Here is a 47,374-nt window from a genome sequence, read left to right on the forward strand (position 1 = left end):
AAAAAATTAAGCTACCACACACCGATAGAGTTCGGTAATATGGCAGCTTAATAAGTAGGTGTTTTATTACTGTCCCAAATGACTAGGTCAGTCTATATAAGGTAGATGGTTTCTCTTTTTTTAAACTAAGGCAATAACTTCAATTTCTATTTTTACATCTTTTGGTAGTCTCGCCACTTCCACACATGATCTAGCCGGTTTGTGGTCTGTGAAATAGTGACCGTAAACGTCATTTATTGCTGGGAAATCATTCATATCTTTGATAAAAACTGTTGCTTTAACAACTTGTTCAAGCGAGGAACCCGCTTCTTTTAATACCGCTTTAAGATTCGCAAATACTTGATGCGTCTGTTCTTCAACAGTAACAGCTAATAGGTCTCCTTCTGCTGTCAAAGGAATTTGCCCCGAGCTATAAAACATATTGTTTACGATAATTCCTTGTGAGTATGGACCAATCGCTTGTGGTGCATTATTTGTGTGTACAACTTTCATTTTAATTCCTCCTCTGAAGTCCTAGTACTTCTCAAAAACATTTCCTTCTGACACATCGATTCGTTTTTCACGGACATTAACGTCCGTAAGTTTTGTTAATGAAATATAATCATCAACGAGCCGCTCATTTACTTCAGCTGCTTCAACGAGTACACCAATTCCCACTAAGTCCGCATCAAACTCTTCCAGTAAGTCGACCATCCCTTTAAGAGTACCGCCAGCTTTCATAAAATCATCGACAATAAACACTTTAGCTCCTGGTGCAAGGCTCCGTCGAGCAAGCGTCATGGTTTGTATCCGGTCTGATGAACCTGAAGCATAGTTAATACTAACCATCGAACCTTCCGTAATCCGGTGATCACGACGTACAATGCTAACAGGAACACCTAAATGTTGGCCAACGGCGTAAGCAAGCGGAATGCCCTTAGTTGCTACCGTCATAACTGCATCAATTTGTTTATTATGAAGGACGGAAGCAAAGAGTCGACCAACTTCATGCATTAACTTTGGATTACCTAGTAGATCCATCATATATAGATAACCACCGGGTAAAATACGCTCTTGTTTATTTAAATCAATGACAAGTTGATCAACGAGAGTTTCAGCTTCACTCTTATTCATTTTAGGCATGTATTTTACACCACCGCTTGCACCCGGTATTGTAAGTAACGCTCCATATCCTTCATCTTCAAACATTTCTTTAATAATAACAAGATCTTCGCTAATCGATGACTTAGCTGCTTGATATCGTTCAGAAAATCGTGTGAGCGACACAATTTCATGTGGATGTTGTAGTAAAAAATACGTCATATCAACGAGGCGCGCACTGCGCTTTAACTTTTTCATATTCCCTCCGCGCGAATAACCGAATTATTTACTTATAACATACCATTTTCATCCGTATTTGGACAAGTATCGCTTGAACGAATTAAGCGTACAGCATGTACTTCATCACAGAATCCACGAAGACCGTTATAAATTCGATTTACTCTTGATTCTTTTTCAACTAACCCGAAAACAGTTGGTCCACTTCCGCTCATTAACACGGCATCAGCACCAAAACGTTTCATCTGTTCTTTAATACGTTTAACTTCAGGGTGCAATCGGAGTGTCACATCTTCTAGTGTATTGTGCAGCAACGAAAAAATCGCTTGGGCATCTTGATTGTGTAATGCTTCAATCATCGCTTTTGTATTCCCAGGCTTTGCCTTATCTACCTTTAATCCGCCATAAACATCTTTCGTTGATACTCCAATTGGTGGCTTTGCAAGAACAACCCAGAGAGGAGGCGGAGATGGTAGTGCTTCTATACGCTCTCCTCTTCCCGTTGCGAGTGCGGTGCCCCCGTAAACGCAAAACGAGACGTCTGATCCTATTTCTGCCCCTAACTCCGCTAGCTCGTCCAAGCTTAGACCAAGTTCCCAAAGCTGATTTAACCCTTTTAGCGTCGCAGCCGCGTCACTACTTCCCCCAGCAAGGCCCGCTGCAACAGGAATTCGTTTTGTAATGTAAATATGAACACCGTGCCTAACTCGAAACCGTTTCTTTAACAGTGCAGCCGCTTGATAAGCAAAATTCCGCTCATCACTTGGTACAAAACCTTCCGACACATCAACACTAATTTTTCCATCTACTCGTAATGCTAAGTCAACACGATCTGCCAAATCAACCATCGTCATAATCATTTCAACTTCATGATAGCCGTCATCGCGCTTTTTTAACACATCCAATGATAAATTAATTTTGGCTGGTGCTTTTATTGAATACTTCACATTGTCACCTTCTATGCTTGCATATGCTGACGTTATTTTATCACTTGTTTGATCAACATACCACCTTTTCTAAAAACAGTCCGTTGATTCGTAAAGAACACCCCTTCGTCAGCTCCAAAGGGGTGTTCTTAATGGTTAAACCATTTCTTCATTTGTATGTAGCTCCTCTTTTGCTCCTTCAAGCATTTCATTAATTTGCGTTATATATTCTGTTAAACTCATGCCTTCATCTCCTTTTTCATAGGTTAATAGTAAAGAGTATTCCCCCTCCTTTATCTTTTAAACCTCTATAAAAAAAGGGCGTCCAAGACGCCCTTTTCATCTACCGTTCAGTTTGGTTAAGGTTTTGTTCAGCGAGCTCTATTGCTCGTTTGACCATATTTCCAGCATCTCTTGCTCGAATTCCACCCCAACCTTCTTTTTGAACCGTATCATAAAATCCAAGCTCTTTTGCAAGTTCTTCTTTTAAGCGATCTGACATTACTCCACGTCTTCTGCTCATCTAAACCCGCCCCTTTGCTTGTTTGCTGGTTAGTTACCAGCATTTATAGTATGTGCAAAGGCATAAAAAAAAGACTTTCTTTTTGTTGGAAAGAAAGTCAAAGAAAAGCATTAAATGATTGTCGCTGGTTTTCCGTTTTCGCTTGCGAGTAAAAGTTGAACTGTCTCAGTTAACACGTCCGCGTAACTATAAGAAACACGCTCTACCGAATTTTGATCCTCATCAAGCTTAACAATAAAAACCGATGGGTACGTTTCTTCAATCATACCTGACTGCTCTGAAGAACGTTTACGACCTCCATTTGCTTTTATCGTTATTTTCTTTCCAACATTTTTGTCTAGTGCTCGCTTAATGTCAATTAACGTCTTTGCCATCTTTACAACCACCTCACTATTATCTATTATACACCTTGTAAATAAATAAGTCAAATTTTTGATTATAACAACATAGAATCATGTTGTCAACGTCTAAGTTTGTCAAATTTTATCGGTAGTATCTCACAACTTGACGTTTTTATGTATTTACCTAAAATAAAAAACGCCTCATCACTGGGGCGTTTCTCCTTCATTATCAGTATAAGGCAGGCCGAGGCGCATACAGCCTTTCGTCTCAATACCACCTAATCCTTTTTGTCCAGTAATGGTATTACGTAAAATTTCCCATAAATTAACCGTTTCTGTAAACGAGGTTCGACTTAAACGAGATGCAATATAAACAGGATCTAAAGCGTGAATATTAACCCGATCGGGAGAAGAAGCAAAATTAGCTCCTGCTCGAATCAGCGTTTCGAAATGAGACTGACAAGCTCCCGCAAAAATTAACAAGCTATCTCGATTTTGTACGGCATTTCTCGCTGTCCTTACACATTCTGCAAAGTATTTCGTATGACGGTACGCCTTTAGATCATTCCGGTCACCTTTTGCTTTAGAATATGCATCATGCCCTGTAACAACTAAAATATCTGGTTGAACCATTTCCATAAGAGATGCAATTTGCGTTGGCATTACTTTTTCTTCTAGATGCACGCCATAAACAGGCACGCCTAGTTTATTATACAGAGACGTGCAGCGATCTAAATAATTTGCATCACCATCAATATGAAGAACACGTCCTCTCATTTCAAAAAAATGGGGCGTTTCTTCGTATCCAGATCCAGCTTGAAATTCTTGTCGGCGCTTCATTAACTTTGCATCTTGTCGAAACAATCGATAGGATACATCTTCTTGTTCTTTAACCCAACTTTTTTCTGATTCTCTCTCTTCAACTGACATTGGCTTTAAATCATCGATTGGCGCATCCGCAAGAAGGCGCATTTCCTCTCCCACAAGCGTTGTCCACCTATCGGTAATGGTTAAAACACGAAAAAGCACATCGCAATGGTAAGAGAGTCGACCCACCACATCTCCAACTTGAATGGTCATAGCGTTGCCCCCTCTGTTGTAACCTATGTTGACAACTGAGGGGTCGTGACAGTAATTAGTTTGTTTTTCCTAAGGCCGTATAAAGAGCATCGCTAAGCGCCGCAAATTCTTCTAGGGATAAGGTTTCTCCTCTACGAATTGGGTCTACACCCGCTTGAGCCAAAGATTCTTCTATTAATGATTTTTTTTCCTTTCCAACTAAGTTATGAACAAGGTTATTCAATATCGTTTTTCGGCGATTCGCAAAACAAGCATGGAAAACCTCAAAAAACCATTTCTCGTCCATTACATCGACAGCTGGCTTCTCGCGAATTTGCAGCCTCAGAACAGCCGAATCTACTCTTGGTTGAGGCACAAACACGGTGGCCGGTACAGTTAACATCGTTTTAGCCTCTGCATAATACTGAGCTGCGATTGAAAGTGCGCCATATTCTTTCGTACCAGGATTAGCCGAAATTCGATCGGCTACTTCAGCCTGTATCATAACCGTGATACTTTCAAGTGGAAGATGGGCTTCTAACAAGCTCATTAAGATTGGTGTTGTGACATAATAAGGCAAATTTGCAACAACATGTATCTTTTCTACATCTGAGAAAGATTGCTTGATGACTTCTGCTATATCCGCCTTCAATACATCTGAATGGATAATACGAATGTTAGGATATGGAGACAATGTATCCTCTAAAACAGGTATCAAGCGATCATCAATTTCAAAGGCCACAACCTGTTTCGCTTTTTTTGCTAATTGCTCTGTTAAAGCTCCAATTCCCGGGCCAATCTCAATCACACCATCTCTTTCCGAAATCCCGCTCGCGTCAACAATATGATGAAGAATGTTTAAATCAATTAAAAAGTTCTGGCCCAAACTCTTCTTTAAATGAAACTGATGTTTTGCTAATATCTCTTTCGTTCGAGCTGGTGTTGCTATATCTTTACTCACGAATACGTTTCCTCCTAATTATCAAGCTCTTTTAACGCTTCATTAAATTCATCTGCTGTTATTCTAAACGTCTGTAGTCTTTTTAATAACTGTTTCCCATTGGCATAGCCAATTGCGAGACGTTCACCGAGTATTTCTCTTTTTTTCCTCGCTCCAGCTCCTGAAACCAAATTTGCTTTCATTAAATCTTCCATTGTAATTTGGTGTTCAAACGACTCGATTGTTTCCGTTCGCACAGCTAGAAGTGCTGACCGAATTGCCTCATCACTCGCATGTTCTACACCTAGGCTTCTATTTGCTCGAACCGCTTCTGCTTTTGGAATAAAGGCGTGCTTACAACCTGGTACTCGTTCACTAACAATGCGGCGAATCCGATTTCCTGGGTAATCGGGATCGGTGAAAATAATAACCCCTCTCCGTTTATAAGCCAATTCAATTTGTTTTAAAACAACTTCTCCAACTGCAGATCCATTTGTCTCGATCGTATCGGCTTCAACAGCGCGCTTGATCGCAACTGTATCTGAACGACCTTCTACAACGATAACCTCATCTATTTTCATTCCAACCTCATTTCTAGCTCCAATATGTTTATTCATTGTAGCCTGTTTAAGCCTAAAAAAAAAGAAGCTACCTCAGTAGCTCCTGTTTTTCTCACTAATCAAGTATGGTCACGGTTACGGTTTTTCGGCCATATTGCATAGCTGCATCCCTTGTCGGAACATGCAAATCGATCTTGTTTCCTTTTATCGCACCACCGGTATCTCCAGCAATTGCCTCTCCGTAGCCTTCAACATGCACTCTTGTACCGAGTGGAATGATACTTGGATCAACTGCGACGACCTTTTTATTACGATCATCTAGCAAATTAATTCCCGTTGCTGTTATACCGCTACAGCCATTGCATTCAGCAGAATAAGCCGTTGCAGACATTTGTATGGTATCTGCTTTCGGTTCAGGTTCTTTTTTTGTTTCCTCTGATTGACTTGCCACTGAGCTAGAAGACCGAATGGTTTCGTTAGCTGTTTGCGTTTCCGCAACATATTGCTTTGCTTCTTCAGCTTTGGTTCCAACCGAAACTAGTCGGTCTTTTGCTTCACTAACCATTTCTGTTTTAATTAATTCACGTTCTACTTCTTCTCCGTCCTCATACGTAACTTCATAATGAATTTCTTGAACGCCTCTTTCACCCTGCTCAACAATCCGTTCGACACCCTGATTTAATTCCTTATCATCCTGTCGGATCGTTTCGTAGGCTGTTGACTCCTCAATGACATCGGTGACTTTTTCAACACGCACCAGTTGAATGGCTAACCCCTTATGTAACTCTTGATCTAAACCTGGCTCAACTCGGTCTTCTTCACCAACAGAAACGTTGGCCTCTTTCAAAAAGTCAGCGACAGTCGCTGATGAACTCCAAAATGATTGTTCCTTGCCATCATATGTTAATGACAATTCAACTGCTGGAGTATATGTAATAGTCAACCCGTCCTCAATGGATTCTTCACCATTTGGACTTAACTGATCTTGGTCATGATAGTTCAGTCCTTTTTCATCTAAAAGGTCTTTAACTGTATCCGTTGTTGTATAGAAGCGTTCTTCTTCCCCATTCATAATAAGCGTGACCTGATTTGCTTCTTTATAAACAACATTCATTTCATCACTAACCACCGTGTTTAACGGCGGGTTTATATAATCATGTTCACTCACTTCAATTCCAAGACTTTTGAACAATGCTTGCACTGAATTTTCATGGGTCTGTACAACAACTTCCTCGCCATTTTGCTCAATAGCGACCGTATTCTTGGTCCATTCATAAAGGCCAAACATCAAAAGAATAATGGCAAAAAAAAGGCTAACTACTATAAACGATCTTTGCCTCAATGATTGTGAGTTCACAGACTTGTCCAGCTTACTTGACATTGAATTCATCTCCATCCCCCCTTAAGCACCGAATTATAGAGACGAACTTTTCCTCTGTCAACAGACGTTACAGAAACGTAATATAGTAGTAACCTTTGAAACCTACCCTCACTGATTACATAAAAAGAAATTCCTTCCATTAATGTTTATTTATTTTAAACAACCTCTTTGCATTCTCTCTAGTATGCGTACAGACATCCTCATAAGTCATCTCTCTTAAGTCTGCGATATCTTCGGCGACGCGCTTCACGTATGCAGGTTCATTTCGCTTCCCTCGATACGGATGCGGCGCTAGAAAAGGTGCGTCAGTTTCAATTAATAAGCGTTCGAGCGGAACATGCTTCGCCACCTCTTTTGGACGTCGGGCATTTTTAAAGGTAACTGGCCCACCTAGGCTAATGTAAAAGTTCATTGCAAGACATTCATCGGCAATTTCAACACTTCCACCAAAGCAGTGCATAATACCACCAACTTCATTTGCCCCTTCTTCTTTTAACAGCTCAACAACGTCTTGATCTGCATCACGGTTATGAATAATAATAGGTAAATTCACTTTTTTAGCTAGGGCGATTTGTTTTCGAAAAACCGCTTTTTGCACATCTTTTGGTGACTTGTCCCAATGATAATCTAATCCCATCTCTCCTAATGCAACAACTTTGGGATGGGACGCTAGTTCTTCTATCCACTTTAAATGATCTTCTGTCATATCAATTGCATCAACAGGATGCCATCCTACCGCAGCATAGATATCTTCATCACTCTCAGCAATCTTTATTGCCCGGGTAATGGTCTTCTGATCGAAGCCAATAACAACCATCTCTTTAACGCCAACATTTCTCGCTCTCGCAATTGTTTCTTCAATCTCACCATCAAATTGATCAGCATTTAAATGAACATGAGTATCAAACAACATTATCTTCACCTCTGCTCGCATTTTATGCTTTCTTACCTCATGATTGCAAGTATAGAAAACTTGACTAAGCAGGCATCAAGATGCCTGCTTAGTCATGCAGCGTCAAATGAAACGACTCCCACATGCGCCCGTTTTTGTTAATAATAGGATCAATATCCGCTAACGAAATTTCAAATACATGAAACACCGTCTTAGTTGAATTGAATTTATAAATGATGTTCAACCTATCTGAATGAATAGTGAAATCTTGGTTTTCGCTAAGACCTTCAAATGAATGGTTGCTAGCGCTCCACCCTTCCTGTTTGATTAGCTCCTGTATGAATCGATCCAATACCATTTTATAGGATTGATTCGGTTTAAATAAATCACTTAAGCGATACCTATAACCATCTCTAAGGTCAATCATAGCATGAATTTGCTTTTCTGATAGCGTTCCATCACCTTCAGAAAAACCTCTTCTTATCAATTGAAGCGAAAGTAAATGCTTCTTAAAAAACAAGACATTGTAATCGCCACTGTAGTAATAATCGTTCCCTTTTTTATTTTCCTCTGGTTCACTAAGAGCAGCCTGTTTGAGCCACTCATTTAAGGATTCCTGCTCTTTTTTATTTGAAATCCCTTCTACTCTTGGATAATACACAATTTGAGAAGATCTTGGCCTGTAAGATAACTCAGTTATCATGTACGGATTTCGTAAAACCATTGACCCCGAATCTTTCCAGACCGTTTCACCACTGTATGTTGAATAGAAGATGCGATTATCTATATAAACACAATAGAGTCCGTCAAGATTTTCAATCATCCCAAATCCTAAAAAAGCAGGTCCTTTTAGTTTTCCCCTAGAATCCATAAGTTGCGTTTGTTTTCCATCTGAGACGCAGGTCCCATTTTTTCCGAATGGCCCCATATATGTATACACATGTTCTGTTAAGCGCTCCCCACTCACAGTGTACATGGCGTACTTCATGTAGGCGTTTGCTTCAGAATTGTCCGTTTTTCCGAGTGCCAGACGATCTGTCCCGAGTAGCATAATTTCTTCATGGATGGGCTCTATTAACAAGTTCCCTTTTTTATTAATTAATCCATAGTAATCACGCCCACTCTTTCTCTGCGAGATAATTGCCACACCTTCAAAAAACGCAAAGACTCGGTCATAAAGAGGTTCAATTACTTGCTTGCCACTCTTTGACAGAAACCCCCATTTGGAGTTTTGGTCTGATTTAAATGGTATTCTTTCTTCACTTAGGGCTCCTACTTTACTAAATGGATAGGTTTGTATGGTGTTTCCGTATATATCGATTAAAAAGTATTGACCGCTGCGTGTTTGTACAGTCGTATACTCAGTTTCGAATTCATTTGCTTTTAGGTAGGCTGCTGGGATGACTTCTTCTCCTCGCTCATTTAAGTAGCCATACTCGTTATTTTCTTGAAAAAGCAATCTGTTACTCCTCATTTGTGCGATGTATCCATAATTTTTCTTTGTTAGAATTTTACCTGCATCATTAATTACACTGTATCCTGTCTTCGTGCGGACGACCGCTTTACTGCCAGAGAATGGTCGAATTTCTTGGTATATCGGATTGACAATATAGCGACCATGGCGATTAATTAAACCATATTGTCCATCGAGTTTAATAATAGCTAAGCCATTGCTTTGAAACGAAAATGCCTTATCGTATATAGTTGAAATTCGAGTACGACCTGACCTGTTCATATACCCCCACTTGGTTCCATAAGTAGTTTTCAAAAAAATAGGGAACAGTTTCTCAGTCATCGATGTCACCTATTTCATACCTCCCCGTGTAAATAGCAAGTTAAACCATGTATATGAATAATTTCTGTACCACATGATAGGGATAACTTTAGTTTCATTTTTGCTTGTATGGGTATACTATTCGTTATGATTCACAAAGGAGTGAAACGATGTCCCCAAACAGATTAGAAGAACGCATTTTAGTATGTGTTAATTATGGTCATAGCGGCAGTCGCTTAATTAAACGTGGAGCTCGACTTGCAGAACAACTTGAAGCACCTTTAACCGTTCTTGTTTTTGATTCACTACCAGAAGAAGAATATAAGCATGACAAAGAAGTAGACATGTCTCTTTTTAAAGAGCTTGCAGATGATTATGGAGCGGAGCTGATTATCGAAAAGTCAAATTCCTATGACATAACCAAAGTCATTGCTAGAACAGCAAAAGAAAAACAGGCATCACAAATTATTATTGGTCAAATTGTTGAAAGTCTGTGGTCTACGCTTATTGGTGGCTCAATTATTAATGAATTGCTTGAAAAAGCGCCTTTTGCTGACTTACATGTTGTACCAAAAGAGCGTTCTGACGAAACCGATGATTGGAACTTTGAACGAGGGATTCACGCATATTTGTTGCAACAGGAAGATGGTACATATGAACTTCATTTTGATGATAGTGAAGGATCTACCATTGATGGTGTTTTCTTTAAACACCTCCAAACCGACTTTAATAGTGGCATTTTTGCGTTCTCAGACAATGGGCATATCTTTGAGGTTCGCGTTGAAGATGGAACAGTGCATCAACTAGTCGATATTGATGATGTGTAAAAACCAATGCGTATGCGCATTGGTTTATTTGTATCTTTTTATAAATATAAAAAATTCAGTATTATTTAGTTACTATTTCCTTTATAATTGATTCTATCTATTCTGATTAAGGAGTGCTCTACATATGGACCATACAATACAAACACTCGCTTCATTAATTAAGCAATCTATCAACCAAGTAATTATCGGAAAAGACGATGTAATTGATTCATTACTAGTAGGGTTATTTTCCTCCGGACATGTTCTGCTAGATGATGTTCCTGGTACAGGAAAAACATTATTAGTAAAAACACTATCTGCCTCACTAGGAATTGCATTCAAGCGAATACAGTTCACTCCAGATTTACTTCCTACAGATATAACAGGACTCCACTTTTTCAATCAGAAAAAAGGCGATTTTCAATTTAGACCTGGTCCCATTTTCACTAATTTATTGCTGGCAGATGAGATCAATCGCGCAACTCCTAGAACACAATCCAGTTTGCTCGAGAGTATGGAAGAAAGACAGGTTTCCATAGACGGAGAGACTCATTTGCTCGACTCTCCCTTTATGGTCGTTGCGACACAAAATCCCGTTGAGAGTCAAGGTACGTTTCCTTTACCAGAAGCTCAGCTCGATCGCTTCTTATTAAAAACTTCTATGGGCTATCCTTCTGAAGCTGAAGGTGTGAAAATTTTAAAAAGATTTAAAGATGACAATCCTCTCCAATCCGTTAGACCAGTCGCTACTTATGAAGACATTCTTAAGGCACAACAAACGTACTCAAGCACTTATGTTAGTGATGACATTCTTTCATATATAGTTAAGATTGTTGAACATACACGAAATCATCCTTCTCTTGCATTAGGTGTCAGTCCACGTGGTAGTCAAGCTTTATTAAAAGCTTCTCAAGTATATGCATCGATGCAAGGTAGAAGTTATGTCGCACCTGATGATGTCAAACATTTTGCTAAACCTGTGCTAAGTCATCGCATTGTATCAAATTACCTGTACCATGAAGAAAAAACGAATGAAACGATCATAGATGAAATTATTCAAGGGATAGAAATACCGACTGAAGATGGGTTGTATGCCAGCGGGGACCGTAGTAAATGACTATTGTTTTTTTATTACTAGCAACATTTATTTTAGTTAACCTCCAAATTTATCTGTATCAAAAATGGGCTTTTGCTCATGTTTTCTATACTCGTCATATTGAAGATAAACCTATTTTTGCTGGTGAAATTGTTCTGTATAAAGAGGAAATTGTTAATAAAAAACTATTACCACTTCCCTGGATTCGTGTTCATTCCTTTATCCCCAAGGAACTAGTACTTCATTCAGAAACCGTAAATCAGACAGATCATTATAACGGGGTTGAAAGCATCTTCAGCTTGTCACCTTATCAAAAAATTAAGCGCTCCTACGAAGTATCTTGTCCAAATCGTGGGTATTTCAAAGTAGATAAAAGTTCGTTAAAAACGGGTGATTTTTTAGGATTTCATACAGCCTACAAAGGAATAGAAACGCCCTTAACCATTATCGTCTATCCCAAACTAATTGATTTAAGTACTATGACCTACCCATCTTCCAGCTTGCAAGGTCACATACTAGTAAAGCGTTGGGTTGTAGATGACCCTTTTATTAACGCTGGAGTGAGAGAGTATGCCTCACATGATTCGATGAAACGGATTAATTGGAATGCGAGCGCCAGAACCGGTGATTTAAAAGTGAATAAAAATGATTATTCAGCAGATTATCAGCTTATGATTTACATTAATTTTGATGAAAATAAGAAAAACTGGAGTCGTGAACGTTACAATCAATTGATGGAAAAAGCTATTTCCTATGCTGCAACTCTCGCGACAGTTGCGATAAATAATGGCTTAGAAGTAGGGTTCGGATGTAATGCGCATACCATTGAGACAGTGGATCAACTTGATCAAACGAAGGTCAATCGTATCCATACACTTGCAAAGGCAAACCGCTCTCATTTGCATGCTTTATACACGAAACTTGCTATGTTAGTACGGAAAAAAATGATGAATTTTAATGATTTTTTACAAATAGATATTAAGCAAAACATGAGAAAAAAAGACATTATTATTCTCTCTGATTTTAATTCTATGGACGTTATTAACAGTGTTCACACACTGAGACAAATGGGCAATCAAGTGCAGGTTATTGAGCTTGAAACCATTCAGCAAACACGTTCTTTTCAGGAGGGGTCAAAATGAACGATCACAATTGGCAACGTCGATTCGTTGCCAGCCTTCTTGAATTTGCAATGCTCTTCCCTATTCTTTTATACCTTGTTGTATTAACGTTACCAAGTCCGTTAATCTTAAGTTGGTTTATTGTTCTCTATCTTACGTATACAGCCTGTATGCTTGCTGGTACTCTGTCATTTTTTAGAATGAACTGGGTACTTCTTAGCACAGCAAGTGTGCTATCAATAAGTATTACCTTTATCTATTCACTCTTTACTTCACTACCTAGCTCTTTGTTAATGGGATTCTCTATTCTGTTTATTCTTTTACGCGGATTTAAGTATGGAATTGAATACGCTGAAGATTTGTTACCTTATAAAAAGCTATGGAAAGGTCTAAGCATCTACTTATTTTTCACCATTTTATTCAACCTGACTGATCGCACAGCCGAATTTTCACCGATCATTACGATAGCGGCGTGTATTTATATTATTCTAATTATCTTTTACTCCAACTCAGAAACGTTAAGAGAGAACTATACTTTTTACAGTACTCAAACAAAAGTTCCAAGAAAAACATTGCTAAAAAACCGAGTTTTTCTCCTATTGTTTTCATCCGTTTTGTTTTTAATTGTATTTAGCCAATATTTAAATCAGCTTTTTTATTTTATCCGGCAAAGTGCAGGCATCATTTTAACTTGGATTTCGAATTTGATGCAATACGATAATCCCATACAATATGGTGAACGCGAAGCAGAAAGGGAGGAAGTTGTCTTTGAGGGGAGTTCAGAACAAGTAGAACCTTCCTTTTCATGGGTCGACCTTTTATTCTATCTTTTCCTTGCTGTATTTCTAACCATTGTACTCATTCTTCTCCTTAAGTACATGAAAAAATTGAAGAAATGGCTGAGTGAATTTGTTAATCGTCTATCAAATCGAGCAGACAAGCAAGCTGAAACTTATTTTGAAGAAAAAGAGAGCGTTTTTAAGTTTAGAAAATGGCGTAAGAAGATTAGAAGCCAGTCGCTTCAATGGCTGAAAAAGACCTTTACCCGCCGGAAAACGATTGATGATTTTAAGACGAATAAAGAAAAAATTCGGTTTTTATTTAAAGAGTTTATACGTGTGGAACAAAAAAAAGGCCTTTCCATTAAAAAAGATAGTACCGCAAGTGAATTGATAACAAGAGTACAACTTAATGAAAATTCCATGGATAAAGAAATAGTAAGATTGGATCAGAAATACAATGTTGTTCGCTATACAGATGATGACGCATCGAACGAAGATGTTGAGGCATTAAACAACTGGCTTAAAAAACGAAAAAATAATCTTTAACGCTTCCTCACAAAAAAACGTCCATTTTTGTATGTAAAATCGACCATTTTGCGTATTGCTCCATAATAAAGTGGGCCAAGGCATACCACTATGATTAAGCTTAACGGAACTTCTTTAATGATCGGAAGAATCGGCGCGATTTGTTCTTGGAGCCATTCTGCAAGCTCGACCATCACTAGAGCAAACAAGAGCCCAGGAATTAGTAACGATAACGAAACTTTTAATTCATGTATGTAAGCTCCACACCCTTTACATTTTAAAGAAAAGGGAATCCAGGCTTCGCCTAATTCCCTTTTTGTGAAGGGGTGCAAACAAGAAGGACAAACACGCATATTCTTTCTCATTGTGCTGTTTCCAACATATTTCATTTTCTTATCCCCATCTCTTTATTCACATCTACTTGAGAACGATTTAAGCAATTAATCGTACATGTCCTTTCTCTTCTGCTCAGCATAAGCAAATGAACCCTCGTACCGAGTTAACTTCCCCTTCTCAAGCCAGTACGTAACTGGAAACAACTTGTTTAAAAAATAGCGATCATGGGAAACAGCTATGACGCTTCCCTTGAACTGTTTGATTGCTTCTTCCAACACTTCTTTGGATTCAATGTCTAAATGGTTTGTCGGTTCATCAAAAATGAGAACATTATGCTTTTCGAAAACGAGTTGTGCCAAACGTAAGCGCATTTTTTCTCCACCACTAAGTGCTCCTATCGTTTTATAGACGTCGTATCCGTAAAACAAGAATGTTGCTAGTATCCCTCTCGCATCTTCTTCGGGTACGTGTGCACTTAACCGGAATGCCTCCATAACGGTTTGCTCAGTGTCCAGTTCATCTACATGCTGCGAAAGATACCCGATGGAGACATTCGATCCAGCTTTTATGTCCCCTTTGTCTGCAGTCATTCGTCCTAATAAGAGCTGCAGTATGGTTGATTTCCCTGAACCATTTCTCCCAACTATCGCTACTTTTTCTTGATGTTTAAGCTCAAAATTGACATCAGCAAGAATCTGGTTTGACCCGAAGCTTTTTCTTACATGTGCAAACGCAAGAACATCATTGCCTGCTCGTTTTTGTTGTTTAAATGACAGGTTTACTTTTTTAGCTACAACAGGTTTTTGTAAACGTTCGATTCTTGCCAATGCTTTTTCCATACTCTTAGCTTGACGATGCATTCCAGCATTAGGCGGATTGGCTCGATTTGCCCACTCTTTTAACCGTTTGATCGTCTCTTTCATCTTTTTAATTTTCTTCAACTGATCCGTGTATTGGTTAAATTCGTTCAGTATACGTTCTTCTCGTTCAATTATATAACCAGAGTAGTTTGTATAATACGTATGAAGAATACCGCTTTCAATCTCCCAAATGCAAGAAACCGTTGCGTCTAGAAAAGCACGGTCATGTGAAATTAACAGAATGCTACCATCGTACTGTTTAAGCCAGTCTGCCAGCCAATCTAAGGCATGAAAGTCTAGATGGTTTGTTGGTTCATCAAGTACGAGCAAGTCTGGTTTCTGCAACAACAGCACCGCTAAGCCCACTTTTGTTTGTTCACCGCCGCTAAGTAACTCCCAGTCTAACGCTAATAACTCACTAATCCCTATTCCTGCTGCAACACGGCGTATAGTCGCTTTATACTCATACCCGCCTAATTCCAAAAAATCCTGCTGCAGCCTTCCATACTCGTTCAATGTCTGTTCGAGCTCCGATTCATTTAGCGATTGAGCTAATGTTTTCTCCAGACTATCCATTCGGTCTTGCTTCTGAAGTAAATCCTTAAATACATCCTCTAAAACAGCACTGACTACTTTCCCATTGTGATTCGGTACTTGAGCCAACATCGCTTTCTTAATTCCTTTGCGCCAGCCAACTTCCCCTGAAGTCGGTTGTTCTTCTCCTGCAAACATCCGAGCAAGCGTTGTTTTACCCTGTCCGTTTCGTCCAACTAGTCCGATAATTTGTCCAGCCTTAATTTCTACAGAAAGATCTCGAAAAACCTCTGTTCCTCCGTATACTTGACTAACCTTGTTTACATAACTATTTATCATTTTGATTTCCTCCTATGAGAATAGGAAGAGATTCTGATGAACAACAAAAAAGACGACAGAAGAATGCTCTGTCGCCTTTAACCGATGTGCGAGTAGATGTCTCTCTTCCTAATGCGTTTTTCTATACAGTTTTTCAAAAAGGACAGACTGATCCAATTTTGTTACTGCATTCGAAAAAATCGCCTGACAAATCCACAGGTATTTACGGAGCTTTGTCTGACTACCATTAAAAAGATCCACTTCTACTCACCTCCATTCTTATCGCCTTTATAGATTAGCTGAAAAGTCTAAAAATGTAAAGATGTTAAGCAAACGTCACGACACATTCTGCTCCTTCTGTTTTTAACTGGTAACACTCATTGTCCATGTATTCCACAGTAGCACCATCGCCGACTTGTGGCTGTTTCTTCGTTTGTAAACATGCTTCAAACCCGTGGCTACCGCCTCTAAACGTCATTTTCTTGTCAGAAACTCGTTTTACCTCTGCTGTTGAATAGCAAACTCTCACATCCCCGTACATTACGTTGATTGGCAAAAGTAACCCATCTCTAGCTCCAAGGTGAATTTCTTTTCCTCCAAACAGTTGTTCTTTGTTCTCATAGACGCCGAACCTTTTTTCAAATCCGTCTAAATTAAGGACATGGAGAAAACGTTCTCCTTCTTTGCCTTTTGTTGTAGTCAAGAACAGTCCATGATGCTTATAGTCATGTGAGAGTTTTGGAGGAGCACCGACTGATGTTAAGAGCGTTTGGAATAACTCAATATCACATCGATACGCATTTCCAATAACGATTAACTTTCCTTGCCCAATACGCTGCTGAAAAGAACTTATTTCATTAGAGCCATACAGTTCAAAGATCGGCTCAATGTTTTCTCCTGAAAAAAGTTGGGCAAAATGCGTACGCACTTCTGGTCTTGGTGCAGCTATGCCTTTTGCAATGACCGATAAATAGTAACCTTCTTCAGCACGCTTAACCCCAACTGCTTGCACACCAGCAGCTGCGAGCAGCTCATTACATGGTGTTCCCTCCATATCAAAGGTAGGTGCTTCACCATAGAGGAGTACCGTTCCCCCGGCATGCATGTAAGTTACAAGCTTTTTTTGAATGGACTCGGCCATGTAGCGTGCAGAAGGCAGCACAATTGCTTTATTTCTTTCTGGATCAAGTGACTTATTTTGTACATCAATCCCTGTAAAGCGGTAACCGCCTAACAACATGGCTCGACCCATTATTTCCCAAGCGCCGTGTGCACGAAATTCTTCGATGTTTTGATAAACGGATTGCATAACAGCACTTTTGGGATACCGATATTCAGTCATATAGTAGTCGGGAATAAAACCAAAAGCAACGGAATCATGTTCTTCCTCCATTGATGCTAGTTGCTCTCCTTGCGCCATTAACGTTTTGATGGATTCAGCCATACGAGGGTACGTATAATTCTCGTTCCCCTCGGGGTCAATTGGTGCTGCAAACCCATGTCGTTCTCCTGTTGCCGCAATGCGATCATTCCCATCACCTCGTCGTTCATCAAGTCGGTAGTTTCTGCCACCAGCAAATAGATAATAATTCAAGAGACGGTTTCCTTGGGCGATGCACATCCGCGCTTTTAAATCAGCAGCTGAAGGGTCATACCTTCCACCATAATTTTCACCGAAATTTCCGTCTCCACAGTTAAATTCAATCGAAGTTAATGGCTGATCAGCCGTATGTACAGCGTCCATCATTCCATTTATAAGATACAAGTCTTGGAAGGTCTCCATAGTTAAATCACCAAAATAAATATCTGATCCTGACAGATAACCCGGTGCCTGTGTATAGCTTTTGTATAGTTGACTTATACCAATCGGGAACGTAAACCCCCTTCCTCCTCCCGTTCCATGAATGTTTACGATGAATGGGATGCCAACGGCTCCAAATTGTTCTGCATACCCACGCAGTGTCCGGATATAATCGGCAAATCGATCACGCATAAAATAGCCTAAATCTTTATGAAGTGCCGCTACATACGATTCATCGGGAGAACGAACTTCTTGCGGTGTTAATTCATGCGCGTAGCGCTCGGTTTGTTCCTTTTTGTTATACGTGTTTTTAATCCAAGCAATAAAGGATGCCACTGCATGATCAGTTAAATCAGGTGTGTTACTAACCCAATCGAGCATACCAACTTCATTATCAAGCTGCAAAGCAATGATTGGACCACCACTTCGATGTAGCCTAGGCGTTACAATCGACATAATCGCTTCGTACCAATTTCTCACTTCTTCTAGAAAACGAGGGTGCGTGTAATCAACTGTCGGAGTTGGTCCTAGTTTCCCGTCCCAGCCAAGCGGTTTAATAACAGGGTGCTTCTCATAAATCCAATAAGGTAGCCCTTCATTTTTCATTTCCGCCATAATAAATGGACCAGGCTTAATAATGAAATAAAGCCCGTTCTGCTGGCAGAGATCAATGTATCCAGCAAGGTCTAATTCTGGTCTTGACCTACCTGTTAAATCAATCTCCCCTTCCCTTGGTTCATGACAAATCCAAGGTACATAGGTTGCGACGGCATTGCAGCCAGCCGCTTTTAATTTATTTAGGCGGTCCTGCCACACATCTTTCTCAAGCCGATAATAATGGATTTCCCCGCACAGAATGAGCTGCGGTTTCCCATCTATGAAGATTTTCTTTTCTTTTAGCTCGATCATTACTGACGACTCCTTATGCTTCTTGCTGCTTTTTAAATCCAAGAAGGTCTTGTGCCTTCTTTATATAGTCGTTTTTCATATACAAATCCCAAATCAGGCCGCTGCGTTCATTTTCAATCATTAACAGGGTAATCCCTTTATCAATTCCAATCACTCTTTCTGAATACCAAGCTGGTTCTAAATCAACATTAAACGCATCCAGAAATCCATACTTACTCCAAAGTCTTGGATGCGCTTGATAAAAATGCTCCAGCGCAGCTTTCGACTCTTCTGGTGTAAATACAATCGAGCCTGCTGCTGCACAAGGAGCAACCGTCCCATCATTTTTCACATCTACAAGCGGATGGTAAGGCGGCGTACCGTGGCCATGATAGCCGTTAGGGCCTTCACTCGCTGTAAGCCCCCAAGAATCCTTTGACCATGTCCGGAAAGTGTTCTGGTTATCTATTGCATATTGCCTGCTCGCAAGCGATGCTTTTACCGAGTTATCAAACCAGTCTATCCCGTCTTTATCAACTGTATCTTTAAATTGGAACCAAGCATGGGCAAATTGATGCGTAAATAGTTGACCACCTGGGGAGTTATAAAACGTATAATCCCCGTAAGTTCCTAGTTGGCGCTCGAAGCCATCGTATATAGCAACTGGGACTGGATGGGTTGGCGATGCCGTCCCAAGCATATACTGCATCAGTTGCTCCGCATACATATCCCACTGACCAAAACCGCCAGTCTCTTCATCGTATCCCATGTAAAACTGATTTGTTTCTTTGTTGTAATACGTCTGCCAATTGATTCGTTCATACAGCTTGTTAAATAGTGACTTTATTTCTCCGCCGAAGTATTCTGCCGATGTAATGGCACCATTTAAAAACAGCGAGGTATCAATAATTGAGGCACAGTCATGGTATTCTTTATAGCGTTTTGCCGTTCTCATATCTAAAAAATGATAAAAGAAGCCATCAAAATGTTCAACCTGATGTAAAAAAGTTTCTAATGTTCCTTTCGTACGAACAAAGCCTTCTTGGTGCGATATCCAGCCACGTTCAATTCCAATAATAATCGCCGATAAGCCAAATCCTACAGAAGCAATACTTGCCACATGGACGGCATCATCTCCTGTTTTATCGCGTATTAACCCAAAACCAGGGCTAGAAGGATCTGTATTGGCCTCTTCCCAAAAAAATAAAAAACTTCTATATGCTTCTTCTTGTATGATCTTTTCTCTATTCAACTCTTTTTTCTCTCCTTATTCTCCTGCAATTCCTGATCGGTCCACACCTTCAACGAACCAGCGCTGTGCGATAAAGTAAATAATGAGCAGCGGCAAAATTGTAATAAGTGTACCCGCCATTTGAATGCCTTCATTGATAAAGTCAAAGCTACCTTCACCGCCATACATTTGCTCATACACGGCAGAGAAACGCTGCAACTCAAGTGGCAATGTCGTTAAGCTATTACCAAAGTAAATCGCCGCAAGACCCGTTTCATTCCAATACCATACGAGTGAAAACAAAAAAGAAATAATGATTGCCGGTACTGCCATTGGCAAAGCAATTGTAAAGAAAATACGTAAATTCCCGGCTCCGTCTAGCTGCGCCGCCTCTTCAAGAGAGTCCGGCAACATTCGGAAAAATTGATAAAAGATTAATATAAATATAGCGCTGTTAATGCCTTGACCAAACAAAGCTGGCAGAACAAAAGACTGAATGCTTCCAAGTAAGCCAAGCTCGTTAAAAAATACATACCGCGGAATTAAAGTGACTTGCGGCGGAATGATAAAAGTTGCTAATACAAGAACGAACAATGTTTTCTTTAATGGAAATTGAAATCGAGCAAATCCATATCCGACTACTGCCGCAACTGCTGTTTGGATTGCTGCAGGGATGACTGTCACATAAAGCGTCTGCCATAATGACGGCCAGAAGTTTAACACTTCTAGCGCCCTGATGAAATTCTCCCAATAAAGACCTGTTGGTATCCAGTTAACGAGGGGATTAAGCAAATCCTCTAAACTTTTTAGACTGAAGACGCCCATATAGAGCACAGGATATAAATAAACGTAGCCAATCCCAATTAACAAACTGTAGACAAGCAGTTTCATAAGCAGTCCGCTGTTATCCTGACTTCCTAATAAGAATTTCCTCACTTTTGCTGTTCCTAATTTTGACCGTTTGAGATTAACGTTTCTTTGCAGTTTCTTTGTTTGTAAATCCATTACGCTCTCCCCTTACGGCCTCGTATTGTCATAAACCCAACAATTAGAAGCAAGATTAGACAGATAACAGCAAAGTAAATCCATGATAATGCCGAGGCATAACCAAACCCTGTTTCCACTCGGAACATATGGCTTTGGATGTGCATGACTACTCCATTAAGCGCAAAGATCGAGTACATAACCGTTGTGTAAATCGTGTTTACTAATAGAATCGGAAACAAACTCGGCAAGGTTACTTTCCAAAAACATTCCCAGTTTGAAGCTCCATCGATCTTAGCTGCTTCATAAATATGACGATCGATCTTCTGCAAAGCCGCTAAAAAAATTAAGATCTGCACACCAGAAAACCATAGCGTCATAATGAGGTTGTCCATTAAGTACGTAAAGATCGTGCTAATAATTCCGTCTCCCGCCATTAGATACATAAAGATAAAGTTGCTTTCTGGCACTGGAATGCTCGTCATCTCTTGCTCAATTAGTTGATTAACAACCGGTCCACTAATGATGATAACCGGCAAAAAGAAAACGAGACGAAACAACCCGCGGAATCGAATTGGTTGATTTAACAACAAAGCAATGATTAAAGAAAAGACTAGAATGATCGGTACTGAAAAGGCAAATTCACGTAAATAGGTTAGGAGGATTTGTACAAATTGCCCATCAACAACAAAGGCATCATAGTAATTTGAAAACTGCGTATAGCTTGTCTGAATTCCATTAGGCGTAATCCGGACATCATGAAAACTTAAATAAATAGAATAAAACAATGGAAAAGCAGTGAAAATAGCAAAACCAATGAGCCAGGGGAGGATAAACCCGTAGCCAGTTAGCGATTTTCTCGTTTTAATTGTTAACCGACTCATGACTCTGCCTCACCCTCCTCTTGTTCCTGATTTTCAAGTTGTGTATGGTCCATTGTCTGAGCGCTAAGTGCCTCTAACGTCAGTCCATTTATCGTCGCATCCGCTTCACGGTAATTAACAACTACTGACTTCCCATTTGAATAGACCACTTCAACAAGTCCTGTTCCGTGTACAATTCGGTCAACGATTGTTTCACCTTCAACTGGCTTAAGCACTTCAACAGCAGTAAGGTATTGGTTTACAACGTCTTCTTTCCACGTATCAAACTGCGATGTAAACAAGTCTTCAGAAGGTGTATTAAATAGCAGGTGCGACGACTCTGTTGTTAAGTAAAAGGACGGATATGCGCCGTATTCAATCATGCGCAAGAGATCTTGCTCTGTTTGATTATGAAAGTTTGAGAACTCTCCAAAATATGGTAGATGCCCCTTCAAGACAATCTGCATGAATGGAACGGTGTCGGTCACCATAGTATAGTTTGAAGAGTACAGCGGGATGTTCTGAAAACTTTCAGCGTATTTCCATGCGTAATCGTTCGGCTGATTTAAGGCGAGTGGTCCGACCTCATCTGTCAGTTTTTCAAATAACGTTTGATAGTGCTCCACTGCCTCCTCACGCTGGACAACGTTATTCCCTGTATAATGGCTGTACAGCGCTGCAGCGGTCGTGTCTACTGCCAATCGTCCAACGCCATTGTCTTCGTACATCGCAAGATCTGCTTCTACGGCATCAAGTGCCCACTCAGGAGTCAACAAATAGTAACTCCAGTAATAACCAGATGACAATGCTGCTTCCCCATTTAAGCGGGTTGCCACATCATTTTGTCCTGAGAAGCCAGAAGCCCCATCATATGCTTTTGTATAATCCGTTTGGAAATAAAGCGGGATGTTGAGATCTGCAAGGCGCTGCTGTGCTTGCGCGAGTTCTTCTCTAGAACCGAGCGCCAATTCAAAACCGTTCTTCTGCGGTAACGTTCCTGTTAAACCACCCGACATCCAGCCTCGATAAACGACCTGCATATTCTCAACCCCGGCCGCATGAAGGTCTTCTACATGGCTTTCTATTTTTGCGACAGGTGTCATTGCCTCAATCGTTCTCCAAAAGAAACGACGCTTTGTTTCTCCTCCTAAAAACTCGACGTTAACTCGCACCTCATCTTCTTGCGTCGGTAATAGGTCATTCTTTGCTAAATACGTTTGATAGGCATGGGCCATTCCAACATAGCTCGCCTCATCGTCTTGCAGGAATACAAGCTCTTGCTCAATGGAATAGGTAAGTCGCTCGCTTTGATACGTATTAAACCCATCACCACTTCGACTTGTTGGTTGATAGTATTCATGACGGAATGTATACGATGCTGTCGTCCAATAGAAGTCGGTTGAAGCACCTTTTGGATAGGCAATAATGTCGGCATGATGCTTGCCCTCGCCAAGAATAGCCGCAAAGCCGTTTTGTTTTTCTCCGTGGACAATACCGTATACAGGATAGGCAATAGACAACGGTTCGTTTAGCTGCGATACCGACGTTCGATTGCGTTCAAATGCCGCATCTTGTCCGTAAATAGGTGCACGAAATGGCGTTGTTGCCCTTGCTTCCTCTTCAAACCGAATTAATGCACCACTTCCATCAGGTAAAAAGAGATACCCCTCTTCAATCGTCTCATCGGCAGCCCCTAAAAACGGATATAATCGCAACGACACTAGCTGCGCCCGTTCACCTTCTTCAATTGATTCTTCGGGTATTGTGAACGATAAACGATCTTCTTCAAGCTCCACGTTCAGCGAAAGTTTGATGTTTGATCGACCAAACTCAATGTTTGCCGTAAATCCCGCACCAGTCTCGATCAAGTCAACCTCAGAATCATTCGTAATAAGGCTTTCAGTTTGCAAGTTGTTCCGTTGGTCTAAATAGTCTATTGTAATGGCTGAATTGGCCATATCCCGCCAAGTCTCATTTAAATTAACATCTTCTTGTCCGTGAACGCCTGAGCGCCAAACATAACCAGTTTGCTTTGCTTCAATATGTAGACCGAGAGATTCTGGTTCTACATACAACAGTAACTCATTCGATTCAGCCACTTTTGTAAAGCCATTCTCCGCTGGTTCAATAAGAGGTAGCTCTGTTTGTTCAACAACAAGCGGTTGAGTAAATTGATTCGAGCGGTGCCACGGTGTAATCCCCCCACCCTGATCTTGAGCGAATGCAGCATCATGTCCAGAGAAAAGAACCAGGCCAAAGGCTATACATACACAGGTAATTTTTTTAAACACGGTACAGCACCTCCTGGATAATGGACGAAACAAACTGAATCACTTGATCAAACAGCACATAGACAATCATAAGTACAAAAGCAAGCAAAATCATTCCAAATAGGGTAATTAAAATGTTTCTTACGGTACCCCAAAACGAAAAATCGTGAATTTCTTTTACCATAATAAAGAGGATAATGAGCGAATAAGAAATCATAATAATTAAACTGAAGTTAAAAATAAACGCTTCATTTAATGTTAAAATCTGTGACACAAAAACAAGCGGTACTAAACCAATTAATAACGGAGCACAGGCATAAATAAACCCTTTATACAATTCACTAAAGCGACCCTCTCCATCACTAATCGTGCTGACTAAGTAGTTTACGAGTAGAAAGAAAAGAATTGGTGTAACGAATAAGACCAAATCATATGTGAACCAAAAGTATTCTAGCGGTGTCGGACTAAAAATAAACCCTCTTCCATAAACAAAAAATAAATAAGATAAAAAAAGAATGATATACATTATTGATGCTGACAAAAGCGAGCTCCGTTGATTTGTTTTTAAATAATAAAAACTATCAATTGGGTGGCGAATAAACCGGAACAAAAACAACAGATCGTTCAGAAGCTTCCATTGTTTCACTTGCTGCCACTTTTGGTTCACAGGTGCCAAATAACCGAAGCGTCGATTCGTGTAAACGATCCCGAAACGCAATGTAATTAATCCGATAACGGATGCAAACAGCAAACTTAAGTTTTCCTGCATCCACTCATAACGAACTTCCCAGAACGCATTTGAGTACGCACTCTGATTATTTGAACGTTTAAATCGCTCCATTGCTTCGTCATAATTTTGCTGTTTAAACTCAGACTGACCGATGGCATTATGAGCGAGTGCAAACGACGCATTTAATTGAAGAACATCTTGCCAAATCGCTTCACTTTCCACATAATAACCTTCCGCGAACAAGCCAATGCCTTCGTGCAGCTTTTCTGTAAAACCGGTCGGACTAAACAACTCCACTGTTCCTTTTTCCCTGTCGGCAATTAACAACTGTCCATTCTGATCGATTTCAATTGCACTCGGCTGAACAAATAATCCAGCTCGACTTGTACCATCTTCTCTACCACCAAAATAAAACAGTGTGTATCCCTCTGGATCAAGTTCATAGATCGTTCCATCCGTTGTAATGGTGACCATGTTACCCGCCTGGCCAACAGCCACATCGCGCATCGGATTTGAGCCAGCAATATCAGACGGGAGCATATTAGAGCCGGCAATATTGAGTCGGCGAAGTACTTCTTCATCTGTCCCAGCAGTAACGGTGTAAATGAGACCTTGTTCATCAATCGTTATATTTGAAGGGGCAGGTGGAACACGTAAAAACTGATTTAAGCGTTGCGTTTCACTCGTTAATAAATCTGGCAAAAACGACATAAGTGAACTTCCCGAACGGTTAACACCAAAGAATCCGAGGAAATCTCCCTCTGAGCTTAATTGAACAATCCCATTGGTTGATCCTTCAGAGACCACATACATATTCCCTCTACGGTCAACCGCGACCTTCTGCGGTTTAAACACTGCACGTTCTCCATACAAAGGTGTGTCCGGACGTCCAAATGATTGCATCAACTCGCCATCATGATTAAACAAAACAATCTCTTCTCGTCCATAGTCGGCGACGTAAATACCTGTCTCATTGACAAAAACCCCAAGCGGTTCAATCAACTCTCCTGATCCAATCTCACCTATCAGACTTCCTTCTTCATTAAAAACAGCAACAAGCTGTTTGCCTGAATCAGCTACAAAAACACTGTTGGTTTCATCAATAAATAAATCCTCAGGTGCGATTAATTCACCAGCATTCCCGATATTCCCAACAGGAACATAAGCAACTTGGGTTTCCATCGGATAACCCTCACCTGAGAGCGTATACGTTTTATAAGGGACTTCAACAGAAGCCTGTACACTTAATGGCATCATAAAAATAAACGCAAAACAGAGCCATAGTAACAGTACTTTTTTCATCTCGCTTCCTCCTTCCCTTACTTAATTCCTGAATGCGCCATTGTATTCATCACTTTACTTTGCAGGATGATGAAGATAACTAGATTTGGCAAAAACATAATTAGTGCAGCTGCCGCCGCCATACCTTGCCCAGCAACTGTGTTACCCGCTGCATCACTCGTTAACGTAGACATATAAAAAGCAAACGTTTTTAAATTCTCGTCGTTAATATAAAGGGTCGATGCTTCGACACTGTTCCAGACTGCCTGAAAGGAAAGAATAGCAACTGTTGCTAATGCTGGCGCCACAAGCGGCATAATAATTTTCCAATAAATTTGAATGTCCTTTGCCCCATCCATCTGCGCAGCTTCTATTAACTCGTTTGGAATTTGATCAATAAACTGCTTTAATAAGAACAAGCCAACGGGCATAGCAAGCATCGGTAGAATATGTACCCAGAACGTGTCCAATAAGCCGATCTGTTGAATCAATAAGTAAGTTGGAATTCCCACAGCAGCAGGGACAAACATCAGCGCAAGTGTATTAATTTCAAAGATCATTTTTTTTAATTTAAATTTCTTTTTAGACAAGGCATAACCTGCCATTGAGCTGATGAATACGGTAATCGATACAACTATAATGGTTACGATAATGCTGTTAAATAAATAACGAGACATTGGCACACCAGATTCCGACCGATTGTTTATTAAGTCGGCAAAATTTTGCAAGGTCGGCTTATCTACAAAAAACCGCGGTGGATAAGCGAATAATTCATCAATCGGTTTAAATGCATGTGACACAATATATACAATGGGCATTGCCATAAAAATCGCAAGCGGTATTAAAAACAAGTAAAACTTAAGTTGGCTGCGGTGAAATTTATCGGGATTCATTTTGCTCCCATGAAAACTGTTAGCCATGCCACCCCTCCTAATCCTTATCAGCAAACAGACGTCGTGCAACAATTGAAAAAATGTAGACAAATAGAAGTAAAATAACCGATATTGCGGCTGCATAACCCATTTCATAGCGGATAAAGCCGAAATCTTCTAGATGGTTTACCATTAATTGACCGGCATATTGCGGCGTTGGGTTTGCCCCAGACAAGGCGACACCAATTGCACCTGCTTGAAATGTCTGCACGATTGCCATAACTGCCCCGAACAACATTTGCGGTCGCATTGATGGGATTGTTATATAAATAATTTCTTGAAACCGATTGCTAATTCCATCAATGTAACCAGCCTCATAAATTTCCTTATTAATATTCATTACACCAGACAACATCGCGAGAAACCCTACGCCCATGCTTCCCCAAAGTGTCACAACAATCATAATCGCAAGTAGATATTGCGGTGATTGGAGCCATTGAATCGGTTCAAATACAAGACCCCATTGCATCAGTAAGCTGTTTAAATAGCCACTCTGATCCCCGCTGAAAATAATAGACCAGACAACTGCCATAGCAATGCCTGACGTCATCGATGGCGAATAAATAATTAAAGCGAGTATCGTTCTAGGTATCTTGGAAATTTGAGCGAGCATCCAGGCCAAAATAAACGCCAAGATATAGCCGCCAGGACCAACAATCAATGCAAATATAACCGTATTAGGCAGCACGTACTGCATAAACACGCTGTCCTGTGTCAATACATTGACGTAGTTGGCTAACCCAACAAAGCTTGGAAACTCAATCGCATTAAAATACGTAAATGACAAGACAATGGCAGCAATGACCGGGATAACGATAAATAAGAAGAATAATAGTAAATAGGGAGCTAAAAACATCGCTGTACTTACATGCTGTTTTGGTTGTGAATTCATTCGCTCTCCCTCGTTCTTTCTTCAATATCTTCAATGGTCGGAATCGGGTAAGGACGAATAATCTTGCCATCCTCCATATAGCCAAACTCCTCCATCTTTCTTCGCATCTCTCGATCAATCGTAATAATGGAATCATCTACAGCCGATCGTGCATTCTCCCCGTCAAAGACCATCTTATTCCAAACGTTGCTTATCTCACGTTCGACCATATAAGCATATGGTGTTTTTGGTACTTCAATTAGTTGTTCCCACTGCGCTAGTATTACGTCTTTATGTTCCTCTGGCCACGGTAGCTCAGCAAATGCATCAATGTTAGCTGTGTTCCACATATATTCTGCTCCGTAAGTCATTTGCAAGGTTTGCGCGAATTCAGATTGTGTCTCCTTACTCATCCACCACTGTAACAGCTCCCAGGCATCGTCTTGCTTCTCACTACCATTAAAAATCATTCCTGCCTGTGCGGCACCACTTGCCCAGCGAGAGACCGAACCATCCGCTTGTTCCACACCTGGATGCAAGGCAATATCCCAGCCTGTTAATTCCTGTGCTGCAAAAGTAAGCTGCACATAAGTTGCAAAATTTCCTACGCCAACAGGCAATGAACCATAGCGAAAATGATTATAAAAATTGGGAACCTGAAGAGGTGTGCTGTAAATTGTGTTTAAGTCAGCCATAAACTGCACGCCTTGCAGGGCTTCATCTTCATTCAAAGCAACGCCCATACCATCGCTTTCAAAAATTTGACCTTGAAACTGATAGATAAATGGTGCAGTTGCCGCAAACGGTTTAAATGCAGCACCGCCAGCAATAGGTGAGTAAAAATTCATCCCATAACGCTGTAATTCAGGTAATATATCAACCACATCCCCCCATGTATCAGGGACAGGAAGTGATAGTGCTTCCATTAAGTCATTTCGATAAAATAAAACGGAGAAATCTTGCGTTTCCGGTAGCCCGTAAATTCCATCCTCAATCATTAGTGGCATAAATGCTCCCGGAGCAAATTGGCGAATGTATTCGTCAAATCCATCAAACTGACTTAAATCAACAGCGGCACCTCGAATAGCCAACTCATAAGGAAGCCAGTTGCTAATACCCAACGCTAAATCAGGCTGACTGTCAGCAGCACTCGCCAAGATTAATTTTTGTTCATCCGGCATTAATGAAAAGCTAACTTTAATTCCTGTTTCCGGTGTGAATTGTTGGTCTGCCATGAGCTGCAAAAGATCAACATACTGACGCGGACGATTCACCCAGACGTCAATCACATCATCATCTACATCTACTGTTGCTACGTCATCCCCGCTAAAGGAATGGACAAAACGACTAAACGATTCTTTTGTTTTCATCCATAAGCCCGCTTCTGGATCTGGTAAACTCACATCGCCATGGATATAAAGTTTATCAAGCAATAAAGGTTGATCTCTTAAGGCAACAAGTACATCACCTAGCACCTGGGATACAGAACTTGATCCCTCAGACAACTCAGATAGACGGTTTGGTAAATCATCTGGTGACTCCGCCAATGACCTGAGTCGATCGGCTGCTACCTGTAACGAAACGGCTTGGACGCTATCAGTCCCATCGGTACTCGCTTCTCTTAATTCAATTACTGCACCATCAATGTCTTCAGCCCATTCAGATAAACGCGATGATACATCCGGTATATATTCTTCAATTCGCCAGCCTCTGCTGGCGTCGTGTTGATTCCCTGTCAATTGTTTGATCGATAACGTTAATTCATCAATTTCTGACATTAATGAAGATAGTTCTGCTTGTACACCTTGAGTTGGTGTATCATCTACTCTTAGACTGATCGTATTTTCGCCAGCTTCTAGAAAAAACTGAAAAGGCTCGCCGTCTTCATCTGACAAGGTTTCATTCTGCCAACTAGAACTTTGTGGAAACGCGTAGCTTGTTAAATGATCAAATGGTATCTCACCATTAACATACACACTGCGATAAATGTCTTTATTCGAATCATTATCAGCAAGTGCCTTAAGGGTAATCGAATAAAAACCACTTTCTTCAATCTCAAACGACCAACTTGCCATCTGTCCACTTACTTTCCACGAATCTCCACCGAAAGTATTTAATCTCCTGCTACCAGTTTCATAAGGTGAAACAGACGGGTCCTGCGTCACGATCGGTCGAATGGACGATTCATTTTTTGAAGTTGGGTGTTCCGCTTCTATTGAAATCAATTGATCGTTGATGACTTCACCAGTAAAACGATTTATGTATTCATCATAAGTAGGAATTGTTGAAATAGGCTCGAGTGTCACACGAGTTAAATCAATGGCACCTCTTAAATGAATAAATTCAATCGTGTTCATTCCTTCCTCAAGAGCAAATGCGAAAGGCTCAACGCTTCTTGAATCACTTAATTGAACAGACTGCCATTGGGTTAATTGACTCTGACTCGGCATAATATCTGCTCCATGTAGATCTTGTTCAAACGTTGTTTCATTCTGAACCCATTCACTTGGAAAATGAATCCCACGGCTTTCAGAGAATGGATAACCACCATTTATACGAATTGCCCCTTCAGTCGAAACGAGCGACTCCTCAGTTAAACGGTAGTCAACGCGAATGTTATATAAACCGGCTTCAGCCACTTCAGCCTCAAGAGAGAATTGTTCTACTTCTGCCCAGTCCAGCGCATCGCCTTCACTTTCTTCTACATCTGCAAAATCCGTTACGGTATACAGCTGTGGTGCACTATCTACGTTGTTATACTGGCTCTGCCACTCTTGCAAAGTCTCGGCGTATGGCAACTCCATCTCTTCTAGTTCTGTAGTCATTTCTTCAGCTGCAACAGTCGGAGAAAGAACAACAAGAGCAGCAACCGTCAAATAGAGCGTTCTTCCTTTTAGTACCATACCTATCCCCCCATTCCCTTAAATGCTTGAAAGGAAGAAGCATTCGTTGCTTCTCCCTCCTTGTTTCAGGATTGGATCAATCAATCGCAGCTTTGCTATCCTCATAACGATTGTTTGCCAGATCATTTAATTGAGAAGCATAGTCTTCAATTTTAATCTCACCGCGAACAGCGGCATCAATTAAAGCAGCGATATTGGCATTTGCTTCATCACCAATAGCAATTCCTGTTGGCGCTTCCCAACGCGAATCAACGTATCCAGGGACTGTTTTCATCGGCTCAATCACTGCATTATCCATGTCTTCATATGCTTGCTCAACTCCAGGAACATCAATGTTTGCGAAGAATTGATCCAATACTTCTTGATCAGCCGTTACTGGAAGTTTGTTCACAACAAGACCAGCTTCGTCTGCAAGCTCAATTCGTTTTAAGAACCCATCCTTACCGAATGCCATCCATTTAGAGAATAAATAAGCCTCTTCCGCATGCTCAGTAGAACTCGCTATTCCTAAGTAATCATTCGTGACAACAGGACGCCCCCCAGGAATCCCAACGAAATCCCAGTCAAACTCTGCATCATTTGTTAGGCCTTCAAGGCTCCATGTACCGTCCCATTTAAGTGCAATATCCCCGTTTAACCAAACTTCTTCCGCGTTATCTCCAGCAAAACGTTCCTTTTGTTCATCACTTAAAGAATCATAAGCATAATTTCCATTTGCAAGGTCCGCTGCCAACTGTACGCCATTAATGAAGCTTGAACTCGCTAAGTCATAACCCGTTTCCTCATTAAATGTGTACCAGCCAGCTGTTTCATCAACAACAGAAGGATACCAATCTGGAATAGAGAAGATTTGATTGATCCCTGATACGCCTTGTTGTACATCAGATGTGTCACGAATCGCTGCTGAAAATTCATCAAGGGTTAATCCGTACGCTGGGATGTCTAGGTTTGCTTGATTGAAAAGATCTTTATTAACAAAGTATCCTAGTATTTGTGTCCCTGATGGAACCGCATACAAAGAATCGTTGTAAACAACTGCGTTACGAACGGCTTCAGGAATATCATTGAACTCGCTATCTTCATTTACTACTTCGTTTAAATCAAGAAGCCAATCATTGCTTAAACCAAGAGGTACTTCTGCGATGGAAAAGACATCAGGCATTTCACTAGCACTTGCTGCAGAAGCTAGTGAACTGTTCCAATCGGATCCATCAATTGAACGATCAATTTCCACATTAATATGGGGGTGTTCATCCATAAACGCCTCAATCATAAGAGTATCCAGATTTTCTTCGCCTTCTTGTGCTACACCCCAGCTTGCATATGTGATTGTAACTTGGTCTTCGCCAGTTCCCTCTTCTGTAGTGGCATCATCACCACCTCCACAAGCAGCTAGTGTTACAAGCATAATTCCCAGTGGCATAAACAAATATTTTTTCATCGTCATCTCTCCTCTTTCTTACATCTATTCTCGCTTCTTTTTACTAAAGTGATCTTCTTCTAATTAAATCCACTCTTGTTTCTTCAATGTTTTCTAGAGTCTTTTTCTCAATTACATCTAATAAACGCTTTGCTGCTTCCTTGCCCCATTGCTTTTTATTCACACGGACAGTTGTTAAAGCTGGATCAGTGTACTTCGCAGTAGGAATATCATCAAACCCTACTATCGCAATGTCTTCTGGAATTTTTAACCCTTTTTCCTTAATGGCACGCATCGCACCAATTGCCATTTCATCGTTGGCACATATAAAAGCCGTTGCAGTTGTTTTTCCTTCTTGTCGTTGCAAGTAGCCCTTCATGCACTCGTATCCGCTTGATTCGGTGAAATCAGCACGAATGAGGTCACCATAGTAAACAGGCAGATCATGCTCCTGCATAAATAATTGATACGCATCAAAGCGTTTTTCACCGTCAAAGGAAACTTCCTGACCTGCCATAAAGCCGATACGCTTATGTCCTTCGGCTACAATCGCTTCTAATGTCTGCTTCACACCACTTTCATTTGGTAAGAGCAAGGGGTGTATATGCGGGTTATTGCTTTCCCGATCAAGAACAACAATTGGCATTTTCTCGGAAGCGACCATCTCCAACAGTTCATCTTCCATATGATAATTAAGGACAATTGCACCATCAAAATGATTCTCAACAATTAAACGATGTTTATCGTTTGAAGCACAAACAACTAACTCATATCCTTGCTTTGCAACATAATCATGGACACCCTCAAGCATTTCATTAAAAACAGGCCCAGTGAATCCACTAATAAAAACAGCCACAATTTCTGTCTTGCTTTTCTTTAAATTTTTTGCTGAACCATTAATGCGATAACCTAGTTCTTTTGCAGCGTCGTATACACGCTGTTTTGTTTCTGGTAGGATAAGCGAACTTCCATTCATAGCATAGGAAGCTGTTGACACACTTACCTTTGCCATTTTTGCAACATCTTTTAACGTAGGCATACCTGTATTCCTCTTTTCAATTGAAACGTTTCAATAAGATCATAATCGATTGAGAAAGCGATTTCAATAGTTTTTTTGGTTTATATTTATCCCTTTTTATAAAAAGTTTGATTTAATTGTATCGTTTCAATTATAGAAGAACATCCCTTTATTTGGCATCCTTGCTTCATATAATTTATAAAAAAACAGAGAGAACACGTTGTTCTCCCTGTTACTCATCGCTATTTCACTTGTGTCCCATTCGGTAATGCACCGTCAACAGTTGCTAATTTTAATTTCTTTCCTTTAGAACCTGCCAAGATCATTCCTTGTGACAATTCACCTCGTAGCTTTACAGGTTTCAAGTTTGTGACACAGATAACTTTTTTACCAACAAGATCTTCGGGGCTGTAGTATTTTGCAATACCCGATACAACTTGTCTCTTTTCTGTGCCTAAATCAAGCTGGATTTTCAAAAGACGGTCTGCGCCTTCAACTGGCTCAGCTTGAATTACCTCAGCTACCTTTAATTCTACTTTAGAGAAATCTTCAATGGTTATTTCATTCTCATCTTCAATTTCTTCCACTTCTGGCTCTGCCTTGCCACCCATTAATTCAACGATATAGTCGACTTCTTTTTCAACGTCAAGACGTGGAAATACAGGCTCGCCTTTGCTTACTTTGGTGTTCTCTGGTATTTGTCCGAACGTCCGTATTGATTCCCAACCGGCTATAGTCTCATCAATGCCTAATTGTGCCCACATCTTCTCCGGCGTCCGCGTCATAAATGGTCGGATCAATATAGAAATAATACGCAATGATTCAGCAAGATGATACATTACTGATCCAAGCTGCTCCTTATTTGATTCTTCTTTTGCCAGCATCCACGGCTGAGTTTCATCAATGTATTTATTTGTCCGACTGACAAGCTGCCAAATCGCTGTAAGGGCAATCGAAAACTCCATCTCTTCCATCGCATTTTCTACTTTTGTAGTAGTTGCTTGGACTAAATCTAACAGATCTTCGTCAAACGGCGTTGCACTCTTGACATACGTCGGGATCGAGCCCTCAAAATACTTGTTAATCATTGCAACCGTCCGATTTAATAGGTTCCCAAGGTCATTCGCTAAATCATAGTTAACGCGCTCCACGAATGCCTCTGGCGTGAATACACCGTCAGAACCAAATGGTACTTCGCGCAATAAATAATAGCGAATCGCATCAAGCCCGAAATGATCAATTAAAGGAGCGGGATCAATGACATTTCCTTTTGATTTAGACATTTTGCCGTCTTTTGTTAGAAACCATCCATGTCCAAATACTTTTTTCGGTAATGGAAGGTCAAGCGCCATTAACATGACCGGCCAATAAATTGTGTGGAATCGTAAAATATCTTTTCCTACTAAATGTACATTGGCTGGCCAGAATTTTTCGTACAATGATTGGTCTTCAGAACCATAACCAAGCGCCGTAATATAATTTGTCAAGGCATCGATCCAAACATACACAACATGCTTCGGATCACTTGGCACTTTTACGCCCCATGTAAAGGACGTACGTGATACGGCTAAGTCCTGTAAACCAGGCTTGATGAAATTATTAACCATCTCATTTTTGCGGGAAACCGGCTGAATGAAATCAGGGTTTTCTTCATAATGCTTAAGCAACCGATCTGCATACTTACTCATTCTTAGAAAATAGGATTGCTCACGCACTTTTTCCACTGGGTGTCCAGAGTCCGGGCTCTTTCCGCCAATGATATTGCCCGCTTCATCTTTAATCGGATCAACCAGCTCACGCTCACCAAAAAAGCTTTCATCTGGCACACAGTACCAACCTTCATATTCACCTAAGTAAATATCGTCTTGCGCCAGTAGTTGTTCAAAAATTGCTTCAACCACTTTGGTATGCCGCTTTTCCGTTGTTCGGATAAAGTCATCATAAGAAATATCCAGCTTTGACCATAATTCTTTTATAGGTTCAACCATTTTATCCGTGTATTCAAGCGGCGTTATGCCTTGGTCTGCTGCTTTTTGCTCGATTTTCTGTCCGTGTTCATCCGTACCAGTTAAATAACGGACATCATAGCCACGTAGGCGTTTGTAACGGGCCATTGCATCACCAGCAACGGTCGTATACGTATGGCCAATATGCAATTTTCCACTTGGATAGTAGATTGGCGTTGTAAGGTAAAACGATTTTTTACTCATGTTCTTCATCCTCTCTTATTAACACAAAAAACCCCTCGTCCTTGATCGGGACGAAAGGTTTGCTCACGTGGTACCACCCAAATTTCCCTCACTATAAAGAATTAGTAGAGGCTCAAGGCCATTAACGCTGGCACACGCTTCCCCCTTACCTAAAAGGCTCGAAGGTCGTTCTTCTCCTGGACCATTTTCCAAAGTGCATATGTCCGGCTTTCAGCTGACCCGGCTCTCTTTTACACATGCATGGTTTGTACTTATCCGCTCATCGAAATGTATGATATAGCTTCATTCTTATCAAAAATATAGCCAATCATACATCCTTTTGTCAAGCTAAGTCGTACAATGTAGCAAACGGTGTTTTTTCTTTCTTCAGCTTTCCATCGGCACATAATCGCTCAAGCTCTGTTTTCCATTCTGACACATCCCAAGATTTCGCAGCTTTTTGGTTTAACGCATCCAGTTTCTGCATCACATGCATCTCAGCCATTGGTAAAAATGGATTCAAAGCTGCCAACAATTCCTCGTCTCCTGCTACATTCATTTGATCGAGCTCATCAAATGGATTCATTGTATGAGGACTCGTCGAGTGAGCCAAACGGATGCGAACAGCCATCGTCCTTCCGATAATGGCAGATGAAATAAACACATCACCAGAGCGTAAATAAGGTAGGCGTTTCCCTTCTTCTGCTGTTAAATCGGTTTCTTCTTTTATGGTCTGTATATCGGTTCCTCGCACTGTCCGAAACACAAACTTTGAGTTAAGCTGTGCCGTTATCGTCTCATCAAGCAACGTTGGTCTTTGCGTAGCAAAGATTAAAAACGTCCCGTATTTTCTACCCTCTTGTGCAATTTCTTTTAGAACCGACTTAGCAGGCGCATCATAACCTTTGGGTGCAAAGTTATGCGCTTCATCCGTGACTACAACAAATGGCGGGAAAAACTCGCTCTGCTGTTGCTGTAGTTTTGCGTCTTTATACGATCGTCTTTTGGCGTAAAGAGTACCGATGACATAGCTTGAAAAAACTTGCAAGAGCCAAACCGCACCTTGAACAACAACAAGCTTTCCATTATGAATGCTTTGTTCGATCGCACGAATGTTTTGTTGAAACAAGCCGGCTTGATTTAAACGGTTGGCACGCCACTGAATTCCTTTAACCGATGAAGGAGGTAAGCTACCAAATTGATCAAGCAGTTTGCGAAACGTATCAAATCGGGCAATCTCTTCTCGCGTCATGCCCCCATCATGAAGCATTCCATCTACTTTCTGCTTTCCTAAGTCGAGTGCTTGAATCAGATTAGCGATGCGGTCACTAAACGATTGGTAACTGTCTTTCTTCTTATGCAGCGTTTGAATGACGTTAACCATTGACTCTGTTAATGAACCTGCTGCACCGAGAAGCCGCTCCACATCACGTGTATTTAATGCAGAGAAGTCCACTCCTACATCACGCCCAATTTGAAAAACCTCATATCGTTGCTTGTAATCAATTGTTTCCTGCGCAGCCTCTGTTTTACCAGAAAAATTCATCTCAAAATGAGGATCAAACACCAGTGCAGGAATTTTTAATTTCATCAACTCTTCAAGCATGACCCGGAGACCAAAGGATTTACCTGATCCTGACCCGCCAAACACACCAATATGTGGGTACTGCTGCATCGCACGAATATCAAAAATAAAAGGAACCCCATTTTGCGCCCGCGTCTCACCCTGTTCCTGCATGAGCATTAAATCGCTTAGTTCAGCTGGTATGGTCTCCGCAATAAAATCAGTTGACTTGATTTCGCCAAGCACCATACCTTGAGTCGAACTCGTTGTTAGTAAGAGATGTTTAATCTCTTCAAACGCTGGATGACGTACACTTGCACCTGTTTGTATCGGAATCTGTGCCTCCTCAAATAAGCGCACTTTCGCCAAGTGGATGTCATCTTGTCCAATGTCATAGCCAATGGCTTCTAATGTCTCCAATACATCACGGTCTACAAGCCCTTTTTCCATCCCCATCGGAATGTAACGATTATAAGAAAAGGTCTCGACTACCTCACCTTTTGGTTCATGTAGCAAAGAATCTTCAATAACAAGCATTTCATTCATCCGAAATTTATGTGTTTTAGAAGCAACATGTACTTCATGTTGCGTGGTTATACCAACGATTTGCATGATTATTCCTCCTTAGTAAGGGCGTCCTTGCCGCATCTTTGTGAAAAATTGTTTGCGTATATCTGGATCTAAATATTGCTCAACTAACCCATCAACCAATCGATCGGTAATTCGTATTTCTTTATCAATATGATCTAGCCATAGGGGAATCCCTCTTCCCTCTCTCGGCGTTAACGTACATAATAAATCACCAACAGCTTCCATTTTGGTCGCCTGTTCTTCAAGCATATCAAACCCCGTTATTGTAGGTGTGGAACCTAGCCTCATCCATACGGAGGATAAACCGGCTTTATGTTGAATCTCTTCAAAGTAGACCATTTCCTCTGGCTTCAGTACACCAAATAATAAATCACGATCATAGGAGTATGGATTTCTCGCAAAATCTTGGAAACTCGCTTGTTTAATAAGGTTCTCTGTTGTAATTTCCTCTGATACTCCAACTAAAAGTGTGTTCTTTTGCAAGGCTAGTGACCGCAACGTTTCCCATTCTTGCGGCGCATCAATACGATAATGGTAGAGAGCGCCATCCATAAGCATCATCCCGATATTTTGCTCATCTATTAACGCAATCGCTGCTTCTAATTCAAGCTTTGCAAGCAAATACGATCGCCACTTAGCTGGCGTCTCTTCCTGTTCTTCAATTAACGGAACGTAAAGATCAGATTTCCACTGCTCTAACCCGTCGGTCGTTTTTGCTAAGGCTTGAAAAAAGTATAAAATATGTGGCGGCTCACCATTTGTTTGGTTGACTGATCCATCCGTTCCCGCAACTTTTCTTCCTGTTAAAAAATCCCTTAAATGACTAGGACTAAGTCTAGCCATTTGTCGAATGAGCGTCGCACTTTTAGTCACTTTTTGTCGAATTAAATCTTTTTGACTATGACTATTTGAATATGTTTTTCGCAATATTTCGTTTGAATGCTTTAATTTTGCTATAAGTTCCTGATTAACGTCCATACTTTACCCTCCATTAAAATGAGCCTAATCGTTGAGTTGCTCCCTTTTTTACAAGTTCCTAGCTTAACTTTTTATATACAGAAAATAAATTGTCATAAAATATAAGTTTTTTTATTTAAACAGATTGACTTGTTTTGGAAATATTGTTATTCTTAGATTACTATAGAATTATGTCGAATTATGACATAAAATTTATCTTGACCGCAACATCACTTCACCAATTTGAGGGGGAAACTGGGAATGAAATCTACAGGAATAGTTCGGAAAGTGGATGAACTCGGCCGCGTTGTTATTCCAATAGAACTTAGACGTACGTTAGATATTGCTGAGAAAGATGCACTTGAAATCTACGTCGATAATGACCGCATTATCTTAAAGAAATACAAGGCTAACATGACTTGTCAAATTACTGGAGAAGTATCGGACGACAACTTGGCTCTTGCAAATGGAAAGATTATTCTTAGCCCTCAAGGTGCCGAAGCGATTCTTGAGCAACTTCAAGATTATGTTTCTAAAAAATAACAATAAGAACCTGCTGTTTTACAGCAGGTTTTTTTTATGTTTCACCTAAATGGTAACTTTGATATAACTCCCTTTTTGGCACGCCTCTATCTTTAGCAGCTTGTTTGATTGCTTCTTTCTGCGCAAGACCGAGAGTTACATAGTGGTTAATATGTTGAACTTCTGTCAACGCAGTCCACCATCCGTCTTCCTCCACAGAAGCCCCACTTTTTCCTTCTACACAGATACAGAATTCTCCTTTAATCGTACCTGTCTTGACCCAATTCAATGATTCACTTATTGTGCCACGCTGGAACTCCTCGAATTTCTTCGTCAATTCCCGACCAATAACAATCTGTCGATCTCCAAGTACGTCATAGAGAGCTTGCAGCGTCTGGTTTAACCGATGCGGTGCTTCATAGAAGATCAATGTTTCTTTGGCTGGCTCTACTCGTTCCAGCTCTTCTTTTCGATCTTTCTTGTTCCTTGGTAAGAAACCAACAAACGTAAACTGCTTTGCAGACAAGCCTGATGCAACTAGAGTGGTTAACGCCGCATTTGCCCCTGGAAGAGCTATCACTTTGATTTTCTCAGCAATGCATAGTTTGGCAAGATCTTCTCCAGGGTCTGATATTCCAGGCGTTCCAGCATCACTAACAAGTGCAATGGTTGCGCCTTGTTTAAGTTTTGTTACTAACTCTTCTCCTGACACCTGTTTGTTATGCTCATGGTAGCTAATAAGCGGTGTGTGAACATCAAAGTGTGTTGTCAGCTTTTTTGTTTGTCTCGTATCTTCTGCTGCGATCCAATCTGCTTCCTTTAAGATGCGGATTGCCCTGAAAGTCATATCCTCTAAATTCCCAATTGGGGTTGGTACTAAATAAAGCATTCCACTCTCACCGGCATAACTTTTTTGTTCAATCATTTATTGCCTCTTTTCTCAGAGCAATATACCGCTCTTTTTCTTTCCTTGTTTTTCGTTTGAACGCATATTCTTCCCGCATGGCCTCTTCTTTTGTAGAGAAACACTCTTTCCAAATCAGTTTAAACGGTCCACGGCCTCGTGTATACTTTGCACCTTTGCCTTGCTGATGTTTTACAAGCCTTTTCTCAATATCATTGGTATAGCCTGTATACCAGCTGCCATCGTTGCACTCAAGTACATATATATAAAAACTCATTCGTTAAAATACTCCTGTTGAAAGCGCTGCGTGTATTCTCCATCTGCTTGATAGATAAACAATGGAGCCTCAATGCGTAAGCCAGGTTTCCCACCTTTTATTCCTTCTACCAATAAGATTGTAGCAGGTTCATCTTCTCGGGCATGACAAAGCCGAATACGCTTCGGCTCAATTCCATTTTGCTGCATAACCAGCATCATTTCTGCTAATCGTTCCGGGCGATGAACCATAGCCAACTTTCCCCCATGCTTGAGAACAAAGCTTGCAGAGGAAATGACGTCATTTAATGTGCAGGCTAATTCATGACGAGCGAGAGCAATAGCAACCTTCTCTTTAATTAGCTTATTTGAATGAACAGGAAAGTAAGGAGGGTTACATGTTACTGTGTCAAATTCACCATGCGAGAACGCATTTTGAAGGTTTTTCACATCAAGCTGATGCGAGACTATTTGATTGGTTAAATCGTTTAATTTAATAGAGCGTTCGGCCATTGAATGAAGTTGTTCCTGAAGCTCCACCAGTTGGATCGTTGCTTTTGTTCGTCCGGCTACCACTAAACCAACAATTCCATTGCCACTGCATAAATCAAGAATGCGCCCTGCCTTTATCGGTATAGAAGCAAAACGACCAAGTAGTACAGCATCAATGGAATAAGAAAACACATCCTGGCTTTGTATAATTGAATCCCTTGTTCCTGCTATTCGATCAATACGTTCTCCTTCTACTAACATCATTTGTCCTTTCTTGTCTCAAAAAAAACCGGTTCTCAGAACAGTCGTTGTTCATTAAGAAACCGGCTTTTATATGATACCTTGAAACCTTATTTCTGGTGTAGAAACGACAAGCAAAACAAACAATCGTCTCCCTCTGGTCGGATACTGCCGTAATGAGTATTACAAATATGAAAACCCTCTTGATACAATCGCGCTAAATTTTCATGTCCTTCGCCAACCATCTTCTTTCGTTCCTGCTCTGGTAGCTCAGCCGATTCTTTTTCCGGTTCTAAACGTTTTCGTAAATTCTCATTTTCTATGTGTAAATAATGATTCTCTTCTATAAGATAAGCGAGCTGTTCTTTCAGTCCTCTTAATTCATCGTGCAAATCGCCAATTCGCTCTTCAAGACTTGAAACCTGCATGAATATGGCTTTCTTATCCATATCATTCACCTCATTATTCTGTTGCTTTTGAAGTGACTTTTTCTTTTTTCGCTAGTTCATCAAAAGCATATTCAAGCGTCTGTTGTTGTTCGAAAAGCTGTACTTGAACAATTCGATCAAGCAAATTAAGACCAACGACTTTTCCTTTTCCGTCAGGTGTCATAATCTGCTTCCCAATATCAGGTAGTTCCTTCTTAGCTTCTTCATATGTGTCATTTTCATACTTCAAACAACACATTAATCGTCCACAGAGACCAGAAATTTTGGCAGGGTTTAGTGACAAGTTTTGGTCTTTAGCCATTTTAATTGAAACAGGCTCAAAATCTCCTAAAAACGTTGAACAGCATAACATTCTCCCACAAGGACCTATTCCACCAAGCATTTTTGCTTCATCCCGCACACCAATTTGACGTAGCTCAATTCTTGTTCGAAAAATTGACGCCAAATCTTTAACGAGTTCTCTAAAATCAATTCGACCGTCTGCGGTAAAATAAAACAAAATTTTATTTCGATCAAATGTATATTCCACATCCACAAGTTTCATATCTAACTTATGCTCAGCTACTTTTTCATTACAAAGACTAAGAGCTTCGTCCGCTGCCTGACGATTTTCCCTTACTGATTTTGTATCTTCAGCCGTCGCAATTCGTATGACTTGCTTCAGAGGTAAAACAACATCTTGTGGCTCAACAAACTTTGGTGGCACGACAATTCTTCCATATTCAACGCCACGGGACGTTTCAACAATAACCGCTTCATTCCCTATTATTTGAAACGAACCAGGAGAAAAATAATATATTTTGCCCGCTTTTTTGAATCGGACACCTACAACCTCGTGCAAAACTAGCCCTCCTGTATCGTGAAAAGCAGTCTCTCCATCACTAGCTGTATTGAAACATTGGCACTTAGTTGCCTTTTGGCCTCGAGCACGTTTGCCAATGATTGGCTTATTACACGCTGTGACGTTAAGAGCGCAATCTCATCAAATTGCTTCTGGCAATCAGAAAAGATAAGATTACCTTGCTTTCCAACTTGCGTATATAAAAGGTCTCTCAACCATAAAACAATCATTTCAAGGCCAGTCTCTTGCTGCAAACGATTCCCCATAAGTGGAATCCATTTATCAACTAAAGTCATTGCAGCTTGATCAGGTCTTGTATAAAGCTCATGCATCAATTGTAACACTACGCTTCTTGCTTGAAAAGACCAGTCTGCATCTGTTAATTGCAATGCTGCTTCTTTATTCCCAGTTAATTCTGCCAAGAAATAGGCATGGTTTTTATCAACACCATCGTTCATTAATTGCTTAGCTAGCCTTTCGTTTGTCGGTGGTAAAAAACGTAACTGCTGTGAGCGTGATTTTATAGTGGGTAGAAGTTGAGCAGGCTGCTCTGTTAAAAGTAGCGCAAGGGTTTCCCCTTGAGGCTCTTCTAAAAATTTTAATAGACTATTTGCGGCACTAACGGTCATTTTATTGGCATCATTTATTACGTATATTTTCGCTGAAGTCTCGACTGAGCGGTATGCAAATTCTTTTTGCAGAAATTCAATCTGTTCTTTTTTTATTGACTGTCCTTCAGGCTCGATTACGTGTACATCAGGATGATTTCCTGATTCAATTCGATTGCAGTTGCTACAAGTTAAACAAGGTTCATACTCATCTTTGTTCGTACAGAAGTAGCTTTTAGCCATCAATTGTGCAATGGATTGCTTCCCACTACCTGCCTGTCCCTCAAAGATGTACGCATGAGCCATCCGATTTTTCTTAATGCTAGATAAAAGCATAGGCACAACCTGTGGTTGCGCCTCTTTCCAATCGTTCCAAGTCTCCATTCAAATCACCAGCTTTTAAAATTGCTCAAATTGATCGACAGGTAACACAAAGACCGTTGCTCCACCGACCTGTACTTCTACTGGATAAGGCACGTAGGAGTCGGCATTGCCACCCATTGGTGAAATCGGTGCAACTACTTGCTCCCGGCTACGGCAGTTTTTTTGAATAATGCCCATTACATCTTCAACTGATTCGTCTTCCACACCTATTAAAAAAGTGGTATTCCCTGCTTTAAGGAATCCTCCAGTACTTGAAAGCTTTGTAGCGCGGTAATCTGCCTTTACTAGTGCATCTGACAACCTTGTACTATCTTTATCTTGAATGACTGCCATAATAAGCTTCATTAATCCCCACTCCTTTTAAATATGTTTTTCGACGATCCTTAACGTGTCCTCAATTACTTTTTCCATTGATTGATTTGCATCAATCACCTGCACGCGATCTTTTGCTTCTTCATTAATCAAATTATACCCTGTTTCTACTCTCTTGTGAAAGTCTAGCTTTTCTTGATCCAATCGGTTCCAGTCACGTACCTGATCTTTTTTGACTCGAGCAAGTCCGATTTCCGGTTTAACAGAAAAATACAACGTTAAATCAGGCATATAATCTTCAACAGCAAACTCATTGATTGCTCGTACCGCCTCAACCCCGATTCCTCTCGCATAACCTTGGTAAGCCAGACTCGAATCAATAAAGCGATCACAAAGGACAATCGCTCCCTCTTCTAAAGCAGGAATCACTTTTTTGACTAAATGCTCCCTTCGAGCAGCGGCATAGAGAAGTGCTTCTGTACGATCATCCATATCAATGTCTTTTGTATGAAGGAGTATGTCACGAATTTGTTCTGCCAGTTGAACACCTCCAGGCTCACGGGTTCGCACAACTTGATGCCCCTTTTGCCTAATTCTTTTTTCTAATTCATTAAAGACAGTCGTTTTTCCTGCCCCTTCTCCACCTTCAATTGTAATAAAGTAGCCTTTTCTCATTGTTCATCTCCTAATACGTTTACAACCATTCCTTTTTCCGGCTGATGTCCTTGAAAGCGAACATTCTTGTTAAGCAACTGCTCGATTTTTTGAATATGTGATCTATTAATGAGCTCACCTCGATAGAGCAATGGAACCCCAGGTGGATACGGAATAATATCGACTGCTGATACGCGGTTGACAGCTTTGTTTATGGGTATTACCTCAATTGATTCATAGACTGGTTTTAAATTCACAACATCAGAGAAAGCTTTGTTTCCTTTATTAGCATACGATGAAGGACCTGTAGATCCTTTTTCCGTCTGCTCGATTCTCGTTAGTTGATTGTTATTAGGTACCGCATTTCCCCCCAAACCTAAAACAAATAATACATGATTTTCGTCTGCCATCTCTGCCCATATTCCTAAACGGGCTAAGCTAGAAAGTAAACTTCTTCCAGATCGATTGTTTGCTTTCACAATAAGTTTAAATGGGTCTGATAAATAACCTTCATCCGCGTGATTTATAACATGCAAACCCAATTCATCTTCTAGATAATCAGTTAATAGAAGCTTACTAGCTATTGTTTTTTTATATTCCTCGTTTCCATGATTTTCAACATAAGCACGAGTTGCATCTAGAGAGGCAAGCAGCAAGTAAGAAGGACTGCTTGATTGGAACATACCCAACGCTCGTTTAATCTGCCTTTTTATTTGATCATTCAGTTCATAGGAAAGATGCATCCAAGCGCTCATCGTCAATGACGGCAACATCTTATGTGTTGACTGAACGACCACATCCGCTCCAAGTGACAGAGCTGATGGCGGACAAGAGCGATCTTCAATACCTATTTGAAAATGCGCACCATGCGCTTCATCTACTAATATATAGAGACCTGCTCTCCTTGCAACAGCGAAGAGCTCTGCTTGATCCAACACCGTACCCCAATAATCAGGGTACGTCATAATGATTGCTTTTGCATGAGGATGTGAGAGCAATGCTTTTTTTAACGTCTCAGACGTCAAACCAACAGCATGTCCAGTAAGTGAGCTTCTCTCTGGTTCTAAAAAAACGACGTTTGCACGCGCAAATTCTAAAGCGTTTAAAATAGATTTATGGCAATTGCGTTGTACAAATACAAGATCACCTTCTTGGCATACTCCATAGACCATTGCCAAGTTACCACTTGTTGAGCCTCCTACTAAATAATTCGTCTCGCTTGCACCATAGAATGCTGCGCATAACGTCTGTGATTCATATATAGGGCCAGCTGCATCATGGAGATCGTCAAGACCATCAAGTTCTGTTAAATCATACGGAAAAATTTGCTTAAAATCTGGCAAAAATGATGTAGTCAAGAGGCCATTTTTATGTCCAGGTACGTGATAGGATATAGGATTTCCTTTAATATGAGTATGAATTGCCTCAATAATAGGTGTTCGCACGGTTAATCGCTCGTCCTTTTTTAAGATTTCTACATTCCTCTATTCTAACGAAGTTTAAAACCCCCGTCACGTATAAAAAAAGACTTTCAAAATGAAAGTCTTTTTAAAAATTCCATATTTTTTTGATTGAATCTAAATAAACCTGATAAGTATCCTCATCTACATCACTAGCCACTATGTTGGCTTCACAAGTATTGCAGACAAAACCTGAACCAAGCGTGAGACCAATTGCATGGTATTCTCCACAAACACCACACTTGCTTTTTGTTTTTATAAAGACAGTCCGTTCCCATTTTCTCATATACGCCACCTCCACCATAAGTCTCGCCCAAAATACGCTTCTTATACAGAGAGCTACCATTCGTATTATATGTAGGCGAATGACTTATGGTGTTTGTTCATCTTAAATACATTCTTCAATAAATGTAAAATCGATCACTTCATACTGATTATTTACGTTTTTAATGCGTCTTAGAGCCTCTTCTCCTTTCGTAGACTCAATATATGCTTGGTTATTTACTGAAGGACCAAGATTGATTGTGCGACTAACCTTAAACGGAATTCCCTTACCAGTTGCCCCTTCTCTAATGATTAATTTATCAGGCTGCTCTAATAATGTATGAATGAGCATTCGAGCGCGTGGAGCGGGAGATGCCTTTAGTATACAGAGCACGTCCCAATCAGTAAGCTCTTGAAAAACATCTCTTTCCTCACCAGATTCGGCCCAGTCGCACTTTATTGCCTCAATTAAAACAGCTTCTGTCGCTAACATCTCTTTCGAACAAAGCCACTCATTTGTTTTAACAATAAGCTTCATCATTTGTTCAGCCGTTTCCTCGTCACACGTAATGCCTTCTTCTGAGCATGCTAAACGTTGTACAGTTAACCATGGTGATTGATGGTGATAACCTCCCATGTAAGCTGCGCGAAAAACATAATCAAGATGATCTAAACCTAGGACTTTAGCAGAACCTGTTATCGGGCTTTTTTCAAGGATATACTTTACTAACAAGCTGGTATCAATTCCAGCGCTATCTAAAATAGCTTGAATTTCTTGTGACTGGATGCGAAGTTTCGTAATTTCATGGTGATCATAACCAAAAGCGGTTTCGATTCCGTTTGAGAATGGAAGATGACCAACATCATGCAAAATAGCGGCAGCCCGAAGCTCTTTATTCTCAGGAAAAAAGTGACTAACTAATTTCCACAAACCTAACGAATGATCATATCGTGAATGAATTAATGGTGATACAAGCGCACCTACTCCTAAATGTGCAAGCATCTTGAGACGACGAACAGCTGTAGATTGAAATAACCTTTTTTCAAACGGTAGGAAATCCATACTCGGGTAAAGCGGTTCTGCAAAAGAAATCATTCTTCTCCAACCTCCTTGATTGTATTCCGTTCAGATCTAACTATTGTTATTTTAGCATGAATAATCTGTTATTTAATGCAGATTTGCTTGCTCTCATATATTTTTATTTTTCCATCTCATGATAACCGTCATATAGTGTATCTCCTTCTTCGAAGCAGCGCTCTTTTGCTTTGTGGAAAATCCAAAAAAAGACACCTTTTCAGGTGTCTTTCGGTTTGCCCGGCAACGTTCTACTCTCACAGGGGGAAGCCCCCAACTACCATCGACGCAAAAGAGCTTAACGGCCGTGTTCGGCATGGGAACGGGTGT

General features: G+C 40.5%; 43 protein-coding genes and 1 rRNA gene. 5 read left to right on the forward strand and 39 right to left on the reverse strand.

The genetic code is table 11. The annotated features are described in order from the left end of the window. Positions 1 to 120 precede the first annotated feature (120 nt). The 11 genes from JOC54_RS21135 to JOC54_RS21185 all read right to left on the reverse strand — a co-directional run bounded on the left by JOC54_RS21135 (position 121) and on the right by JOC54_RS21185 (position 9,674). Complete coding sequence (locus JOC54_RS21135) at positions 121 to 492, reverse strand: RidA family protein (RefSeq protein ID WP_035420818.1); 372 nt, start codon at positions 490 to 492, stop codon at positions 121 to 123. Positions 493 to 513: 21 nt separating this feature from the next. Then, complete coding sequence (purR, locus tag JOC54_RS21140) at positions 514 to 1,338, reverse strand: pur operon repressor (protein WP_035420819.1); 825 nt, start codon at positions 1,336 to 1,338, stop codon at positions 514 to 516. 32 nt (positions 1,339 to 1,370) lie between these two features. After that, positions 1,371 to 2,264 (reverse strand): 4-(cytidine 5'-diphospho)-2-C-methyl-D-erythritol kinase, encoded by an 894-nt coding sequence (gene ispE, locus JOC54_RS21145; RefSeq protein ID WP_204468990.1) that lies wholly within the window; start codon positions 2,262 to 2,264, stop codon positions 1,371 to 1,373. A gap of 322 nt (positions 2,265 to 2,586) precedes the next feature. Continuing rightward, entirely contained in the window at positions 2,587 to 2,766 is a 180-nt protein-coding gene (locus tag JOC54_RS21150; RefSeq protein WP_035441207.1) for a small, acid-soluble spore protein, alpha/beta type, read from the reverse strand. 110 nt (positions 2,767 to 2,876) lie between these two features. Next, a complete protein-coding gene (veg, locus tag JOC54_RS21155) occupies positions 2,877 to 3,140 on the reverse strand; it encodes a biofilm formation stimulator Veg (protein WP_035420821.1) in 264 nt (87 codons plus the stop codon). Positions 3,141 to 3,311: 171 nt separating this feature from the next. After that, entirely contained in the window at positions 3,312 to 4,187 is an 876-nt protein-coding gene (gene yabG / locus JOC54_RS21160; RefSeq protein WP_204468992.1) for a sporulation peptidase YabG, read from the reverse strand. A 55-nt stretch (positions 4,188 to 4,242) separates the two neighbouring features. Then, positions 4,243 to 5,127, reverse strand: coding sequence for a 16S rRNA (adenine(1518)-N(6)/adenine(1519)-N(6))-dimethyltransferase RsmA (rsmA, locus tag JOC54_RS21165; RefSeq protein WP_204468994.1), 885 nt, complete (start codon positions 5,125 to 5,127; stop codon positions 4,243 to 4,245). Between the two features lie 14 nt (positions 5,128 to 5,141). Continuing rightward, positions 5,142 to 5,687 carry a ribonuclease M5 gene (rnmV, locus tag JOC54_RS21170; RefSeq protein ID WP_204469052.1) on the reverse strand — a complete coding sequence of 182 codons (546 nt, stop codon included), beginning with the start codon at positions 5,685 to 5,687 and terminating at the stop codon, positions 5,142 to 5,144. Positions 5,688 to 5,781: 94 nt separating this feature from the next. Next, positions 5,782 to 7,056 carry a resuscitation-promoting factor gene (locus JOC54_RS21175; RefSeq protein ID WP_204468996.1) on the reverse strand — a complete coding sequence of 425 codons (1,275 nt, stop codon included), beginning with the start codon at positions 7,054 to 7,056 and terminating at the stop codon, positions 5,782 to 5,784. 130 nt (positions 7,057 to 7,186) lie between these two features. Continuing rightward, on the reverse strand, positions 7,187 to 7,960 hold the full coding sequence (locus JOC54_RS21180) for a TatD family hydrolase (RefSeq protein WP_204468998.1): 774 nt from the start codon (positions 7,958 to 7,960) through the stop codon (positions 7,187 to 7,189). Between the two features lie 88 nt (positions 7,961 to 8,048). Continuing rightward, complete coding sequence (locus JOC54_RS21185) at positions 8,049 to 9,674, reverse strand: WG repeat-containing protein (RefSeq protein ID WP_204469001.1); 1,626 nt, start codon at positions 9,672 to 9,674, stop codon at positions 8,049 to 8,051. A gap of 209 nt (positions 9,675 to 9,883) precedes the next feature. Here JOC54_RS21185 and JOC54_RS21190 point away from each other — a divergent pair, with 209 nt between their 5' ends. The 4 genes from JOC54_RS21190 to JOC54_RS21205 all read left to right on the forward strand — a co-directional run bounded on the left by JOC54_RS21190 (position 9,884) and on the right by JOC54_RS21205 (position 14,064). Further along, complete coding sequence (locus tag JOC54_RS21190) at positions 9,884 to 10,540, forward strand: universal stress protein (protein ID WP_204469003.1); 657 nt, start codon at positions 9,884 to 9,886, stop codon at positions 10,538 to 10,540. 124 nt (positions 10,541 to 10,664) lie between these two features. Then, positions 10,665 to 11,636, forward strand: a complete 972-nt coding sequence (locus JOC54_RS21195) for an AAA family ATPase (protein WP_204469005.1) — start codon at positions 10,665 to 10,667, stop codon at positions 11,634 to 11,636. Further along, complete coding sequence (locus JOC54_RS21200; RefSeq protein WP_204469007.1) at positions 11,633 to 12,757, forward strand: DUF58 domain-containing protein; 1,125 nt, start codon at positions 11,633 to 11,635, stop codon at positions 12,755 to 12,757. The genes JOC54_RS21195 and JOC54_RS21200 overlap by 4 nt, the downstream gene beginning before the upstream one ends. Next, positions 12,754 to 14,064 (forward strand): hypothetical protein, encoded by a 1,311-nt coding sequence (locus tag JOC54_RS21205; protein ID WP_204469009.1) that lies wholly within the window; start codon positions 12,754 to 12,756, stop codon positions 14,062 to 14,064. The genes JOC54_RS21200 and JOC54_RS21205 overlap by 4 nt, the downstream gene beginning before the upstream one ends. Here the strand turns inward: JOC54_RS21205 and JOC54_RS21210 are convergent. The 16 genes from JOC54_RS21210 to JOC54_RS21285 all read right to left on the reverse strand — a co-directional run bounded on the left by JOC54_RS21210 (position 14,061) and on the right by JOC54_RS21285 (position 38,605). Further along, complete coding sequence (locus JOC54_RS21210; RefSeq protein ID WP_204469011.1) at positions 14,061 to 14,432, reverse strand: YcnL family membrane protein; 372 nt, start codon at positions 14,430 to 14,432, stop codon at positions 14,061 to 14,063. The two genes, JOC54_RS21205 and JOC54_RS21210, sit on opposite strands and share 4 nt — an antisense overlap. Before the next feature lie 51 nt (positions 14,433 to 14,483). Continuing rightward, complete coding sequence (abc-f, locus tag JOC54_RS21215) at positions 14,484 to 16,112, reverse strand: ribosomal protection-like ABC-F family protein (protein WP_204469013.1); 1,629 nt, start codon at positions 16,110 to 16,112, stop codon at positions 14,484 to 14,486. A 304-nt stretch (positions 16,113 to 16,416) separates the two neighbouring features. Next, positions 16,417 to 18,801 carry a beta-galactosidase gene (locus JOC54_RS21220; RefSeq protein WP_204469015.1) on the reverse strand — a complete coding sequence of 795 codons (2,385 nt, stop codon included), beginning with the start codon at positions 18,799 to 18,801 and terminating at the stop codon, positions 16,417 to 16,419. Positions 18,802 to 18,814: 13 nt separating this feature from the next. Further along, on the reverse strand, positions 18,815 to 20,032 hold the full coding sequence (locus JOC54_RS21225; RefSeq protein ID WP_204469018.1) for a glucoamylase family protein: 1,218 nt from the start codon (positions 20,030 to 20,032) through the stop codon (positions 18,815 to 18,817). A 15-nt stretch (positions 20,033 to 20,047) separates the two neighbouring features. Further along, positions 20,048 to 21,016: a carbohydrate ABC transporter permease gene (locus JOC54_RS21230; protein WP_204469020.1), complete on the reverse strand. Its 969-nt coding sequence runs from the start codon at positions 21,014 to 21,016 to the stop codon at positions 20,048 to 20,050. After that, positions 21,016 to 21,879, reverse strand: a complete 864-nt coding sequence (locus JOC54_RS21235) for a carbohydrate ABC transporter permease (protein ID WP_035441214.1) — start codon at positions 21,877 to 21,879, stop codon at positions 21,016 to 21,018. Before JOC54_RS21235 ends, JOC54_RS21230 begins: the two co-directional genes overlap by 1 nt. Then, the gene (locus JOC54_RS21240; RefSeq protein WP_204469022.1) at positions 21,876 to 24,149 is read right to left on the reverse strand and encodes a DUF5696 domain-containing protein; all 2,274 of its coding nucleotides are present in this window, start codon (positions 24,147 to 24,149) and stop codon (positions 21,876 to 21,878) included. The genes JOC54_RS21235 and JOC54_RS21240 overlap by 4 nt, the downstream gene beginning before the upstream one ends. Next, a complete protein-coding gene (locus JOC54_RS21245) occupies positions 24,142 to 26,160 on the reverse strand; it encodes a YIP1 family protein (protein WP_204469024.1) in 2,019 nt (672 codons plus the stop codon). Before JOC54_RS21245 ends, JOC54_RS21240 begins: the two co-directional genes overlap by 8 nt. Before the next feature lie 17 nt (positions 26,161 to 26,177). Continuing rightward, positions 26,178 to 27,059 carry a carbohydrate ABC transporter permease gene (locus JOC54_RS21250; RefSeq protein ID WP_204469027.1) on the reverse strand — a complete coding sequence of 294 codons (882 nt, stop codon included), beginning with the start codon at positions 27,057 to 27,059 and terminating at the stop codon, positions 26,178 to 26,180. A 10-nt stretch (positions 27,060 to 27,069) separates the two neighbouring features. Beyond that, on the reverse strand, positions 27,070 to 27,963 hold the full coding sequence (locus tag JOC54_RS21255; RefSeq protein WP_035420835.1) for a carbohydrate ABC transporter permease: 894 nt from the start codon (positions 27,961 to 27,963) through the stop codon (positions 27,070 to 27,072). Further along, entirely contained in the window at positions 27,960 to 30,845 is a 2,886-nt protein-coding gene (locus JOC54_RS21260; RefSeq protein ID WP_204469029.1) for an extracellular solute-binding protein, read from the reverse strand. Before JOC54_RS21260 ends, JOC54_RS21255 begins: the two co-directional genes overlap by 4 nt. 76 nt (positions 30,846 to 30,921) lie before the next feature. Beyond that, positions 30,922 to 32,286: an ABC transporter substrate-binding protein gene (locus JOC54_RS21265; RefSeq protein ID WP_204469031.1), complete on the reverse strand. Its 1,365-nt coding sequence runs from the start codon at positions 32,284 to 32,286 to the stop codon at positions 30,922 to 30,924. A 43-nt stretch (positions 32,287 to 32,329) separates the two neighbouring features. Further along, positions 32,330 to 33,304, reverse strand: coding sequence for a LacI family DNA-binding transcriptional regulator (locus JOC54_RS21270; protein ID WP_204469033.1), 975 nt, complete (start codon positions 33,302 to 33,304; stop codon positions 32,330 to 32,332). A gap of 221 nt (positions 33,305 to 33,525) precedes the next feature. After that, positions 33,526 to 35,493, reverse strand: a complete 1,968-nt coding sequence (metG, locus tag JOC54_RS21275; protein ID WP_204469035.1) for a methionine--tRNA ligase — start codon at positions 35,491 to 35,493, stop codon at positions 33,526 to 33,528. Positions 35,494 to 35,815: 322 nt separating this feature from the next. Then, complete coding sequence (locus tag JOC54_RS21280; protein ID WP_204469037.1) at positions 35,816 to 37,648, reverse strand: ATP-binding protein; 1,833 nt, start codon at positions 37,646 to 37,648, stop codon at positions 35,816 to 35,818. Between the two features lie 12 nt (positions 37,649 to 37,660). After that, positions 37,661 to 38,605, reverse strand: coding sequence for a DNA double-strand break repair nuclease NurA (locus tag JOC54_RS21285; RefSeq protein ID WP_204469039.1), 945 nt, complete (start codon positions 38,603 to 38,605; stop codon positions 37,661 to 37,663). A gap of 240 nt (positions 38,606 to 38,845) precedes the next feature. Between JOC54_RS21285 and abrB the strand changes: the two genes are divergently transcribed. Further along, complete coding sequence (abrB, locus tag JOC54_RS21290) at positions 38,846 to 39,127, forward strand: transition state genes transcriptional regulator AbrB (RefSeq protein ID WP_035420838.1); 282 nt, start codon at positions 38,846 to 38,848, stop codon at positions 39,125 to 39,127. A 34-nt stretch (positions 39,128 to 39,161) separates the two neighbouring features. Here the strand turns inward: abrB and rsmI are convergent, their stop codons facing one another. The 12 genes from rsmI to rrf form a co-directional block, all read right to left on the reverse strand. Continuing rightward, a complete protein-coding gene (rsmI, locus tag JOC54_RS21295; RefSeq protein ID WP_204469042.1) occupies positions 39,162 to 40,031 on the reverse strand; it encodes a 16S rRNA (cytidine(1402)-2'-O)-methyltransferase in 870 nt (289 codons plus the stop codon). Beyond that, positions 40,024 to 40,287, reverse strand: coding sequence for a GIY-YIG nuclease family protein (locus JOC54_RS21300; RefSeq protein WP_054794763.1), 264 nt, complete (start codon positions 40,285 to 40,287; stop codon positions 40,024 to 40,026). Before JOC54_RS21300 ends, rsmI begins: the two co-directional genes overlap by 8 nt. After that, positions 40,284 to 41,021 (reverse strand): tRNA1(Val) (adenine(37)-N6)-methyltransferase, encoded by a 738-nt coding sequence (locus tag JOC54_RS21305; protein WP_239586865.1) that lies wholly within the window; start codon positions 41,019 to 41,021, stop codon positions 40,284 to 40,286. Before JOC54_RS21305 ends, JOC54_RS21300 begins: the two co-directional genes overlap by 4 nt. Before the next feature lie 86 nt (positions 41,022 to 41,107). Further along, positions 41,108 to 41,446: a DNA replication initiation control protein YabA gene (gene yabA, locus JOC54_RS21310; protein ID WP_035420842.1), complete on the reverse strand. Its 339-nt coding sequence runs from the start codon at positions 41,444 to 41,446 to the stop codon at positions 41,108 to 41,110. Positions 41,447 to 41,459: 13 nt separating this feature from the next. Continuing rightward, on the reverse strand, positions 41,460 to 42,287 hold the full coding sequence (locus JOC54_RS21315) for a PSP1 domain-containing protein (protein ID WP_035420843.1): 828 nt from the start codon (positions 42,285 to 42,287) through the stop codon (positions 41,460 to 41,462). A gap of 2 nt (positions 42,288 to 42,289) precedes the next feature. Next, positions 42,290 to 43,279 carry a DNA polymerase III subunit delta' gene (holB, locus tag JOC54_RS21320; RefSeq protein ID WP_204469044.1) on the reverse strand — a complete coding sequence of 330 codons (990 nt, stop codon included), beginning with the start codon at positions 43,277 to 43,279 and terminating at the stop codon, positions 42,290 to 42,292. A gap of 15 nt (positions 43,280 to 43,294) precedes the next feature. Beyond that, positions 43,295 to 43,624, reverse strand: a complete 330-nt coding sequence (gene darA / locus JOC54_RS21325; RefSeq protein ID WP_035420845.1) for a cyclic di-AMP receptor DarA — start codon at positions 43,622 to 43,624, stop codon at positions 43,295 to 43,297. Between the two features lie 15 nt (positions 43,625 to 43,639). Beyond that, the gene (gene tmk, locus JOC54_RS21330; protein ID WP_204469046.1) at positions 43,640 to 44,266 is read right to left on the reverse strand and encodes a dTMP kinase; all 627 of its coding nucleotides are present in this window, start codon (positions 44,264 to 44,266) and stop codon (positions 43,640 to 43,642) included. Next, the gene (locus tag JOC54_RS23475; RefSeq protein WP_204469048.1) at positions 44,263 to 45,690 is read right to left on the reverse strand and encodes an aminotransferase class I/II-fold pyridoxal phosphate-dependent enzyme; all 1,428 of its coding nucleotides are present in this window, start codon (positions 45,688 to 45,690) and stop codon (positions 44,263 to 44,265) included. The genes tmk and JOC54_RS23475 overlap by 4 nt, the downstream gene beginning before the upstream one ends. A 103-nt stretch (positions 45,691 to 45,793) precedes the next feature. Beyond that, positions 45,794 to 45,991: a sigma factor G inhibitor Gin gene (locus tag JOC54_RS21340; protein ID WP_054794767.1), complete on the reverse strand. Its 198-nt coding sequence runs from the start codon at positions 45,989 to 45,991 to the stop codon at positions 45,794 to 45,796. A 102-nt stretch (positions 45,992 to 46,093) separates the two neighbouring features. Next, positions 46,094 to 47,065, reverse strand: coding sequence for an HD domain-containing protein (locus tag JOC54_RS21345; protein WP_204469050.1), 972 nt, complete (start codon positions 47,063 to 47,065; stop codon positions 46,094 to 46,096). Between the two features lie 217 nt (positions 47,066 to 47,282). Then, positions 47,283 to 47,374 (reverse strand): 5S ribosomal RNA (gene rrf, locus JOC54_RS21350); the annotation flags it as partial.

It is taken from the genome of Shouchella xiaoxiensis (genome assembly GCF_016907895.1).
Classification (GTDB): domain Bacteria; phylum Bacillota; class Bacilli; order Bacillales; family Bacillaceae_D; genus Shouchella; species Shouchella xiaoxiensis.

Coding starts and splice junctions, on each gene's coding strand:
- JOC54_RS21175 (WP_204468996.1), bottom strand. CDS start 7,056: ATGAATTCAATGTCAAGTAAGCTGGACAAGTCTGTGAACTCACAATCA.
- purR (WP_035420819.1), bottom strand. CDS start 1,338: ATGAAAAAGTTAAAGCGCAGTGCGCGCCTCGTTGATATGACGTATTTT.
- JOC54_RS21185 (WP_204469001.1), bottom strand. CDS start 9,674: ATGAACAGGTCAGGTCGTACTCGAATTTCAACTATATACGATAAGGCA.
- metG (WP_204469035.1), bottom strand. CDS start 35,493: ATGAGTAAAAAATCGTTTTACCTTACAACGCCAATCTACTATCCAAGT.
- JOC54_RS21270 (WP_204469033.1), bottom strand. CDS start 33,304: ATGCCTACGTTAAAAGATGTTGCAAAAATGGCAAAGGTAAGTGTGTCA.
- JOC54_RS21210 (WP_204469011.1), bottom strand. CDS start 14,432: ATGAAATATGTTGGAAACAGCACAATGAGAAAGAATATGCGTGTTTGT.
- JOC54_RS21280 (WP_204469037.1), bottom strand. CDS start 37,648: ATGCAAATCGTTGGTATAACCACGCAACATGAAGTACATGTTGCTTCT.
- JOC54_RS21245 (WP_204469024.1), bottom strand. CDS start 26,160: ATGAAAAAAGTACTGTTACTATGGCTCTGTTTTGCGTTTATTTTTATG.
- JOC54_RS21300 (WP_054794763.1), bottom strand. CDS start 40,287: ATGAGTTTTTATATATATGTACTTGAGTGCAACGATGGCAGCTGGTAT.
- abrB (WP_035420838.1), top strand. CDS start 38,846: ATGAAATCTACAGGAATAGTTCGGAAAGTGGATGAACTCGGCCGCGTT.
- JOC54_RS21235 (WP_035441214.1), bottom strand. CDS start 21,879: ATGAGTCGGTTAACAATTAAAACGAGAAAATCGCTAACTGGCTACGGG.
- JOC54_RS21135 (WP_035420818.1), bottom strand. CDS start 492: ATGAAAGTTGTACACACAAATAATGCACCACAAGCGATTGGTCCATAC.
- JOC54_RS21205 (WP_204469009.1), top strand. CDS start 12,754: ATGAACGATCACAATTGGCAACGTCGATTCGTTGCCAGCCTTCTTGAA.
- JOC54_RS21180 (WP_204468998.1), bottom strand. CDS start 7,960: ATGTTGTTTGATACTCATGTTCATTTAAATGCTGATCAATTTGATGGT.
- yabG (WP_204468992.1), bottom strand. CDS start 4,187: ATGACCATTCAAGTTGGAGATGTGGTGGGTCGACTCTCTTACCATTGC.
- JOC54_RS21305 (WP_239586865.1), bottom strand. CDS start 41,021: ATGATGTTAGTAGAAGGAGAACGTATTGATCGAATAGCAGGAACAAGG.
- abc-f (WP_204469013.1), bottom strand. CDS start 16,112: ATGATAAATAGTTATGTAAACAAGGTTAGTCAAGTATACGGAGGAACA.
- JOC54_RS21260 (WP_204469029.1), bottom strand. CDS start 30,845: ATGGTACTAAAAGGAAGAACGCTCTATTTGACGGTTGCTGCTCTTGTT.
- JOC54_RS21345 (WP_204469050.1), bottom strand. CDS start 47,065: ATGATTTCTTTTGCAGAACCGCTTTACCCGAGTATGGATTTCCTACCG.
- darA (WP_035420845.1), bottom strand. CDS start 43,624: ATGAAGCTTATTATGGCAGTCATTCAAGATAAAGATAGTACAAGGTTG.
- JOC54_RS21195 (WP_204469005.1), top strand. CDS start 10,665: ATGGACCATACAATACAAACACTCGCTTCATTAATTAAGCAATCTATC.
- JOC54_RS21265 (WP_204469031.1), bottom strand. CDS start 32,286: ATGAAAAAATATTTGTTTATGCCACTGGGAATTATGCTTGTAACACTA.
- JOC54_RS21285 (WP_204469039.1), bottom strand. CDS start 38,605: ATGGACGTTAATCAGGAACTTATAGCAAAATTAAAGCATTCAAACGAA.
- JOC54_RS21250 (WP_204469027.1), bottom strand. CDS start 27,059: ATGGCTAACAGTTTTCATGGGAGCAAAATGAATCCCGATAAATTTCAC.
- JOC54_RS21230 (WP_204469020.1), bottom strand. CDS start 21,016: ATGGATTTACAAACAAAGAAACTGCAAAGAAACGTTAATCTCAAACGG.
- JOC54_RS21200 (WP_204469007.1), top strand. CDS start 11,633: ATGACTATTGTTTTTTTATTACTAGCAACATTTATTTTAGTTAACCTC.
- JOC54_RS21190 (WP_204469003.1), top strand. CDS start 9,884: ATGTCCCCAAACAGATTAGAAGAACGCATTTTAGTATGTGTTAATTAT.
- JOC54_RS21340 (WP_054794767.1), bottom strand. CDS start 45,991: ATGAGAAAATGGGAACGGACTGTCTTTATAAAAACAAAAAGCAAGTGT.
- JOC54_RS21220 (WP_204469015.1), bottom strand. CDS start 18,801: ATGATCGAGCTAAAAGAAAAGAAAATCTTCATAGATGGGAAACCGCAG.
- tmk (WP_204469046.1), bottom strand. CDS start 44,266: ATGAGAAAAGGCTACTTTATTACAATTGAAGGTGGAGAAGGGGCAGGA.
- rnmV (WP_204469052.1), bottom strand. CDS start 5,687: ATGAAAATAGATGAGGTTATCGTTGTAGAAGGTCGTTCAGATACAGTT.
- veg (WP_035420821.1), bottom strand. CDS start 3,140: ATGGCAAAGACGTTAATTGACATTAAGCGAGCACTAGACAAAAATGTT.
- yabA (WP_035420842.1), bottom strand. CDS start 41,446: ATGGATAAGAAAGCCATATTCATGCAGGTTTCAAGTCTTGAAGAGCGA.
- JOC54_RS21255 (WP_035420835.1), bottom strand. CDS start 27,963: ATGAATTCACAACCAAAACAGCATGTAAGTACAGCGATGTTTTTAGCT.
- rsmI (WP_204469042.1), bottom strand. CDS start 40,031: ATGATTGAACAAAAAAGTTATGCCGGTGAGAGTGGAATGCTTTATTTA.
- holB (WP_204469044.1), bottom strand. CDS start 43,279: ATGGAGACTTGGAACGATTGGAAAGAGGCGCAACCACAGGTTGTGCCT.
- JOC54_RS21150 (WP_035441207.1), bottom strand. CDS start 2,766: ATGAGCAGAAGACGTGGAGTAATGTCAGATCGCTTAAAAGAAGAACTT.